The 51,893-nt window shown below is 66.8% G+C and carries 43 protein-coding genes (1 of these 43 running past the window's edge); 25 read left to right on the forward strand and 18 right to left on the reverse strand.

What is annotated here, in order from left to right:
• Nucleotides 1–841: the 5' portion of a hypothetical protein gene (locus tag ACVOKU_RS13955; protein WP_481560215.1), read on the reverse strand. 122 nt of this gene lie to the left of the window's left edge; 841 of the gene's 963 nt are visible here — the first part of the coding sequence; the start codon lies at nt 839–841; its stop codon lies off the left edge, out of view.
• Complete coding sequence (locus ACVOKU_RS13960; protein ID WP_229765872.1) at nt 838–1,356, reverse strand: RNA polymerase sigma factor; 519 nt, start codon at nt 1,354–1,356, stop codon at nt 838–840. The genes ACVOKU_RS13955 and ACVOKU_RS13960 overlap by 4 nt, the downstream gene beginning before the upstream one ends.
• Before the next feature lie 247 nt (nt 1,357–1,603).
• Here ACVOKU_RS13960 and ACVOKU_RS13965 point away from each other — a divergent pair, with 247 nt between their 5' ends.
• The gene (locus ACVOKU_RS13965; RefSeq protein WP_481560216.1) at nt 1,604–4,444 is read left to right on the forward strand and encodes a bifunctional diguanylate cyclase/phosphodiesterase; all 2,841 of its coding nucleotides are present in this window, start codon (nt 1,604–1,606) and stop codon (nt 4,442–4,444) included.
• 19 nt (nt 4,445–4,463) lie between these two features.
• Here ACVOKU_RS13965 and ACVOKU_RS13970 read toward each other — a convergent pair whose 3' ends face one another.
• Nucleotides 4,464–5,057, reverse strand: a complete 594-nt coding sequence (locus tag ACVOKU_RS13970) for an LOG family protein (RefSeq protein WP_053519784.1) — start codon at nt 5,055–5,057, stop codon at nt 4,464–4,466.
• 264 nt (nt 5,058–5,321) lie between these two features.
• On the reverse strand, nt 5,322–6,818 hold the full coding sequence (locus ACVOKU_RS13975; protein WP_481560217.1) for an aminotransferase class III-fold pyridoxal phosphate-dependent enzyme: 1,497 nt from the start codon (nt 6,816–6,818) through the stop codon (nt 5,322–5,324).
• 209 nt (nt 6,819–7,027) lie between these two features.
• On the opposite strand from ACVOKU_RS13975, the gene queA reads away from it, so the two are divergent.
• From queA to fabV, 6 genes are all read left to right on the forward strand, one after another.
• Complete coding sequence (gene queA, locus ACVOKU_RS13980; RefSeq protein ID WP_481560218.1) at nt 7,028–8,095, forward strand: tRNA preQ1(34) S-adenosylmethionine ribosyltransferase-isomerase QueA; 1,068 nt, start codon at nt 7,028–7,030, stop codon at nt 8,093–8,095.
• Between the two features lie 126 nt (nt 8,096–8,221).
• Nucleotides 8,222–9,352: a tRNA guanosine(34) transglycosylase Tgt gene (gene tgt / locus ACVOKU_RS13985; protein WP_065181313.1), complete on the forward strand. Its 1,131-nt coding sequence runs from the start codon at nt 8,222–8,224 to the stop codon at nt 9,350–9,352.
• Between the two features lie 135 nt (nt 9,353–9,487).
• Nucleotides 9,488–9,832: a preprotein translocase subunit YajC gene (yajC, locus tag ACVOKU_RS13990; RefSeq protein ID WP_053519780.1), complete on the forward strand. Its 345-nt coding sequence runs from the start codon at nt 9,488–9,490 to the stop codon at nt 9,830–9,832.
• A gap of 61 nt (nt 9,833–9,893) precedes the next feature.
• Entirely contained in the window at nt 9,894–11,750 is a 1,857-nt protein-coding gene (secD, locus tag ACVOKU_RS13995; RefSeq protein WP_053519779.1) for a protein translocase subunit SecD, read from the forward strand.
• Nucleotides 11,751–11,765: 15 nt separating this feature from the next.
• Nucleotides 11,766–12,746, forward strand: coding sequence for a protein translocase subunit SecF (gene secF / locus ACVOKU_RS14000; protein ID WP_053519778.1), 981 nt, complete (start codon nt 11,766–11,768; stop codon nt 12,744–12,746).
• A gap of 589 nt (nt 12,747–13,335) precedes the next feature.
• Nucleotides 13,336–14,595 (forward strand): enoyl-ACP reductase FabV, encoded by a 1,260-nt coding sequence (gene fabV, locus ACVOKU_RS14005; protein WP_481560219.1) that lies wholly within the window; start codon nt 13,336–13,338, stop codon nt 14,593–14,595.
• A gap of 65 nt (nt 14,596–14,660) precedes the next feature.
• On the opposite strand, the gene ACVOKU_RS14010 is transcribed toward fabV, so the two are convergent.
• The 3 genes from ACVOKU_RS14010 to ACVOKU_RS14020 all read right to left on the reverse strand — a co-directional run bounded on the left by ACVOKU_RS14010 (nt 14,661) and on the right by ACVOKU_RS14020 (nt 18,551).
• Nucleotides 14,661–16,730, reverse strand: a complete 2,070-nt coding sequence (locus ACVOKU_RS14010) for an EAL domain-containing response regulator (protein WP_481560220.1) — start codon at nt 16,728–16,730, stop codon at nt 14,661–14,663.
• 91 nt (nt 16,731–16,821) lie between these two features.
• On the reverse strand, nt 16,822–18,006 hold the full coding sequence (locus tag ACVOKU_RS14015; protein ID WP_111185616.1) for a BaiN/RdsA family NAD(P)/FAD-dependent oxidoreductase: 1,185 nt from the start codon (nt 18,004–18,006) through the stop codon (nt 16,822–16,824).
• The gene (locus ACVOKU_RS14020) at nt 18,003–18,551 is read right to left on the reverse strand and encodes a YaeQ family protein (protein ID WP_053517781.1); all 549 of its coding nucleotides are present in this window, start codon (nt 18,549–18,551) and stop codon (nt 18,003–18,005) included. The genes ACVOKU_RS14015 and ACVOKU_RS14020 overlap by 4 nt, the downstream gene beginning before the upstream one ends.
• A 124-nt stretch (nt 18,552–18,675) precedes the next feature.
• Between ACVOKU_RS14020 and ACVOKU_RS14025 the strand changes: the two genes are divergently transcribed.
• Entirely contained in the window at nt 18,676–19,545 is an 870-nt protein-coding gene (locus ACVOKU_RS14025; RefSeq protein WP_481560221.1) for a pseudouridine synthase, read from the forward strand.
• A 13-nt stretch (nt 19,546–19,558) separates the two neighbouring features.
• Here the strand turns inward: ACVOKU_RS14025 and ACVOKU_RS14030 are convergent, their stop codons facing one another.
• Entirely contained in the window at nt 19,559–20,050 is a 492-nt protein-coding gene (locus ACVOKU_RS14030) for a YaiI/YqxD family protein (RefSeq protein WP_053517778.1), read from the reverse strand.
• A gap of 303 nt (nt 20,051–20,353) precedes the next feature.
• Here ACVOKU_RS14030 and ACVOKU_RS14035 point away from each other — a divergent pair, with 303 nt between their 5' ends.
• From ACVOKU_RS14035 to ACVOKU_RS14050, 4 genes are all read left to right on the forward strand, one after another.
• A complete protein-coding gene (locus ACVOKU_RS14035) occupies nt 20,354–20,563 on the forward strand; it encodes a cold-shock protein (RefSeq protein ID WP_005416210.1) in 210 nt (69 codons plus the stop codon).
• Nucleotides 20,564–20,710: 147 nt separating this feature from the next.
• On the forward strand, nt 20,711–21,400 hold the full coding sequence (locus ACVOKU_RS14040; RefSeq protein WP_481560222.1) for a glutathione S-transferase: 690 nt from the start codon (nt 20,711–20,713) through the stop codon (nt 21,398–21,400).
• A 31-nt stretch (nt 21,401–21,431) separates the two neighbouring features.
• Nucleotides 21,432–22,997 carry a protein adenylyltransferase SelO gene (locus ACVOKU_RS14045; RefSeq protein WP_481560223.1) on the forward strand — a complete coding sequence of 522 codons (1,566 nt, stop codon included), beginning with the start codon at nt 21,432–21,434 and terminating at the stop codon, nt 22,995–22,997.
• A gap of 345 nt (nt 22,998–23,342) precedes the next feature.
• Entirely contained in the window at nt 23,343–23,879 is a 537-nt protein-coding gene (locus tag ACVOKU_RS14050) for an adenine phosphoribosyltransferase (protein ID WP_065175040.1), read from the forward strand.
• Nucleotides 23,880–23,959: 80 nt separating this feature from the next.
• On the opposite strand, the gene dbpA is transcribed toward ACVOKU_RS14050, so the two are convergent.
• Both dbpA and ACVOKU_RS14060 read right to left on the reverse strand, forming a co-directional pair.
• Complete coding sequence (dbpA, locus tag ACVOKU_RS14055) at nt 23,960–25,336, reverse strand: ATP-dependent RNA helicase DbpA (RefSeq protein ID WP_481560224.1); 1,377 nt, start codon at nt 25,334–25,336, stop codon at nt 23,960–23,962.
• 69 nt (nt 25,337–25,405) lie between these two features.
• Nucleotides 25,406–26,485: a YeiH family protein gene (locus tag ACVOKU_RS14060; protein WP_481560225.1), complete on the reverse strand. Its 1,080-nt coding sequence runs from the start codon at nt 26,483–26,485 to the stop codon at nt 25,406–25,408.
• Nucleotides 26,486–26,586: 101 nt separating this feature from the next.
• Here ACVOKU_RS14060 and ACVOKU_RS14065 point away from each other — a divergent pair, with 101 nt between their 5' ends.
• Both ACVOKU_RS14065 and ACVOKU_RS14070 read left to right on the forward strand, forming a co-directional pair.
• Entirely contained in the window at nt 26,587–27,462 is an 876-nt protein-coding gene (locus tag ACVOKU_RS14065; RefSeq protein ID WP_065181327.1) for a LysR family transcriptional regulator, read from the forward strand.
• 51 nt (nt 27,463–27,513) lie between these two features.
• On the forward strand, nt 27,514–29,394 hold the full coding sequence (locus tag ACVOKU_RS14070; RefSeq protein ID WP_459061912.1) for an ATP-binding cassette domain-containing protein: 1,881 nt from the start codon (nt 27,514–27,516) through the stop codon (nt 29,392–29,394).
• A gap of 383 nt (nt 29,395–29,777) precedes the next feature.
• Here ACVOKU_RS14070 and ACVOKU_RS14075 read toward each other — a convergent pair whose 3' ends face one another.
• Nucleotides 29,778–30,239, reverse strand: a complete 462-nt coding sequence (locus ACVOKU_RS14075; RefSeq protein WP_053517751.1) for a c-type cytochrome — start codon at nt 30,237–30,239, stop codon at nt 29,778–29,780.
• A 9-nt stretch (nt 30,240–30,248) separates the two neighbouring features.
• Nucleotides 30,249–30,641, reverse strand: a complete 393-nt coding sequence (locus ACVOKU_RS14080; RefSeq protein ID WP_053517750.1) for a c-type cytochrome — start codon at nt 30,639–30,641, stop codon at nt 30,249–30,251.
• A 205-nt stretch (nt 30,642–30,846) separates the two neighbouring features.
• On the opposite strand from ACVOKU_RS14080, the gene ACVOKU_RS14085 reads away from it, so the two are divergent.
• The 3 genes from ACVOKU_RS14085 to ACVOKU_RS14095 are packed head-to-tail and all read left to right on the forward strand — an operon-like array spanning nt 30,847 to nt 38,584.
• On the forward strand, nt 30,847–31,992 hold the full coding sequence (locus ACVOKU_RS14085; RefSeq protein WP_053517749.1) for an efflux RND transporter periplasmic adaptor subunit: 1,146 nt from the start codon (nt 30,847–30,849) through the stop codon (nt 31,990–31,992).
• Between the two features lie 56 nt (nt 31,993–32,048).
• Nucleotides 32,049–35,510, forward strand: coding sequence for an efflux RND transporter permease subunit (locus ACVOKU_RS14090; protein ID WP_481560230.1), 3,462 nt, complete (start codon nt 32,049–32,051; stop codon nt 35,508–35,510).
• Nucleotides 35,507–38,584: an efflux RND transporter permease subunit gene (locus ACVOKU_RS14095; protein WP_481560226.1), complete on the forward strand. Its 3,078-nt coding sequence runs from the start codon at nt 35,507–35,509 to the stop codon at nt 38,582–38,584. Before ACVOKU_RS14090 ends, ACVOKU_RS14095 begins: the two co-directional genes overlap by 4 nt.
• Nucleotides 38,585–38,772: 188 nt before the next feature.
• On the opposite strand, the gene ACVOKU_RS14100 is transcribed toward ACVOKU_RS14095, so the two are convergent.
• The 6 genes from ACVOKU_RS14100 to ykgO all read right to left on the reverse strand — a co-directional run bounded on the left by ACVOKU_RS14100 (nt 38,773) and on the right by ykgO (nt 43,272).
• Entirely contained in the window at nt 38,773–39,993 is a 1,221-nt protein-coding gene (locus ACVOKU_RS14100) for a TraB/GumN family protein (RefSeq protein WP_481560227.1), read from the reverse strand.
• A gap of 4 nt (nt 39,994–39,997) precedes the next feature.
• The gene (locus ACVOKU_RS14105) at nt 39,998–40,528 is read right to left on the reverse strand and encodes a GNAT family N-acetyltransferase (protein WP_065181332.1); all 531 of its coding nucleotides are present in this window, start codon (nt 40,526–40,528) and stop codon (nt 39,998–40,000) included.
• Between the two features lie 13 nt (nt 40,529–40,541).
• Entirely contained in the window at nt 40,542–41,429 is an 888-nt protein-coding gene (locus tag ACVOKU_RS14110; RefSeq protein ID WP_053517744.1) for a carbon-nitrogen hydrolase, read from the reverse strand.
• Between the two features lie 164 nt (nt 41,430–41,593).
• Entirely contained in the window at nt 41,594–42,631 is a 1,038-nt protein-coding gene (locus ACVOKU_RS14115; protein ID WP_180877199.1) for an agmatine deiminase family protein, read from the reverse strand.
• Between the two features lie 39 nt (nt 42,632–42,670).
• Entirely contained in the window at nt 42,671–43,000 is a 330-nt protein-coding gene (locus tag ACVOKU_RS14120; RefSeq protein WP_053517741.1) for a hypothetical protein, read from the reverse strand.
• Between the two features lie 146 nt (nt 43,001–43,146).
• The gene (ykgO, locus tag ACVOKU_RS14125) at nt 43,147–43,272 is read right to left on the reverse strand and encodes a type B 50S ribosomal protein L36 (RefSeq protein ID WP_005409283.1); all 126 of its coding nucleotides are present in this window, start codon (nt 43,270–43,272) and stop codon (nt 43,147–43,149) included.
• Between the two features lie 197 nt (nt 43,273–43,469).
• Here ykgO and cmk point away from each other — a divergent pair, with 197 nt between their 5' ends.
• The 8 genes from cmk to galU all read left to right on the forward strand — a co-directional run bounded on the left by cmk (nt 43,470) and on the right by galU (nt 51,749).
• Entirely contained in the window at nt 43,470–44,147 is a 678-nt protein-coding gene (cmk, locus tag ACVOKU_RS14130) for a (d)CMP kinase (protein WP_053517740.1), read from the forward strand.
• Nucleotides 44,148–44,346: 199 nt separating this feature from the next.
• Nucleotides 44,347–46,026, forward strand: coding sequence for a 30S ribosomal protein S1 (gene rpsA / locus ACVOKU_RS14135; protein WP_053517739.1), 1,680 nt, complete (start codon nt 44,347–44,349; stop codon nt 46,024–46,026).
• A gap of 85 nt (nt 46,027–46,111) precedes the next feature.
• Nucleotides 46,112–46,417, forward strand: coding sequence for an integration host factor subunit beta (locus tag ACVOKU_RS14140; protein ID WP_053517737.1), 306 nt, complete (start codon nt 46,112–46,114; stop codon nt 46,415–46,417).
• A 77-nt stretch (nt 46,418–46,494) separates the two neighbouring features.
• The gene (locus ACVOKU_RS14145) at nt 46,495–46,779 is read left to right on the forward strand and encodes a lipopolysaccharide assembly protein LapA domain-containing protein (protein ID WP_053517736.1); all 285 of its coding nucleotides are present in this window, start codon (nt 46,495–46,497) and stop codon (nt 46,777–46,779) included.
• 6 nt (nt 46,780–46,785) lie between these two features.
• Entirely contained in the window at nt 46,786–47,964 is a 1,179-nt protein-coding gene (gene lapB, locus ACVOKU_RS14150; RefSeq protein ID WP_053517734.1) for a lipopolysaccharide assembly protein LapB, read from the forward strand.
• Between the two features lie 3 nt (nt 47,965–47,967).
• Nucleotides 47,968–48,957, forward strand: a complete 990-nt coding sequence (locus tag ACVOKU_RS14155; RefSeq protein WP_065175048.1) for an MraY family glycosyltransferase — start codon at nt 47,968–47,970, stop codon at nt 48,955–48,957.
• 3 nt (nt 48,958–48,960) lie between these two features.
• A complete protein-coding gene (locus ACVOKU_RS14160) occupies nt 48,961–50,871 on the forward strand; it encodes a polysaccharide biosynthesis protein (RefSeq protein WP_053517731.1) in 1,911 nt (636 codons plus the stop codon).
• A complete protein-coding gene (gene galU, locus ACVOKU_RS14165; protein ID WP_053517730.1) occupies nt 50,871–51,749 on the forward strand; it encodes a UTP--glucose-1-phosphate uridylyltransferase GalU in 879 nt (292 codons plus the stop codon). The genes ACVOKU_RS14160 and galU overlap by 1 nt, the downstream gene beginning before the upstream one ends.
• Nucleotides 51,750–51,893: the final 144 nt, after the last annotated feature.

Below are 51,893 nucleotides of genomic sequence, written 5' to 3' on the forward strand. Positions count from 1 at the left end.
TCTGCAGCCACTGCCGGCGGGGCAGCTGGGCGTCGGCGGCCACTTCGGCCTGCACGGCCGTAGCGCTGAGCGCGGCATCGCTGCCGCGACGCATCACGCCCGGTGCGCTGCGGAGCGGTGCGGCCCGCTTGAGCGCCGTGGTGTCACCGCGCTGTCCCGCGCTGGCCGGGGCGGCCTCCATCGCGCCGGACAGGGGGGCAACGGCGTCGCGCGCTTCCAGCGACGGCGGCGCAGGCGCCGCAGCAGGCTGCGGTGCCGAATAGGCCACAGCGGCCGGAGGTTCCGCCGCCGGAGGCGGAGCTGCGGTGTCGGCGGCGGCGCGCTCGGTGGCCTGAGCCGCCGCTTTCGCTTGTGCCGCCACCGTCGGTTCCGGTGCTTGCGGTGCGGAGGATCGCGTCGGCGCGGCGGGCCTGGGAGCCGCGACCGGCGCCGGTGGTGCCGGCGGCGCACTTGCAATGGCCGGCTCGGCAGGGGAAGGCCGGGTAGGGCCCTCGGCAGGCTGCGCGGCCACTTCGGCAGCGACCTCGTCGGCGATCGGCGGCGCGGTGACCTGCGCATCGTGCGCCGGGAGCGCGGGCGGTTCCGGGCGCAGCTGCCAGGCGATACCGATGGCGAATACCATCGATGCAGCGACGCCGAACACCGCAGGCCAGTGACGGCGCGGACGCCGTGCACGCACGCTGCCCGCACCGGGCGCGTCGGCCTCGGGGGCCTGCACCGCCGCACGGGCGGCCGCCAGGATCGTGGCATCCAGCGCCGCCGGAGGCGCCTGTTCGGCACGACGGCCGAGCAGGCGCGCCAGCTCGCGCTCTTCAGGCGTCAGGGGTTCGTCTCGGTTCATGCGTTCAGTCCCGCACGCAGCTTGTCCATCGCATAGCGCAGCCGCGATTTCACGGTTTCCCGGCCTACGCCGGTGATCTGGCCGATCTCCTCCAGGCTCAGTTCCTGATCCAGCCGCAGCTGCAGCACTTCGCGCTGCTCCAGCGGCAGTTCTTCCATCGCGCGCTGGATGCGGCGACGTTGCTCGAATTCTGAAAGCTCTGCTTCCGGGGTCTGCCCGTCTTCCAGCGCGGCCAGACGCAGCTCGGCATCGGCCGGCGCCGCCGGGCGGTGGCGTGCGGCGCGCCAGTGATCATTCAGCCGGTTGTGCGCGATGCGGAACAGCCAGGTGCTGAAGGCGGCATCCGGCTGCCAGCCGGACCGTGCGCTGATGACCCGTTGCCAGACGTCCTGGAAGATCTCCTCGGCCAGGGCCGTATCGCGCAGCTGGCGCAGCAGGAAGCCGAACAGGCGCTTGCGATGGCGCGCATACAGGCTCTCGAACGCGTGCAGGTCGCCGCCGGCCCAGGCGAGCATCAAGGCTTCATCGGTTGGCAGGGCGCTGGCGTCCACGCGGTACAGGTTAAGGCCTGCCGACGATGGCGCATAGCGGGGTGCGGGGGCGGACACGGCGAGGTTCATGGCTCGGAACGGGGGGCGGACGCCAGGAATAACGAACGGGCGCACGATTCGGGGTTGCCGGGCTTCCATTGCCCCCCCGGTGGCGCGCTATGCTCGACGGCTCAGGGGAGGCGACGCACAGACGGCGCCAAGAGATTGTCATTTGTCCACGCACGCTGAACCTGCGCAAACGCCATCACACGAGGCCGTGCTGAGTACGGAACTCGTGCGCGCGCTGCATGCGCTGCTGCCGGAATGGGCGGTGGTCCGGGTCGGCTGGGACGATCCTCAGCTGGGGCGCGGTGACGCCATCTGGCCGATACCCCCGGTCGCGGCCGACAGCGTGGCACCGGCTGCCGGCGATGGCCGCCACGGTTGGGACCATGACGGTGCCCGCCTGTATCTGGCGGTGGAGGGCGCGGCGCCTTCGTCCGCGTGGTGGGGTCTGGCGCGGCAGGCCATGGAACTGGCCCTGCAGCGGGGCCGCCAGGCGGGACAGATCAAGGCGCTGGAAGAGGCCGAACGGCTGCAGCAGGCGCTGTTCCAGATTGCCGATCTTGCCGGCGCCGACCTGGAGATGGGGCAGATGCTGCGCCGCGTGCACGACGTGCTGGGCACGCTGATGTACGCGGAAAACTGTTACATCGTCGAATACGATGACCTGCACGACCAGATCAGGTTCCTGTACTTCGCCGACCAGGTGGATGATTTCGTCGCCGATCCGGCGCAGAGCTTCGACGCCAGCGGAATGCCACGCAGCCTGACGGTGGCGTTGCTGCACCATGGCAGGCCCCTGAGCGGACCTTCGCGGGAACTGTTGGCCCGCGAGGTCGGGCAGGAGCATGACCCGCTTCGCGGCCCCGAAAGCCTGGACTGGCTGGGTGTGCCGATGCTGCGCGACGGCCGGGTGTGCGGTGCCATCGTGGTGCAGAGCTACGAGCAGGCAGACCGCTACGGCGAGGCCGAACGTGCGCTGCTCGGCTTCGTGGCCCAGCACGTACAGACCGCGATGGATCGGCGCCAGGCCCAGGTGCGTCTCGAGCAGCAGGTGGAACTGCGCACGCAGGAACTGCAACGCGCCAATCACAGCCTGCAGGACGAGGTGGCCGAGCGTCGTCGTGCCGAGCAGCTGCAGATCGCGCTGTACGACATTGCAGAGATGGCGATGTCCGCCGAGAGCCTGGAGCAGTTCTACGGCCAGGTGCATGGCGTGGTCGGCCGACTGCTCGACGCGCGCAATTTCTACATCGCGCTGGTCAACGAGGCGGGTGATGGACTGGATTTCGTCTACTCGGTGGATGAACGCCACGCCAGCCGCGCCTCCCGTGCGTTCAGTCGTGGCCTGACCGAATACGTGGTGCGCAACCGCCAGCCGCTTTTGGCGTCCCGCGCGCAGATCGACTCGCTGCGCGCCAGTGGCGAGGTGCGCGAGTCCGGCGCGCGCTCGCTGTGCTGGCTGGGCGTGCCGCTGCTGCGGGATGATGAAGTGGTTGGCGCGATCGTGGTGCAGAGCTACAGCGAGCAGCGCGCCTTCAGCATCCACGACCAGCGCTTGCTGACCTTCGTCGCGCAGAACATCGGCACCGGACTGGCCCGCCAGCGCGACCAGCAGCGCCTGCGGTCGGCGCATGCCGAACTGGAAAAGCGCGTGGACGAACGCACGCGCGAACTGGCTGAGGTCAATGAAAAGCTGTTGGGCCAGATCGGCGAGCGCCTGCGTGCCGAGCAGCGGCTGACCCACCAGGCCATGCACGACGCGCTGACCGGGTTGCCCAACCGCCTGCACCTGCTGGACCGGCTGCAGGATGCGCTGGTACTGGCCAGGCAGGAGGACGGCCCGGTGTTCGCGGTGCTGTTCCTCGACCTGGATCGTTTCAAGCTGGTCAACGACAGCATCGGCCACGCGGCCGGCGATCACATGCTGGTGGAAGTGGCCAAGCGCATCGTGTCGATGGCGGGCCCCGACGACGTGGTGGCGCGCCTGGGCGGTGATGAGTTCGCGGTGCTGCTGCAGTGCCCGCTGGGCCTGGCGCAGGCCCTGGATTTCGGTCAGCGCCTGCTGTTGGCATTGCAGGAATCGATGTGGATCGCCGGGCGCGAGCTGTTCCCGTCCGGCAGCCTCGGCATCGCGCTGTGGAATCCGCGTTACCGGACCGGAGAAGAGCTGCTGCGCGATGCCGACGCCGCCATGTACCGGGCCAAGGCGCAGGGGCATGATCGCTGTGCGATCTTCGACGAGGACATGCGCGAGCAGGCCATGCGCAGCCTCGATCTGGAAGCCGATCTGCGGCGGGCGATCAACAACCGGGATTTCGTGCCGTTCTACCAGCCGATCGTGCGCCTGTCCGACGGCGAAGTGGTGGGCCACGAAGCGCTGCTGCGCTGGCAGCACGAACGGCGTGGCCTGCTGTTGCCGGGCGCGTTCCTGGAGCTGGGAGAGGAGAGCGGGTTGATCGAACAGGTCGACTGGCTGATCTACGAACAGGTCATCGCCGGCCTGGCCGCGGGCGGGCAGGGCTATGTGTCGGTGAACGTGTCGCCGCGGCACTTCCGTTCGGCCGGTTTCAGTGCGCGCCTGTTCGGCCTGCTCGACGCCTGTGGGGCCGATCCACGCCGGCTGCGCCTGGAGATCACCGAGGTCGCGCTGCTGGATGACGGCCCGCACACGCTGCATATCCTGCAGGGACTGCGCGAGCGCGGCATCCAGGTGCAGCTGGACGACTTCGGCACCGGCTTCTCGGCGTTGTCGTACCTGCACCGCTTCCCGATCAGCACGCTGAAGATCGACCAGAGCTTCATTGCCGGCCTGCATGGACCGGAAGTGCAGAGCACCCGCGCGCTGGTACAGGGCGTGCTGTCGCTGGCGCGCACGCTGGGCATCGAAACCATCGGCGAAGGCATCGAAACCGAAGCCCAGCGGCAGACACTGCGCGAACTGGGCTGCGATTACGGCCAGGGCTACCTGCTGGGGCGGCCGGCTCCCTGGGCCGGCGTGGCGCCCTGAGACGCCACGCGGCGGACGATCAACGCAGGGCGGCGCGGCGCTTCTCGTCGATCCACTTGGACGCCTGTGCCGGCTGGTAGTTCTTCATCCACTCCAGCATCTGCTCGATGTCCGAGCCGTACCACAGGTCCTGGCGCTGGTCCGGGTGCAGGAAGCGCTCATCCACCATGCGATCGATCATGCCGATCAGCGGTGCATAGAAGCCGTCCACGTCCAGGAACGCACAGGGCTTGTTGCCGATGCCCAGCTGCCGCCAGGTCAGCATCTCGAAGATCTCCTCCATGGTGCCGAAGCCGCCGGGCAGGGCGACGAAGCCGTCGGCCAGGTCGAACATGCGCGACTTGCGTTCGTGCATCGAGCCGACGATCTCCAGCTCGGTCAGGCCGCGATGGGCCACTTCCCAGTCGGCCAGCTGGCGGGGAATCACGCCGGTGACCTCGCCGCCGGCCGCGAGCACGGCATTGGCCACGGTTCCCATCAGACCGACGTTGCCGCCACCGTACACCAGGCGCATGCCATCACGGGCGATGCGGTCTCCCAGCGCGATGGCGCGTTCGGTATAGGCAGGCTTGCTGCCCGCGTTGGAACCACAGTACACACAGATCGACTTCATGGATCTTCCTGTCTCTTGGCCGGAAACGAAAACGCCCCGTCGCCGACCGCAGGGCGGTCAGGGACGGGGTGTCCAAGGATTATGAGGCCTTGAGAGGCCTTCTGTAGAGCCGAGCCATGCTCGGCTGCTCTTCGTTCAGATCGCGGCAATGCCCTAGCCGAGCATGGGCTATGCCGGTCGTCCTGACCGGCACCCTTCGGGCCGTCGCCAGCGACGTTGGCAGCGGCTCCTGCCGCTGCCTTCGGCTCTACAGAAAGCGGGCGTTTACGCCGCGGCGGCCTGCTCACGGCGCGGGCCCTCGCGCAGGGCGCGGCCGACCATGCCCACCAGCAGATCCAGCTCTTCGCTGTCCATGCCGAAGTGGGGCGTGAAGCGCAGCGAGTTCTCGCCGCCATGGATCACATTGATGCCATGCCGGCGCAGCCATTCTTCGGTGGAACCACTGCCGTAGCACTTGAACTGCGGCGCCAGCTCGCACGAGAACAGCAGGCCGGTACCCTGCACCTTGGTGATCAGCCCGCCAAGCTCGCCCTTGAGCTGCTCCAGCTTGCGCACGGCTTCGGCGCCGCGCTCGGCGATGTTGGCGCGCACCTGCGGGGTCAGCTGTGCCAGCGTCGCGCAGGCCACGTCCAGCGCACGCGGGTTGCTGGTCATGGTGTTGCCGTAGATGCCCTTGCGGTACAGCTGTGCGGCATGCTCGGTCACCGCCAGCACCGACAGCGGGTACTGGGCCGCGTTCAGGGCCTTCGAGTAGGTTTCCATGTCCGGCGGATCCAGGCCTTCGAAGCCCGGGTAGTCAACCACCGACAGCACGCCGTGCGCGCGCAGGCCGGCCTGGATCGAATCGAGCAGCAGCAGGCTGCCGTGCGCGCGGGTCAATTCGCGGGCCAGGGCATAGAACGACGGCGGCACCGAGCGGCCCGGATCGCCTTCGCCCATGACCGGCTCCAGGAACACCGCCTCGATGAACCACTTGTTGCGGGCAGCGTCCTCGAACACCGCGCGCAGGCTGGCTTCGTCGTACGGCGCCACGGTGATCACCGAATCCTCGCCACGGTAGCTGGCCAGATGCTGCATGTAGCTCTTGCGGCTGGAATCGGAGTACAGCGCCGGCCGGTCGGTGCGGCCATGGAAGCTGCCCTTGACCACCACGCGCTTGATCGCGGCGCCGGCGTGGCGCGCACCCGGGTCGGTCTGCAGCTTGGCGTTGACGTCGGCGATGCGTGCGGCCAGCCCGACCGCTTCCGAGCCGGAGTTCAGGCACATGAAACGGGCGAACGGGCAGCCGCCACGACGGTGGCCGATCTCGGCGCGAAGGGCGGTGATGAAGCGCTGCTGTGACAGGCTGGGGGTCATGATGTTGGCCATCACCTGCGGTCGGGCCATCGCCTCCAGCACCGTGTCGGGGGTATGACCGAAGCCGAGCATGCCGTAGCCGCCAGCGTCATACAGCACCGCCCCCTTCAGGGTGACCACCCACGGGCCGCGCGCGGCCAGCGCCACATAGGGCGTAACGGCGTCATCGGCGTAGAAATTGACGAACCCGTCCTGCATGGCATCGATCTGCGCCTGTTCGTCCTGCCCCAGCAACGGCCCCAGTTCGCCCTGCACACGGGCGAACTCCGCGGCGGCGGCCTCGACCGCGGCCACCAGCTGCGGATGGTGGGCGGACAGGGTGGTCAGGGTGGCGTCGTCCAGGCCGGTGGTGAGGCGGGTGCCGGGCTGGCTGCGCAGGGGGGCGAGGCGTTCGATGAAGCTCATTGCAGATCTCCTGAAACAATGGGGCGCACGGGCCATCAAAAAGCAAAACGCGCGTCATCACGCGCGCTGGGCGGCCTCGTGCAGCGGACTTCCATCTCGATGCTAGCACTTGTTTTTTTGCGCGATAACCCCGCAGAAACCTGTTGCATAGCAGCATTTTGCGCGACGTTCGCCGCGGACCACGCCGGCTCGCAGACGCTGGCCGTACAATGCGCGCCATTGTCGACCTGTTGCCGCCCACTGCCTTGAAGAAGTCCGATTTCCACTACGACCTGCCGGCTGAACTGATCGCGCAGGCGCCGCTGGCCGAACGTTCCGCCAGCCGCCTGCTGCTGGTGCCTCCGGCCCCTGCCGCCTTCACCGACCTGCAGGTGCGTGATCTGCCCTCGCTGCTGCAGCCGGGCGACCTGCTGGTATTCAACGATACGCGCGTGATCCCGGCGCGCCTGTTCGGGCAGAAGGCCAGCGGCGGGCGGGTCGAGATCCTGATCGAGCGCCTGCTCGGCGGCCAGCAGGCGCGTGCCCAGGTCGGCGCCAGCAAGTCGCCCAAGGCCGGCAGCCGCATCGCCCTGGACGCCGGTGGCGAGGCCGAGGTGCTGGGCCGCGACGGCGAGTTCTACGTGCTGCAGTTCCATGTGCCCGAATCGCTGGAGCAGTGGCTGCTGCATGCCGGCCGCCTGCCGCTGCCGCCGTACATCCAGCGCGAGCCGGGCCTGGACGACCGCGAGCGCTACCAGACCGTGTTCGCCCGTGAAGTGGGCGCGGTGGCCGCACCGACCGCCGGCCTGCATTTCGACGAGCCGCTGCTGGCCGCGCTGAAGGACAAGGGCGTGGAGTTCGGCCACGTCACCCTGCACGTGGGGGCAGGCACCTTCCAGCCGGTGCGAGCCGATGACCTGAAGGACCACGTGATGCACCGCGAGTGGCTGAACGTGGGCGCCGAGCTGGTGCAGCAGGTGCGGCGGACCCGCGCTGCGGGCGGGCGCGTGATCGGTGTCGGCACCACCGTGGTGCGCGCGCTGGAAAGTGCGATGCGTGACGGCGAGCTGTTGCCGTTCGCCGGCGAGACGCAGATCTTCATCACCCCGGGCTATCGGATCCGCAGTGTTGACGCGATGGTGACCAATTTCCATCTGCCGGAAAGCACCCTGTTGATGATGATTTCGGCCTTTGCCGGCAAGGAGCGGGTGTTCGAGGCCTATCAGCATGCGATCCAGCAGCGCTATCGCTTCTTCAGTTACGGCGACGCGATGCTGCTGTTCCCGCAGGGACGATAACGGTAGCGCCGGGCCACGCCTGGCGGCGAGGGGGGGCGGTGCGACGGTCGCCGGGCATGGCCCGGCGCTACCGGCAGCGGCCTTCTTGGGAGACAATAGGCAACTATTTGCCTGAACGACCGCTCCATGTCCCGACTGCAGTTCCAGCTCAAGACCCGCGACGGCCGTGCCCGTCGCGGCCGCCTGACCTTCCCGCGCGGCACGGTGGAAACGCCGGCCTTCATGCCGGTGGGAACCTATGGCTCGGTCAAGGGCATCCTGCCGGACCAGGTGCGCGCGCTGGGTGCCGAGATCATCCTTGGCAACACCTTCCATCTGTACCTGCGTCCGGGCCTGGACATCATCGCCGACCACGGCGGACTGCATGGCTTCTGCCGCTGGGACGGCCCGATCCTGACCGATTCCGGCGGTTTCCAGGTGTTCTCGCTGGCCCACCGCCGCAAGATCACCGAACAGGGCGTGACCTTCGCTTCGCCGACCGACGGGGCCCGGGTGTTCCTCGGCCCGGAAGAGAGCATGAAGATCCAGAAGGTGCTCGATTCGGACGTGGTGATGATCTTCGACGAGTGCACCCCGTACCCGGCCACCGAGGACGTCGCCCGCCGCTCGATGGAGCTGAGCCTGCGCTGGGCCCAGCGCAGCCGCAACGCGCATGACGAGCTCGGCAACGATGCGGCCCTGTTCGGGATCGTCCAGGGTGGGGTGCATACCGACCTGCGCAGCCGCTCGGCCGAGGCCCTGCAGGCGATCGGCTTCGATGGCTATGCCATCGGTGGCCTGGCCGTGGGCGAGCCGGAGCACGAGCGCAACGCCATGCTCGACCACCTGGATCCGGAGCTGCCGGGCGACCGCCCGCGCTACCTGATGGGCGTGGGCCGGCCGGAAGACCTGGTCGAGGGTGTCGCACGCGGCGTGGACATGTTCGACTGCGTGATGCCGACCCGCAACGCGCGCAACGGGCATTACTTCACCTCGTTCGGTACCGTCCGCATCCGCAATTCGCAGTATGCGCGGGACATGGACCCGATCGAACCGGGCTGCGGCTGCGTGGCCTGTACCGGCGGCTACACCCGCTCGTACCTGCGCCACCTGGACCGCTGCAACGAGATGCTGGCGCCGATGCTGGGCACCCTGCACAACCTGTTCTACTACGAGAAGCTGATGGCCGACATCCGGGCGGCGATCGAGGCGGGAACCTTCCAGGCCTTCCGCGAGTCCTTCTATGCGGCACGCGGAGCGGTTCCGCCGCCGCTGTAACCCGGCGCCCCCCCTGTCGAACGGCCCGGGGACGAACGTCCGGGGCCATGGCATACTTCAAGGCTGACCCAGATCCGCGGTCGACACCCCGCGCCCGTGAAAGGGCCGGAGCGCCGCCCAACCAAAGGACCAAAGATGAACCTGCTTGCCTTCCTGATTCCCGCCGCCCACGCCCAGGCCGCCGGTGGCCAACCGCAGGGCATGGGCCTGACCACGCTGCTGTTCCCGATCATCCTGATCGCCATCATGTACTTCCTGATGATCCGCCCGCAGATGAAGCGGCAGAAGGAGCACAAGGCCATGCTGGAGAAGATCAAGCGGGGCGACGAAGTGCTGACCAACGGTGGCATCGCCGGCGTGGTCACCGACATCGGCGACAACTTCGTCACCCTGGAAGTGGCCGAGAACGTGCGCATCCGCGTGCAGAAGGGCGCTGTCGGCAACGTGCTGCCGGCCGGTACCCTGAAGTCGGCCCAGTAAGCCACTCCCTTTCCGATGCACAACCGCGGCGCCGGGGATGGCGCCGCGCGGGACCCAAGCAATGCTCGAATTTCCACGCTGGAAGTACGTCGTCATCCTGATCGTACTTGCGCTCAGTACGCTGTATGCGCTGCCCAACATCTACCAGAAGGACGCGGCCGTCCAGATCACCGCCAACCGTGGCGGACAGGTCGACGACGCCCTCCGCGACCGCGTGGTGGCTGACCTGAAGAAGGCCGGCATCGCCAGCCTCGGCGCGGAGAAGGAAGGCGAGAGCCTGATCGTCCGCCTGCCGGACCTCAAGACCCAGGCCGCGGCAAGCGACCTGCTGCGCGACAGCGTGGGTGAGAACTACACGGTCGCGCTGAACCTGGCATCCACCGTTCCGGACTGGCTGGCCAATCTTGGCGGTCGCCCGATGACGCTGGGCCTGGACCTGCAGGGCGGCGTGCACTTCGTGCTGCAGGTGGACCAGAAGGCTGCGCTGGACAAGCGCCTGGATGCCTATACCGAAGACGTGCGCAGCACCCTGCGCGACGCACGCATTCCGTACCAGTCGGTCGAGCGTCGCGCCGACAACAGCATCGTGGCCAACCTGAGCCCGTCCGCCGGTGACGACGCCGCGCAGCGCGCCCGCACGGCCCTGCTCAAGGCGCAGCCGACCCTCGGTTACGACGTCAGCGGCAGCCGCATCACGGTGACCGTGCCGGAGGCCGAGATCTCGCAGATCGCCAACGGCGCCATCGAGCAGAACATCAATACCCTGCGCAACCGCGTGAATCAGCTGGGCGTGGCCGAGCCGATCATCCAGCGCCAGGGCGCCGACCGCGTCGTGGTGCAGCTGCCCGGCGTGCAGGACACGGCCGAAGCCAAGCGCATGATCGGTGCGACCGCCACCCTGGAATACCGTGCGGTGGTCGAGGGCAACGCCCAGGACGCCATCAACGCCGGCCGCATCCCGCCGGAAGCCAAGGTCTACCAGCAGCGTGACGGCCGCGGCCCGATCCTGCTGAACAAGCGCGTGATCGTCACCGGCGACCAGATGGTGGCTGCGCAGGCGGTGACCGACGCCAACAGCGGTGCCCCGGCGGTCAGCGTGACGCTGAACAACGTCGGTGGCCAGCGCATGTTCGACTTCACCAGCGCCAACGTGAACAAGCCGATGGCGGTGGTGTACACCGAACGCGTGCCGACCGTGACCGTGGTCGACGGCCAGGAAGTGCGCGGCTTCAAGGTCAACGAGGAAGTGATCTCGGTGGCCAACATCAATGGCGTGTTCGGCAAGAACTTCCAGACCACCGGCCTGCAGAAGAAGGAAGCCGAAGATCTGGCCAAGCTGCTGAAGTCCGGCTCGCTGGCCGCGCCGATGGACTTCGTCGAAGAGCGCGTGGTCGGCCCGAGCCTGGGTGCGGAGAACGTCAAGAACGGCATGCGCGCCGTGGTCTTCGCCTTCCTGTTCACCCTGGTGTTCTTCAGCATCTACTACCGCATGTTCGGCATCATCACGTCGGTGGCGATGCTGTTCAACCTGCTGATCGTGGTGGCGGTGATGTCGTTGTTCGGCGCGACCATGACCCTGCCGGGCTTCGCCGGCCTGGCGCTGTCGGTCGGCCTGTCGGTCGACGCCAACGTGCTGATCAACGAGCGTATCCGTGAAGAGCTGCGGGCCGGTGTTCCGGGCAAGACCGCGATCGTGACCGGTTACGAGCGCGCGTCCGGCACCATCCTCGACGCCAACCTGACCGGCCTGATCGTCGGCGTGGCACTGTTCGCATTCGGTACCGGTCCGCTGAAGGGCTTCGCGCTGACCATGATCATCGGTATTTTCGCCTCCATGTTCACCGCGATCACCGTGTCGCGTGCGCTGGCGACGCTGATCTACGGCCGCCGCAAGAAGCTCCAGAACGTGGCCATCTGACGGGACGACACGCACATGAAACTGTTTCCGCTGCACATCCTCCCGAACGACACCAAGATCGATTTCATGCGGTGGCGCCATGTCGCCATGGTCGTCACGATCATCGTGTTCCTGGCATCGATCGCCATCATCGGCTTCAAGGGCTTCAACTATGCCCTGGACTTCACCGGCGGCACCCTGATCGAAGCCCGCTTCGAGCGCCCGGTGGACGTCGAGCAGGTCCGCACCAAGCTCGAGCAGAGCGGCTTCGACGGCGCCCAGGTGCAGAGCGTCGGTGGCAGTACCGACCTGCTGATCCGCCTGGCGCCGCACGGTGAACATGCCCCGGGTACCGGCGATTCCGCCGCCGAGGACAAGGCCACCGCGGCGGCCGTGGTCAAGGCGCTGTCCTCGGCTGACAACCAGGCGACGGTGCTGCGCAATGAGTTCGTCGGCCCGCAGATCGGCAAGGATCTGGCGATGAACGGCCTGTACGCCACCATCTTCATGCTGGCCGGCTTCCTGATCTACATCGCCGTCCGCTTTGAATGGAAGTTCGCGGTCACCGCCAGCATCGTGGCCATGTTCGACCTGATCGTGACGGTGGCTTACGTGTCCCTGCTGGGCCGCGAGTTCGACCTGACGGTGCTGGCCGGCCTGCTGTCGGTGATGGGCTTTGCGATCAACGACATCATCGTGGTGTTCGACCGCGTCCGCGAGAACTTCCGCAGCCTGCGCGTGGAACCGATGGAAGTGCTGAACCGTTCGATCAACCAGACGCTGTCGCGTACGGTGATCACCGCGGTGATGTTCTTCCTGTCCGCACTGGCCCTGTACCTGTACGGCGGCAGCTCGATGGAAGGCCTGGCCGAAACGCACATGATCGGTGCGGTGATCGTGGTCATGTCGTCGATCCTGGTCGCGGTGCCGATGCTCACGATCGGCTTCCTGCGCGTGAGCAAGCAGGACCTGCTGCCGAAGGCCAAGGACATCGAGGCTCTGGCCCGCCGTCCGTAAGCGTTCGTGCTGCACCCGCCGCACAGAGAACCCCGCGCAAGCGGGGTTTTTTGTTGGCAGGCCGTGCAGCCCTGCACCTGCCGAGGCAAAGGCAACATCAACATCAACAGCGGGAATTTCGTGGGTTGGCGGGGCGGTGTCGGAGTGCGGGTTCACGCGGCTGTCGGTAGGTGTCGATCTTGGTCGACACATCTGTCAGATTTCGAATGAATTCAATCGTGTCGACCAAGGTCGACAACCACCAGAGCAGAATGCAGTTCCGACAGAACGCGGAAGACTGTCGAAGGCGGGGTGGGTCCGGTTGCGGGGGCGTGAGCGCCATGGATGGCGCGACCGAGCCTACATGGACGTACTTGCGGCGTCCCCCGCAACCGGACCCGCCCCGCCATCCCGCAGATAGCTCGCTTCTGACGTTGACGTTGATTCGGCGGGTGCAGGGTGCAACCCTGCAGAAGAAACACCACCCTACGCCGCCGTCGGTTGTGCAATCGTGCCCCGCGCACTACGATCCTGCGGTTCGCGCGCGCAGGCGCGCCCTCCGATTCCTGCTGAGCGCCCCGCGCGCCGCATCTGCCAACCCGAGGTATCCATGGTCATCAAACCGCGCGTCCGCGGCTTCATCTGCGTCACCACCCATCCGACCGGCTGCGAAGCCGCCGTCAAGCAGCAGATCGACTACATCCGCGCCCGCCCGCCGATCCAGAACGGTCCCAAGCGCGTGCTGGTGATCGGCGCCTCGACCGGCTACGGCCTGGCCGCCCGCATCACTGCCGCGTTCGGCAGCGGTGCGGCGACCCTGGGCGTGTTCTTCGAGCGTCCCGGCAGCGAGACCAAACCGGGCACGGCGGGCTGGTACAACTCGGCGGCGTTCCACCGCTATGCAGATGAGGCCGGCCTGTATGCCAAGAGCATCAATGGTGATGCGTTCTCGGATGAAGTGAAGGCGCGCACCATCGAGATGATCAAGGCCGATCTCGGCCAGGTCGACCAGGTCGTCTACAGCCTGGCTGCGCCGCGCCGCAAGCACCCCAAAACCGGTGAAGTGATCAGTTCCACGCTGAAGCCGATCGGTGCGCCGATCACGCTGCGTGGCCTGGATACCGACAAGGAAGTGATCACCGAGACCACTTTGCAGCCGGCGACGCCCGAGGAAATCGCAGGGACCGTCGCAGTGATGGGCGGTGAAGACTGGCAGATGTGGATCGACGCGCTGGCCGATGCCGGCGTGCTGGCCAACGGCTGCACCACCACCGCCTTCACCTACGTTGGCGAAGAAATCACCCAGGCCATCTACTGGAACGGTTCGATCGGCGCTGCCAAGAAGGATCTCGACACCAAGGTGCTGGGCCTGCGCGAGAAGCTGGCGAAGATCGGCGGTGATGCCCGCGTGTCGGTGCTCAAGGCCGTGGTCACCCAGGCCAGCTCGGCCATTCCGACGATGCCGCTGTACCTGTCGCTGCTGTTCAAGGTGATGAAGGAAAAGGGCACCCACGAAGGCTGCATCGAGCAGCTGGACGTGCTCTACGACATCCTCTACGGCGGCAAGGCCGACGGCGTGGCGATCGACCGCCTGCGCCACGATCTGGTCGATGGCGATGGCCACACCGTCGCGCTGGTCGATGAAGAAGGCCGCCTGCGTGCCGACTACAAGGAAATGGCGGCAGACGTGCAGGGCAAGGTGGTTGCGCTGTGGCCGCAGGTGACCAACGAGAACCTGTACGAGATCAGCGACCTGGCTGGCTACAAGGCGGACTTCCTGCGCCTGTTCGGTTTCGGCGTTGAAGGCGTCGACTACGAGGCCGACGTCGATCCGGATGTGAAGATCAACAATCTGGTCGATATGACCTGATCGAAAAGGCCGGCGAAAGCCGGCCTTTTCACATAGGGCGCGCCGCTATGCCCGGCGATGCGGGATCACCCGAAGTCGAAACTCATCGTCGGCAGCGCCGGACCGACGAAGTCGCCCTGCACGTAGTCCACGCCTGCACTGAACAGCAGCGTCATGGAGTTGGCATCGCTGACGAACTCGGCGATGGTGCGGATACCGGCCTCCTGCGCGCGCGCCGTGATCTGGCTGATGCGGTCGATGTTCTCGCGGGTCGCCGCCAGGTCGCTGGTGAATCCACGGTCCAGCTTGAGGAACTGCGGCTGGAAGTGGGCCAGCAGCTGGAACGAATCCAGGCCGGACCCGAACTGTTCCAGGCCGATGCGGCAGCCCAGCGGGGCCACGGCGGCCAGGAACTGCTGGGCGCTGCGCAGGTGGGTGAACACCTTCGCTTCCGGCGCATGCAGCCACAGGCGCTCGCCCGGAACCCCGTGCGCTTTCAGTTCACCACGCAGGGTGGCAATCATCTGCGGGTCGTCGAACGATTCGGGGGTGACCTTCACCAGCATCTGGGTTGCGCTGCCTTCGCGCGCGCGCCGCCCCAGCACCGTGATGGCCTTGGACACCACCCAGCGGTTGATCTCGGCCAGCAGCCCGTGTTCCTCGGCGATGCCAAGGAAAGCGGTGGGACTGAGCAGTTCACCGTTGTGCTCCAGTCGCAGATAGGCTTCGTACAGCTCCAGCGGCTCGCCCTGCAGGTTCAGTACCGGCTGGTAATGCAGCTGGAAGCCGTCGCCGTCCAGGGCTTCGCGGATGCGACCGACCCAGCGCTGCACACGTTCTTCCTCGACCCGATCGACCGCGGCCGGATCGAAGATGCGACAGGTATTGCCGAGCTCGGCGGCCGCCTGCGTGCACTCGCTGGCACGCGCCAGGACCTGGCCGATGCTGGCGATCTTCTCGCCGACCTGGACACCGCCGATGCTCACGGTGACCGTGGCCGAACGCGCGCCGATGCTGAACACATGGGCGGCATATGCCTCACGGATGCGTTCGGCCAGTGCCACGGTCTGCGCATAGGGGCCGGCCTGCAGCACGGCGAAGCTGTGTTCGCCGAAGCGCGCCAGCTGCGCGTCCTCCCCCACGACATCGGCCAGCAGGGAGGCCAGCGCGCCGATGAGGGTATCAGCCGAGGCCAGCCCGATATCCGGCATCAGCCGCGCATAGTGGTCGGGCTCGACCAGCAGCAGGCCGAACTGGCCCTCGCTGCGGCCAGCCTGGGCGACCGCACTTTCGACCTGCAGCATGAAGGTCGGCCGGTTCAGCAGGCCGGTCACCTGGTCGCGCTGGCGAAGATCCTCGACCTCTCGGGCCAGTTCCGGGTCGAACTCGATCCGGCGGCGGAACACGACCTGCAGGCAGGATTCGCCCTCATAGGTGGCTGCGGTGAATTCCATCGTTGCCGGAAACGCACTGCCATCCTGGTGGCGTGCATCGAGCTGGTACTGCGGTGGTGGCGCTTCGCCGCGGCTGAGGCTCTTCAGCAGCTGCTTGAAGTCATCAACATGCTGGGCGGCCACCATGTCCAGCAGCGAGATGCCCTCGATGTCGTCGAAATGCTCGTAGCCGAACATGTCCAGATAGGCATCGTTGGCACGGATGTGCATGCCTTCGTGCACATAGGCGATGGGTTCGCGGGAGGAGGCAATCAGCGCGTCGCAACGGCGCTCGGTCTCGCGCATCTGTGCCTCGATGCGGCGCAGCCCGCGGCGCGCCTGCAGGTCGACCCACTGGTCGCGGACCACCGCCAGCAGATGCTCCGGCCGTTGACGGAGGGCAAGGGCGCGGATGCCATGGCTGCTGGCCTGGACCAGCTCATCCTCGTCGATGCGCTCGGCCAGCAGCACCAGCGGAATGTCCTTGCCGCTGGCCGCGATGTGCTGGGCCACCAGCGGCAGCGGGATGCCCTGCGAGGGCGAGGCCAGCACCAGATCGATGGCCTGGTTGGCCAGCACCTGCGACAGCTCGGCCGAATCCTGCGGGCGCCAGGGGCGCACGGCGATGCCGCTGTTGCGCAGCGTGCTGACGATGGCTTCCGCATTCTCGCCGCTGTCGTCGACGATCAGCAGGCGGATGGTGATGTCGTTCGCGTTCTGCATGCACTGCTCCCCAATCTGCGGATCTTGATACACGATGCACGGCGAGCCGTCCATGCGTGCAGGCATCCCGCACCCCGAACGGCGATGCGGTTCACACCACGCTGCCGGCGGCGTGGCCGCTGGCCCAGGCCCACTGGAAGTTGTAGCCGCCAAGCCAGCCGGTGACGTCCAGCACTTCGCCGACGAAATGCAGGCCCGGCACGCGCTTGGATTCCATCGTGGAGGACGAAACGTCGGCGGTGTCCACGCCGCCCAGCGTGACCTCGGCGGTGCGGTAGCCTTCGGTGCCACTGGCCACCAGCGGGAACGCACCCAGCAACTGCGCAGCCTGGCGCAGCTGGGGCTCATCCAGCTGCCGTACCGGGCGGTCCGGCAGCCAGTGTTCGCACAGGCGCTGGGCCAGGCGCTTGGGCAGGACCTCGGCCAGCACCGTGCGCAGTTCGGCGGCTGGCCGCTCCTGTTTCATCCGTCGCAGCCACTGGCCGGCATCCTGGCCGGGCAGCAGATCCAGTTCCAGTGCGTCGCCGGGTTGCCAGAAGGAAGAGATCTGCAGGATCGCCGGGCCGCTGACGCCACGATGGGTGAGCAGCATGGAATTCTGGAACTGCATGCCGTTGCAGCGCGCCTCGATCGGCAGGGCGACACCGCTCAGGTCGGCCAGGCGCTCCTGGTGCCTGCCGCTGAGGGTCAGCGGCACGAGTCCGGCGCGGGTCGGCAGCACGGCATGCCCGAACTGGCGTGCAATCTCGTAGCCGAAGCCGGTTGCGCCCAGGCTGGGGATGGACAGGCCACCGGTGGCGACCACCAGCGAGGCGCAGTGGAACATCCCCTGCGTGGTGTGCACACGGAAGCCATCCGTCCCGTGCTCGATGCGCTCGACGCTGCAGTGGGTACGGATGTGCGCACCCGCTGCCTGGCACTCGTCCACCAGCATCTTCACGATCTGCTTGGACGAAACGTCGCAGAACAGCTGCCCCAGCTCCTTCTCGTGATAGGCGATGGCATGGCGCTCGACCATCTCGATGAAGTGCCAAGGCGTATACCGGGCCAGCGCCGATTTGCAGAAGTGCGGATTGGCCGACAGGAAGTTGGCCGGGGTGGTGCCGGTGTTGGTGAAGTTGCAGCGGCCACCGCCGGACATCAGGATCTTCTTGCCGATCTTGTTGGCGTGATCGATCACCTGCACCTGGCGGCCGCGCCGGCCGGCGGTGATCGCGGTCATCAGGCCGGCGGCACCGGCACCGATCACCACGACGTCGCAGCGCGTCGTACTCATGCCTTGGCGCGCTTGCGCCAGGTGGGGATGATGTCGAGCTGGATCTGGTCGTTGAGGATCTGCACCTCGCCGTCCTGGATCAGCACGCTGAAGCGCATGGCACGCTGGATCTGCTGGCCCCACTGCTCGACGAAGGTGCCATCGAGGTCGATCACCGACAGGTTGTCGAAGCGCGCCAGGCCCTTGCCCTGCTTGCCCCACCAGATGTCGGACGCATTGCCGCCGTAGTTGACCACCTGCACCTGGCGGCTGCGGTTGCTGGCCTTGCGGATACGGGATTCATCGGGGTGGCCGAGGTCGATCCACTGCAGGATGTCGCCGGTGTAGTCGTGCTGCCACAGGTCCGGCTCGTCATCCGTACTCAGGCCCCGGCCGAATTCCAGGCGGTCGTCGGCGTTGAGGGCGAAGGTGAGCAGGCGCACCATCAGGCGCTCGTCGGTTTCCGACGGATGCTGGGCCAGGGTCAGGTTGTGGGTCGCGTAGTAGCCGCGATCCATGTCGCTGATCTGCAACTCGGCCTTGCGGATGGTGGCGGTGAGGGCCATGGGGGATCCGTCGACTAAAGAGGACAATGATAGAGGTTTGCTGCAGGGGTGTCCGTGGCCGGGGTGTCTGCCGCGCGTCAACGGTGGCACGCTTGCGGTTCCTGTTGCCGCCGGAGCGGACGCGATGACCCTGCCCAGCCGGCTGCAGCTGCCACCCGGCCATTGGCCGACCCTGCTGGACGGCCTGTGCGCACGCTTTCCGCGCATCGACCGCAGCCAGTGGCAGGACCGGTTCGCGCGCGGACGGGTACAGGATGCGCAGGGCAGGGCGCTGGCGGCGGACCAGCCGTGGCAGGTGGGGCTGGAAATCCTGTATTTCCGCGAGGTCAGCCACGAGCCGCGCATTCCGTTCAACGAGACGATCCTCTACCAGGACGAGCATCTGCTGGTGGTCGACAAGCCGCACTTCCTGCCGGTGACCCCGGCGGGTGCCCATGTCCGCGAAACCCTGCTGGCGCGGCTGGTGGCGCGGACCGGCAACGCCCAGCTGGCACCGTTGCACCGCCTGGACCGGCTCACCGCCGGGCTGGTCCTGTTCTCGCAGCGGCCGGAGTCGCGCGATGCCTACCAGCGCCTGTTCCGCGAGCGCCGTATCGACAAGACCTACGAAGCGCTGGCCCCGGCGCTGCCGGCGCTGGACTTCCCGTTCGAGCGCCACAGCCGCATCGGCCCGTCACAGCCGTTCTTCCGCATGGGCGAAATGGAAGGCGAGCCGAATGCGAGTACCCGCATCGAGGTGATCGACGCGACAGGCCCGGTCTGGCGCTACCGCCTGCAGCCGAGAACCGGTCGCAAGCACCAGCTGCGCGTGCACATGGCGGCGCTGGGCGCGCCCATCATCGGAGACGACCTGTATCCGCAGCTGCGTCCGGCCGCGAGCGGGGCGCAGGCGCCGCTGCAACTGCTGGCGCGGGCGTTGTCCTTCGACGATCCCCTGAATGGGGAACGGCGGGTGTTCAGCAGCCAGCGTCAGCTGGGCCCGGCGGTGGAGTGAGCCGGGCTCCGCCTCAACGCGCCACGCGGATGCGGGCCAACCAGCGGTCCAGCGCGCTGCCGAACGCCTGGCGGTCGCGCGCATGCAGGGGAGGCGGGCCCCCGGTCTGGACGCCGGCGCCGCGCAGCTCTTCCATGAAATTGCGTACCGACAGGCGCTGGGCGATGGTGTCGGCGGTGAACAGCTCCCCGCGAGGATGCAGGGCCAGCGCGCCTCGTTCGAGCACCAGCGCGGCCAATGGAATGTCCTGGGTGACAACCAGATCGCCGGCGGCGACCCGTTCGACGATGGCGCTGTCAGCCACGTCCAGGCCCTGCGGCACCTGGAGGGAGCGGATCCAGCGCGAGGGCGGGGTGCGGATCCACTGGTTGGCGACCAGGGTCAACTCCAGGCCGACCCGCTCGGCGGCCCGGAACAGGATGTCGCGGATGACAACGGGGCAGGCGTCTGCGTCCACCCAGATGCGGGGACGGGGCAGTTCAGCCGGGGTTTCAGCTTCAGTCATTTACCCAGTGTAGGGTAGGAAAAACCTGAATGGGTCCCCGGATCCGGGCCCGACCGACTGCCAGCCCTTGCCACGCCTAGCGGGGGCGGGGTGGCGATGAATGCCGGGGCTATCGCTTTTTGGGGAAAACACGCGTATCGTGCGACCCACTGTGTTTGCTAGGGTCACCGTGAATCGTGGCCTGGTGCAGTTGATCTCACGATCCACTCATCGATCCGCTTTACCAACGCCTGCAACTCAGTCTCGGCCCCGATACCCGGTGGCTGCGATTTTTTTCAACATGTGTTTCAGGAGTTAGTAAATATGTCTGAACGTCAGACCGGCACCGTCAAGTGGTTCAACGACGCCAAGGGCTTCGGCTTCATCACCCCGGAAAGCGGCCCGGACCTGTTCGTGCACTTCCGCGCCATCCAGGGCACCGGCTTCAAGACCCTGCAGGAAGGCCAGAAGGTCACCTTCATCGCCGTCCAGGGCCAGAAGGGTATGCAGGCTGACCAGGTGCAGGCGGTCTAATCCGTCTGCTGCCCTCGGGTAGCCAGAACGCCGGAAGCGCAAGCTTCCGGCGTTTTTTTTTGCGTCGGCGGGAGCAGGCACGGATCGAATCCACAGGCGCATGCGTGCAGGCGCGTTACGATGCTTGCACCCCTCTGGAGTCCTTTCATGCGCATCGTCCATCACCTCGAGAATTCCCGTTCGCTGCGCGTGCTGTGGATGCTGGAGGAGCTGGGGCTGGACTACGAACTGCGCCGTTACCCGCGCGACCCCAGAACGCTGCTGGCACCGCCGGCACTGCGCCAGGTACATCCGCTGGGGAAATCACCGGTGCTGCAGGACGGCGAGCAGGTGCTGGCCGAATCCGGCGCCATTCTTGATTACCTGGCTGACCGCTACGACACGCAGCGGCAGGTGTCGCCGTCGCCGATACCGGCCGGAGGTGCCGAGCGCATGGCCTATCGCTACTGGCTGCACTACGCCGAAGGCTCGGCGATGCCGCCGCTGCTGCTGACGCTGGTGATGAGCCGCATCCGCAACGCGCCGGTGCCGTTCTTCGTGCGCCCGATTGCCCGCAGCATTGCCGACAAGGCCGAGCAGAGCTTCGTCGGCCCGCAGCGCCGCCTGCACCTGGACTGGATGGAGCGCCGCCTGGCCGAGAGCCCGTGGTTCGCGGGTGAGCGTTTCACCGCGGCCGATATCCAGATGAGCTTCCCGATCCAGGCCGCAGCGGCGCGCGGAGGCGGACTGGACGACAAGCCGGCGCTGCGCGCGTTTCTCCAGCGCATCGGTGAACGCCCGGCCTACCAGCGCGCTGAAGCGCACGGCGGATCGCTGCAGGCGCTGCGCGGCGATTGAGGTCGGCGGCGTCCATCCCCATGTCAGGGCCATGGACAGCCCCTTCCCGCGATTCGACAACCGTCTGCTGACCGTCCTGCCGGGCGACCCGGAAGCCGGGCCCCGCCGGCGTGAAGTCCGAGAGGCGGCCTGGTCGTCGGTGATGCCGACGCCGGTCGCCGCGCCGACCCTGCTGGCCTGGTCGCTGGAGGTCGCCGCTCTGCTCGGCATCGATGTGGCTGAAGTGTCGAGCGGCACGTTTGCCCAGGTATTCGCTGGCAACGCGTTGTATCCGGGCATGCAGCCGTGGGCCGCCAATTACGGCGGGCACCAGTTCGGTCACTGGGCGGGCCAGCTTGGCGATGGGCGGGCGATCTCGCTGGGCGAGCTGGTTGCGCCGGATGGCCGGCACTGGGAACTGCAGCTGAAGGGTGCAGGCCCGACCCCGTACTCCCGTGGCGCCGACGGTCGCGCGGTGCTGCGCTCGTCGATCCGTGAATTCCTGTGCAGTGAGGCCATGCACCACCTCGGTGTACCGACCACGCGTGCGCTGTCGCTGGTCGGTACCGGCGAGCACGTGGTGCGCGACATGTTCTATGACGGCCGTCCGCGAGCCGAGCCCGGCGCGATCGTATGCCGTGTGTCGCCCTCGTTCCTGCGTTTCGGTTCGTTCGAACTGCCGGCCTCGCGCGGTGAGACGTCACTGCTGCAGCAACTGGTGGATGCCTGCATCGCCCGTGATTTCCCCGAACTGGCAGGGCAGGGTGAGGCGCTGTACGGTGACTGGTTCGCGCAGATCGCGGTGCGCACCGCCGAGATGATCGCGCACTGGATGCGTGTCGGTTTCGTGCATGGGGTAATGAACACCGACAACCTCTCCGTGCTTGGCCTCACTCTCGACTATGGCCCCTATGGCTGGGTCGAGGACTTCGATCCAGACTGGACCCCGAACACGACTGACGCACAGGGCCGTCGCTACCGCTTCGGAACGCAGCCGCAGGTGGCGTACTGGAATCTGGGGCGGCTTGCGCAGGCGCTGTCGCCCTTGTTTGCCGACGTCGCGCCGTTGCAGGCGGGCCTTGCTGCCTATCAGGCCACCTTTGCCGCCTGCACGCGTCGCGATGCGGCGGCCAAGCTTGGCCTGGCAGCTGCCGATGATGCCGATCTGCAGCTCTACCAGCGCTGGCAGCAGCTGCTGCAGGACGGTGGCATGGACATGCCCCTGTCCTGGCGCGCCTTGATGCGGATCGATCCGGCATCGCCCGATCCGGCGGCACTGGCTGAGGTCTACTACGACCGGGAGCGGCAGGAGGCCGTGCAGGTGCCGCTGCGGCAGTGGCTGCAGGACTACGCCGCGCGATTGCGGGCGGATCCTCTTCCGGCCGCCGAGCGCCTGGCGAAGATGGGCGCGGCCAATCCGCTGTACGTGCTGCGCAACTGGCTGGCGCAGGAAGCGATCGACCGTGCGGAACAAGGGGACATGGGCGGCGTACACGCCTTGCAGGACGTGCTGCGCGATCCGTACACCCAACGCGCCGGACGTGAGCATTTCGCCAGCAGGCGCCCGGCCTGGGCCGACGACCGCGCCGGCTGCTCGATGCTGTCCTGCAGTTCCTGAGCGTGGGGTTCGGCAGGGCTGCGCCCTGCACCCGCCGAGGCCAGGTCAAAAGCCAGCGCGAAAGCTGGATTCCGTGGTTGGGTGGGGCGGTGTCGGAGTGCGGGGACCGTTGGTAGGTGTCGACCTTGGTCGACACATCTGTCAGATATCGACATACGAGAATGGGGTCAGATCCGTTTTCCTGCGGAGAACGGATCTGACTCCACGACCCACCCCGCATCCCGCAGGAAACCAGCTTCTGCCTTTGCCTTGGCTTGACGCCTCTGCAGGCGCCGGGCGCAGCCCAGCCAGGCAGGCCGCGCCGGGAACGGGTACCCTATGCCGCCATCAGACATCCGACGTGACATGACCGACGCTATCGTCGCTCCGCAGTGGGCCTCGCGCCTGCGCGACATCGCCGACTTCCCCAAGCCCGGCATCCTGTTCAAGGACATCATGCCGCTGCTCGCGCACGGCGAAGACTTCCGTGATGCCATCCGTGCGATGGCCGACCGCTGGCGCGACCAGAAGCTGGACGCGGTGGTGGGTATCGAATCGCGTGGTTTCATCCTGGGCGCCGCGATGGCACTGGAACTGGGCGTGGGCTTCGTGCCGGTGCGCAAGCCGGGCAAGCTGCCCGGCCAGGTGCTGCGCGAGGAATACACATTGGAGTACCGCAGCGACTGCATCGAAGTGCATGCCGATGCGCTGGCGGCCGGCGCGCGCGTGGCGATCATCGACGACGTGCTGGCGACCGGCGGCACGCTGGTGGCCGCATTGTCGCTGGTGCGGCGGCTGGGCGTGGACGTGGTCGGTGCCGGCGTCCTGGTCGAGCTGGATGGCCTGGGTGGCCGCGCCCGTTGGCAGGCGGACCTGCCGCTGCATACCGAGCTGGTGTTCTGAGACTGCCGCCGGGCATGGCCCGGCGCTACCTGTTCTGAGACTGTCGCCGGGCATGGCCCGGCGCTACCTGTCGCTGGGCCTTACATCATCCGTACGCGGAAGCGGCGGCCCTTGATCTTGCCGGCCTCCAGTTTCGCTACGGCCTTGCTGGCCTGCTCGCGCGCGATCGCCACGTAGGAGCGGGTCGGGAAGATCGCGATCTTGCCGATGAACTTGCCCGACAGTCCTGCGTCGCCGGTCAAGGCGCCGAGGATGTCGCCCGGGCGAAGCTTGTCTGTCTTGCCACCGTCGATGCGCAGGGTGCGCATCGCTGCCTGCGGCAACTCGGTGGGGCGTGACGTCGCCAGCGGCGTCTTCTGCCAGTCCAGCGCGTGCCCCATCTGTGCTTGGATCGCTTCGGCGCGGCTCTTCTCGCGGCCCGCCACCAGGCTGATGGCCAGGCCGCTGGCGCCGGCACGGCCGGTACGTCCAACGCGGTGCTGGTAGCTTTCGACATCGGTCGGCAGCTCGTAGTTGATCACCGCCGCCAGCTCTTCCACGTCCAGACCGCGCGCGGCGACGTCGCTGGCGACCAGCACGTTGCAGCTGCGGTTGGCCAGGAGCAGCAGCACTTCCTCACGGTCGCGCTGCTCCATGTCACCGTGCAGGGCCAGCGCCGAGAAGCCGAACTGCTGCAGCGAATGGGCGACCTCGTCCACGTCCTTGCGGGTATTGCAGAACACCACCGCCGATTCGGGCGTGTACTTGAGCAGCAGGCCGGCCAGCGCCTTCTGCCGATGGGCCGGCTCGACCTCGCAGAACAGGTGGCGGATGGCCGGCGCCTGGTCAGCGCCTTCCACCGTGACTTCAACGGCATCGCGCAGCAGATCACGTGCAATGGCACGGATGCTGTCGGGGAAGGTGGCCGAGAACAGCAGGCTCTGCCGGTCCTTGTGGGTGCGTCCGGCGATTTCGCGGATGGGCTCTTCAAAGCCCATGTCGAGCATGCGATCGGCTTCGTCCAGCACCAGCGTGCGCACCGCGCCAAGATTCAGCGCGCGCTTGCGTGCCAGCTCCTGCACGCGGCCAGGGGTGCCGACCACCACGTGCGGGTCGTGGCCTTCCAGCGAGGCGAGCTGCGGTCCCAGCGGTACGCCGCCGACCAGCAGCAGCAGCTTCAGGTTGGGGATGCCGGTGGCCAGCTTGCGGATCTGCTTGCCGACCTGGTCGGCCAGTTCGCGGGTCGGGCACAGCACCAGCGCCTGTACGCGGATCAGGCTCGGATCGATCGCCTGCAGCAGCCCCAGGCCGAACGCAGCGGTCTTGCCGCTGCCGGTCGGAGCCTGCGCGATCACGTCGCGGCCATCGAGGATGGCGGGCAGGCTCTGGGCCTGCACAGGGGTCAGGGTGGTGTAGCCGAGGGCATCCAGGCCGGGCTGCAGGGCCGGGCTCAGCGGCAGGGTCGAGAAATCAGTCATGGCGCATTGTACCTGCGCGCGCGGCCGTCCCCGTCTCCCGGGGCAGCGGCCGTATCGGCAGACCTGCGCTCAGTGCAGCATCGCCAGCACGCCCTGGTGGATCGCCAGGCCACCGAACAGCAGCCAGGCGAACAGGAGCAGCGCCAGCAGCAGCGGCTTCAGGCCCGCCTGGCGCAGCGCGGAGACATGGGTGGTCACGCCCAGCGCCGCCATCGCCATCGCCAGCAGCACCGTGTCCAGCTGCATCAGCGCCGCGTGAAGCCCGGCGGGCAGCAGCTGCAGCGAGTTCACGCCGGCCACGGCGACGAAACCGAACGCGAACCACGGCACGACGATGCGGGCCTTGCTGCCCTCAGGCGTTGCCCTGCTGCCGCGTGACAGCCAGAGCGACAGCACGACCAGGAAGGGCGCAAGCAGCATCACCCGGACCATCTTGGTGATGACGGCGGTATCGGCAGCCGCCTCACCCACGGCACGGCCGGCAGCCACCACCTGCGCCACTTCGTGCACGGTGGCCCCGGTGAACAGGCCGTACTGCCGCGCGTCCATCGCCAGCCAGCCGTGCGACTGCAGCAATGCATACAGCGCCGGATACAGGAACATGGCAAGCGTACCGAACACCACCACGGTCGATACCGCCACCGTTACCTGTGCTGCACGACCACGCACCACCGGCTCGGCCGCCATCACTGCCGCCGCGCCGCAGATGGCACTGCCGGCGCCGATCAGCATCGCCGCCTCACGCTCCATCCTGAACACGCGCGTGCCCAGCCAACAGGCCAGGCCAAATGTGCTGGCGACCACCAGCACGTCCATCAGCACGCCGGCGACGCCGACATGGCCGATGTCCTGGAACGTCAGGCGCAGGCCATACAGCACAATGCCGGCACGCAGCAGCCAGTGCTTGGCGAAGCCGATGCCTGCCGCGCTGCGCGGCGCCAGCCGCGGGTAGAGGGTATTGCCGACCGCGATACCGGCGACGATCGCCACGGTCAGCGCGCTCAGGCCATGCGCCTGCAGCCATGGCAGGTCCGCCAGATGAAGCGATGCCGCAGCGAGCAGGCCCGCCAGCAGCAGCCCGGGCAGGCGCGGCTGCCAGCGCTGCCGCAGAACGGGCAGGGACCAGGTGGAGGGGGCGGAGGTGCTCATGGCGGGACCGGTGTGGGGAACGATGAAAAGCGTGCGCCTGCGCCAATGACCTGTAAAACGAATAATATAAGTAGAATCTACCTGCTTTATAGGTAAAGGATATGCGCCTGACTCTGCGCCAGCTACAGGTCTTCGTCGCCATTGCCGACCACGGAAGCACATCCGCGGCCGGCCAGGCCATCGCGCTCTCGCAGTCGGCCAGCAGTGCGGCCCTGCAGGAGCTGGAGGCGCACTTCGGCACGCCCCTGTTCGACCGTGTCGGTCGCCGCCTGGTGCTGAACGGCCATGGCCGCGCGCTGCTGGAACCGGCCCGCGCGCTGCTGGTCAATGCCGTTGATCTCGAGCGCCAGCTCGCTGCCGGCGGGGACCCCGCGCAGGGGGCACCGTTGCGGCTGGTGCTGGCGGCCAGCACCACCATCGGCAACTACCTGCTGCCGGCGCGCATCGCCGACCTGTTGCGGCAGGCGCCACAGGCGGAAGTCGATCTGCGCATCGACAACAGCGCCGGCGTGGTCGCCGCCGTCCAGCGGCTGGATGTGGATGCCGGCCTGATCGAGGGGCCATGCCACGAGCGGGGTTTGCAGGTGACCGCGTGGCAGCAGGATCCGCTGGTGATCGTTGCCGCCGCCGACGCGGCGGCGCGCTGGTCGCTGGAGGATCTGCGCGCGGCGCGCTGGCTGCTGCGCGAACCCGGGTCCGGCACCCGCGAGGCCGTGGAGCAGGCGCTTCTGCCGCATCTGCGCGGTTTCGCGCAGACCCTGCAGCTGGGCAATACCGAGGCGATCAAGCAAGCCGCGATTGCCGGCCTCGGCGTGGCCTGCCTGTCACGTCACGCATTGGAGGAGCCGCTGGCACTGGGTCGCCTGCGTGTGCTGGATACCCCGCTACCCGCGCTGCAGCGCACGCTGTGGCTGGTGCGCCACCCCGGCAAGCAATGGTTGCCGGGTCTGCAGGCGTTGCTGGGGGAGGTGGGCTGATCGATCTCCGGGAGCAGCCCGGCCGGCGCCCCCAACCCGTACAATATCCGGATGCCTCTGATTACTCTGCAGAACGTCGACTTCAGCGTCGGCGGCCCGTTGTTGCTGGAAAAAGCCGAACTGTCGATCGAGCCGGGTGAACGCATCGCCCTGATCGGCCGCAACGGCGCCGGCAAATCCACCCTGCTCAAGCTGCTGTCCGGCGACCACAAGCCCGATGACGGCGAAGTACGCGTCCAGCAGGGCGTCCGTGTGACCCGCCTGGAACAGGAAGTGCCGCACGGCGCGGCCGGCTCGGTGTTCGACGTGGTGGCCGATGGCCTGGGTGAGCTGGGCCAGTGGCTGGCCGAGTTCCACCACCTCAGCCATGCCGACGAGTTCGACGGCGATGCGCTCGGCCGGGTGCAGGCCAAGATCGACGCGGCCAATGGCTGGGGTCTGGACCAGCGCGTGGCCGAGACACTGACCAAGCTCGACCTGGATGGCGATGCGGAGTTCGCGCGCCTGTCCGGTGGCATGAAGCGCCGCGTCCTGCTGGGCCGCGCGCTGGTCTCCAGCCCGGACCTGCTGCTGCTGGACGAGCCGACCAACCACCTGGACATCGAAGCCATCGACTGGCTGGAAGCGTTCCTGAAGGGCTGGAGCGGCAGCGTGGTGTTCGTCACCCATGACCGCCGCTTTCTGCGTGCGCTGGCCACCCGCATCGTCGAGATCGATCGCGGTCAGGTCACCAGCTGGCCCGGCGACTGGGCCAACTACGAACGCCGCCGCGAAGAGCGCCTCAACGCGCAGGCGCAGGAGAACGCGCGCTTCGACAAGCTGCTGGCACAGGAAGAAGTGTGGATCCGGCAGGGCATCAAGGCGCGCCGCACCCGCGATGAAGGTCGCGTGCGCCGGCTGAAAGCGATGCGCACCGAACGGTCGCAGCGACGCGAGCTGAGCGGCAATGTCCGGATGGAAGCGGCACAGGGCGTGAGCTCCGGCAAGAAGGTCATCGACGTCAAGGACATTTCGTTCGCGTTCGGCGACCGCACCATGGTCCGCGACTTCACCACCACCATCCTGCGCGGCGACCGGATCGGCCTGATCGGCCCCAACGGCAGCGGCAAGACCACCCTGTTGAAGCTGCTGCTGGGTGAACTGCAGCCGCAGAAGGGCGAGGTCAACGCCGGCACCAACCTGCAGGTGGCCTATTTCGACCAGTATCGTGCCGTGTTGCGCGAAGACTGGAGCGCCATCGAGAACGTGGCCGAAGGCCGTGATTTCCTCGAGTTCAACGGCAAGCGCAAGCACGTGCATGCCTATCTGCAGGACTTCATGTTCACGCCCGAGCGCGCGCGCGCGCCGATCACCCGGCTGTCCGGTGGGGAGCGCAACCGCCTGCTGCTGGCCAAGCTGTTCGCGCAGCCGTCCAACCTGCTGGTGATGGACGAACCCACCAACGACCTGGACGTGGAAACGCTTGAACTGCTGGAAGAGCTGCTCGGCGAGTACACCGGCACGCTGCTGCTGGTCAGCCACGATCGTGATTTCATCGACAACGTGGTGACGTCCACGCTGGTGATGGAGGGCGACGGCGTGATCGGCGAGTACGTTGGAGGCTATACCGACTGGCAGCGCTACGCGGCCAGTACCGCAGTGGCAGCAGTGCCCGCCGCTGCCAGGCCGGCGGCAGCGGCTGCGCCTGTGGCTGCCGCGGAACCTGCCGCGGCCAAGCGCAAGCTCAGCTACAAGGAAGCGCGCGAACTGGAGCAGCTGCCGAAGACGATCGAGAAGCTGGAAGGTGACGTCGAAGGCCTCACCTCAGCGATGAATGATCCCTCGTTCTACACCCGCAGCAGCGCCGAGGTGACGGCACACACGCAGCAGCTGGCCAAGGTGCAGGCTGAACTGGACGCCGCGTACGCGCGCTGGGAAGAGCTGGAAGGCTGATCTTGACCGACGCTGACGGTGCGCGGTAGCGCGGGGCCATGCCCCGCGGGCGCACAGCGCGGGCGTGTGGTGTTTCGCCGGGCATGGCCCGGCGCTACCGGTACGCAGGCAGTGCGAGGGTAGCGCGGGGCCATGCCCCGCGAGCGCGCAGCGCGGGCTTCTGGCGTTCCGCCGGGCATGGCCCGGCGCTACCGGAACGCAGCCGCGGTGCGAGGGTAGCGCGGGCTTCTGGTGTTCCGCCGGGCGTGGCCCGGCGCTACCGGTACGCAGGCAGTGCGAGGGTAGCGCGGGGCCATGCCCCGCGAGCGCGCAGCGCGGGCCTGTGGTGTTCCGCCGGGCGTGGCCCGGCGCCAGGGATGCAAGGGCGCCACGGCGCCCTGATCCTATTTGACCCCGTGCAGATCCCGCAGCTGGCTTGGCCGGCTGCCGAAGTACGCCGCCAGGTCGGCGATGTCCTGATCGCTCAGGTCCGTCGCCTGCGGCGTCATCAACGCGTGCTGGCGGTCGCCGGAACGGTAGGCCTGCAGCGCATGCGCGAGGTAATCACCGTACTGCCCACCCAGTTTCGGGTAGGTCGGATCGATCGGGGCGTTGCCGTCGGCACCATGGCAATCGATGCAGCTCTGATTGGTGGCCTTGCCCTTCACCTTGGCCCGGGCTTCACCGGCAGCCTCACGGCCGGTGGGCAGGCCTGCCGAGGATGAAGAGCCGTGCTCGCCGCTGGCATGGCCCGGATCGGCGGCGGATTTCTCGCTGTTCTCCACCTGTGACTGCGAGCAGGCCGCCAGCAGCAGGGCGACGGACAGGGCGATGGCATGACGCAGTGGATGCGCGGCTTTCGACATGGGCGGGCCTTACTTGACGGTGGACAGGTAAACAGAGAGATCGGCGATCTCCTGTTCGCTGAAACTCATCGACTGGGCCTGCATCGTCGGATGCCGGCGCTTGCCCTGGCGGTACTCGGTCAGGGCCTGGGTCAGGTACTGCTGGGTCTGGCCACCGATCTTCGGTACCCGGTAACTCGGGTAGGCGTTCTTGTAACCGGTGATGCCATGGCACCCCTGGCAGGTGTAGGCCAGCACCCGGCCATTGTCGTAATTGCCGGCAGGTGCGGCGGCGGCAGCAGCGGCGGGTGCCGGGGCTGGGGCGGGTGCTGCGGTCGTGGTAGCTGGAGCGGGCTGTGCGGCGGCCCCGAGGGGCAGGAGGACGGCCAGAGCGAGACAAGCGGCGAGCGGCTGCGGGCGCATGATGTCGTTTCCGGGGATTCGGGTCTGGTCGTTCCGGCGTGGGGTACGGAACGACCCGAGTATAGCCTCAGGTTTCATCTAGCTGAAATGGGGGTGGGCCGACCAGCGGCGTGAAGACACCATGACCTTTGGGATATGGTGTTGCCGTGAAGTGGTGCATTACTTTGCTACCACACCTGCCCACGCATCCTCCAGGGACCTGACGATGTCGCACCCAATCTTCCTGCATGGCCGCCGCAGCGGACTCTGCGCCGCCGCCCTGCTGATCTCCACCACGCTGATGCTGGGCGGTTGCGCCGCGGGCCCCAACAGCGAGGCCAAGGCCGCCGAAACCAAGGATGAGAAAAAAGTCGAGTCCGTGCCGGTCGAGGTCGCGGTGGCCAGCCGCCGCGCGGTGGCGGCCAGCTACACCGGCACCGCCGCGCTGGAGCCGCGCGCCGAGTCGCAGGTGGTTGCCAAGACCTCTGGCGTGGCGCTGGCGGTGCTGGTCGAGGAAGGCCAGCGGGTCAGCGCGGGGCAGCCGCTGGTACGGCTCGATCCGGACCGCGCACGCCTGGCGGTTGCCCAGAGCGAGGCACAGATGCGCAAGCTCGAGAACAACTACCAGCGCGCACAGAAGCTGGTCGGCCAGCAGATGGTCAGTGCCGCCGACGTCGACCAGCTGCGCTTCGATCTGGAAAACGTGCGCGCGCAATATCGCCTGGCCACGCTGGAGCTGTCGTACACCACGGTGGTCGCACCGATCTCCGGCGTGATCGCCTCGCGCTCGATCAAGACCGGCAACTTCGTGCAGATCAACACGCCGATCTTCCGCATCGTCGACAACTCGCGCCTGGAAGCCACCCTCAACGTTCCCGAACGCGAGCTGGCAACGCTGCGTGCCGGCCAGCCGGTGACCCTGTCGGCGGATGCACTGCCGGGCCAGAGCTTCACCGGCATCGTTGATCGCATCGCACCGGTGGTGGATTCGGGCAGCGGCACGTTCCGTGTTGTCAGTGCCTTCGACGGCACTGCCCATTCCCTGCAGCCGGGCATGTTCGGCCGGATCCGCATCGATTACGACCAGCGTGCCGACGCCCTGGTCGTGCCGCGCCTGGCGCTGCTCGACGATGGTGAGCCGGCGGTGTTCCGGGTGCGCGACGGCAAGGTCGCACGCGTTCCGGTCAAGCTGGGTTACGCGGAGGGGCCATGGGTGGAGATCCGTGATGGACTGGCGGCCGGAGACCAGGTGGTCACCGCAGGCAAGGTCGCGCTGCGCGACGGCACCGCCGTGCAGGTGATCGCTGATCCGAAGGCGAAGACGGCGACGGCCTCGGCCAAGCCGGCAGACAAGGCCGGGAGCCGGCAATGAGCCATCCTGACCACGACCACGGTGCTTCGCCCCACGGCGAAAGCGCCGCCGCCGGCATGCGTGGCGGCCTGGTGGAGTTCGCTACCCGCCGCCGCGTCACCATTGCCATGTGCACGGTCACCCTGCTGCTGTTCGGCCTGATTGCGCTGGGCAGCCTCAAGGTCAACCTGCTGCCGGACCTGAGCTACCCGACGCTGACGGTACGCACCGAATACACCGGTGCGGCACCGACCGAGATCGAAACCCTGATCACCCAGCCGGTGGAAGAAGCCGTGGGCGTGGTCAAGAACCTGCGCAAGCTGAAGTCGGTCTCGCGCACCGGCCAGAGCGATGTGGTGCTGGAGTTCGCCTGGGGCACCAACATGGACCAGGCCAGCCTGGAGGTGCGCGACAAGATGGAAGCGCTGAACCTGCCGCTGGAGGCGAAAGCCCCGGTGCTGCTGCGCTTCAATCCGTCCACCGAGCCGATCATGCGCCTGGTGCTGTCCAGCAAGGCGGCGCCGTCCAGCGATGCCGACGCCATCCGCGAGCTGACCATCCTGCGCCGCTACGCCGACGAGGATCTGAAGAAGAAGCTGGAACCGGTCACCGGCGTGGCGGCGGTCAAGGTCGGCGGCGGCCTGGAGGACGAGATCCAGGTCGACATCGACCAGCAGAAGCTCGCGCAGCTGAATCTGCCGATCGATACCGTCATCAAGCGCCTGAAGGACGAGAACATCAACATCTCCGGCGGTCGGCTGGAAGAGGGCTCGCAGCGCTTCCTGGTGCGTACCGTCAACCAGTTCGCCGATCTGGAGGAGATCCGCAACCTGCTGGTCACCACCCAGGCGTCCAATGGCAGTGCGGCAGACTCCGCGCTGCAGCAGATGTTCAACATCGCCGCCTCCACCGGTTCCGCTGCGGCCATCGCCGCAGCCTCGGCCGCACAGAGCGCATCGTCCGGCGGTGGCTCCAGCGTGGTCGCCAATGGCGTTCCTGTCCGGTTGAAGGACGTGGCCACCGTGCGCCAGGGCTACAAGGAGCGTGAAGCGATCATCCGCCTGGGCGGCAAGGAATCGGTCGAGCTGGCGATCTACAAGGAAGGCGACGCCAACACCGTCGCCACCGCCGAAGCGCTGCGCAAGCGTCTGGAGCAGATCAAGGGCACGTTCCCCGGCGATGCCGAACTGACCACCATCGAGGACCAGTCGCGCTTCATCGAGCATGCGATCAGCGACGTCAAGAAGGATGCGGTGATCGGCGGCCTGCTGGCGATCCTGATCATCTTCCTGTTCCTCCGCGATGGCTGGAGCACGTTCGTCATCAGCCTGTCGCTGCCGGTGTCGATCATCGCCACGTTCTTCTTCATGGGCCAGCTGGGTCTCAGCCTGAACGTCATGTCGCTGGGCGGCCTGGCGCTGGCGACGGGCCTGGTGGTGGACGATTCGATCGTGGTGCTGGAGAGCATCGCCAAGGCGCGCGAGCGCGGGCTGGGCATCCTGCAGGCCGCGATCGAAGGCACCCGCGAAGTGAGCATGGCAGTGGTCGCCTCCACCCTGACCACCATCGCGGTGTTCCTGCCACTGGTGTTCGTCGACGGTATCGCCGGCCAGCTGTTCCGCGACCAGGCGCTGACCGTGGCGATCGCCATCGCCATTTCGCTGCTGGTATCGATGACACTCATTCCGATGCTCAGCTCGCTGAAGGGGCGGCCGCCGCTGGCGTTCCCCGAAGAGCCCGCCAGCGAGGCGTGGCAGCCGGAGCGTCGCTGGCAGAAGCCCGTTGCAGCCGGCCGTCGTGGCTTCGTCGCTGCGGTGCGCTGGACCTTCTATGCGCTGGCCTGGCTGGTGGTGCGTGCCTGCCGCGGCGTTGCCGCCGTGATCGGTCCGGTCATGCGCAAGGCCAGCGATATCGCGATGAAGCCCTATGCGGGGGCCGAACGTGGCTACCTGCGGCTGTTGCCGAGCGCGCTGGCGCACCCCGGCAAGGTGCTGGGCCTGGCCGCGCTGGCGTTTGCAGCCACCATGGCGCTGGTGCCGATGCTGGGCGCCGACCTCATCCCGCAGCTGGCGCAGGACCGCTTCGAGATGACCGTCAAGCTGCCGGCCGGCACGCCGTTGAAGCAGACCGATGCACTGGTGCGCGAACTGCAGCTGGCGCACGGCAAGGGCGAGGGCGTGGCCTCGCTGTACGGCGTCAGTGGCAGCGGTACCCGGTTGGACGCAAGCCCGACCGAGAGCGGCGAGAACATCGGCAAGCTGACCGTGGTGATGGAAGGCGGTGGGGATGCGCGCACCGAAGCGGCCATCACCGAGCGCCTGCGTGGCACCATGGCCGGGCACCCCGGCGCGCAGGTCGACTTCGCGCGGCCGGCGCTGTTCAGCTTCTCCACCCCGCTGGAAATCGAACTGCGTGGTCAGGACATGGCCACGCTGGAGCAGGCTGGCCAGCGGCTGGCTGCCCTGCTGCGCGGCAATGCGCACTACGCCGACGTGAAGTCGACGGTGGAGGAGGGCTTCCCGGAGATCCAGATCCGCTTCGACCAGGAGCGCGCCGGTGCACTGGGCCTGACCACCCGCCAGATCGCCGACGTCGTGGTGAAGAAGGTGCGCGGCGATGTGGCCACCCGCTACAGCTTCCGCGACCGCAAGATCGACGTGCTGGTACGGGCACAGGAAGGCGACCGGGCCAGCGTGGAGAGCATCCGCCGCTTGATCGTCAACCCGGGCAGTACCCGTCCGGTCACCCTGGACGCCGTGGCCGACGTGGTGGCCACCACCGGTCCGAGCGAGATCCACCGTGCCGATCAGACCCGCGTCGCGGTGGTCTCGGCCAACCTGCGTGACATCGATCTGGGCGCGGCCATGCGCGAAGTGCAGCAGATGGTCGCCGAACAGCCGCTTGGTGCGGGCGTCGGCCTGCATATCGGTGGCCAGGGCGAGGAACTGGCGCAGGCGGCAACGTCGCTGATCTTCGCCTTCGGACTGGCGATCTTCCTGGTCTATCTGGTGATGGCGTCGCAGTTCGAATCGCTGCTGCATCCGTTCGTGATCCTGTTCACCATCCCGCTGGCGCTGGTCGGCGCGATCCTGGCGCTGATGCTGACCGGCAAGCCGATCTCGGTGGTGGTGTTCATCGGCCTGATCCTGCTGGTGGGACTGGTCACCAAGAACGCGATCATCCTGATCGACAAGGTCAACCAGCTGCGCGAGGCCGGGGTGGCCAAGCACGAGGCGCTGGTGGAAGGCGCGCGCTCGCGCCTGCGTCCGATCATCATGACCACCCTGTGCACGCTGTTCGGCTTCCTGCCACTGGCGGTGGCGATGGGCGAGGGCGCTGAAGTACGTGCGCCGATGGCGATCACCGTGATCGGCGGCCTGCTGGTCTCCACCCTGCTGACCCTGCTGGTGATCCCGGTGGTCTACGACCTGATGGATCGCCGCGGCGACGCTTACTACCGCGAACGCGGCCGCAAGCACGCCGGCGACGGACTGCGAATCCGAGAAGGTGGCCGCGTCGGCGGCGAGGAGCCGGCATGAGTGTCGCCGAGTTCTCCATCCGCCGTCCGGTCACCACCATCATGTGCTTCGTATCGCTGGTGGTGATCGGCCTGATCGCTTCATTCCGGCTGCCACTGGAGGCTCTGCCGGACATCTCCGCGCCGTTCCTGTTCGTGCAGATTCCGTACACGGGCTCGACACCGGAAGAAGTGGAGCGGACCATCATCCGGCCGGTGGAAGAGTCATTGGCAACGATGACCGGGATCAAGCGCATGCGCTCCTCGGCCACGTCCGAAGCGGCGCTGATCTTCATCGAGTTCAGCGACTGGGACCGTGACATCGCCATCGCCGCTTCCGACGCGCGCGAACGTATCGATGCGATCCGCAGCGACCTGCCTGACGACCTGCAGCGCTACAACGTGTTCAAGTGGTCCAGCAGCGACCAGCCGGTGCTGAAGGTGCGCCTGGCCAGCACCACCGACCTGACGACCGCCTATGACATGCTCGACCGCGAGTTCAAGCGGCGCATCGAGCGCATTCCGGGCGTTGCGCGCGTGGACATCACCGGTGCACCGCCGAATGAAGTCGAGATCGCGATCGATCCCAACCGGCTCAACGCGCACGGGCTGAGCATCAACGAGCTGAGCGAACGGTTGCGCACGCTGAACTTCTCGATCTCGGCCGGGCAGATCGATGACAACGGCCAGCGTGTGCGCGTGCAACCGGTCGGCGAGATCACCGACCTGCAGGAACTGCGCGACCTGGTGATCAACGCCAAGGGCCTGCGGCTGGGTGACATTGCCGATGTGCGGCTGAAGCCGGCGCGGATGAATTATGGCCGCCGCCTGGATGGCAACCCGGCAGTGGGCCTGGATATCTTCAAGGAGCGCAGCGCCAATCTGGTCGACGTCTCGCGCGCGGCGCTGGCCGAAGTCGAATCGATCCGCGCACAGGACTCGATGCGCGATGTGCAGATCAAGGTCATCGACAACCAGGGCAAGGCGGTGACCTCCTCGCTGCTGGAGCTGGCCGAAGCCGGTGCGGTCGGCCTGATCCTGTCGGTGACGGTGCTGTTCTTCTTCCTGCGCCACTGGCCGTCCACGCTGATGGTGACGCTGGCCATCCCGATCTGCTTCACCATCACCCTGGGCTTCATGTACTTCGTCGGGGTGACGCTGAACATCCTGACCATGATGGGCCTGCTGCTGGCGGTGGGCATGCTGGTGGACAACGCCGTGGTGGTGGTGGAGAGCATCTACCAGGAGCGCGAGCGCATGCCGGGACAGCCACGGCTGGCCTCGATCATCGGCACCCGCAACGTCGCCATCGCGCTCAGCGCCGGCACCCTGTGCCATTGCATCGTGTTCGTGCCGAACCTGTTCGGCGAGACCAACAACATCAGCATCTTCATGGCCCAGATCGCGATCACCATTTCGGTATCGCTGCTGGCGTCGTGGCTGGTGGCGGTCAGCCTGATTCCAATGCTGTCCGCGCGCATGGCCACGCCCAAGCTGGTGCACTCGCAGACCGGACTGATCGCGCGCCTGCAGCGGCGCTACGCGCAGGTGCTGGACTGGTCGCTGCACCATCGTGGCTGGAGCCTGCTGGGCATCGTGCTGGTGGTGGCCGTCAGCCTGGTGCCGATGAAACTGACCAAGGTGGACATGTTCGGTGGTGAAGGTGGCAAGGACATCTTCATCGGCTACATGTGGAAGGGTGCCTACACCTACCGGCAGATGTCCGAGGAAGTGGCGCGGGTGGAGAACTGGATCGACGAGAACCGTGAGCGCCTGCACGTCAAGCAGGTGTACTCCTGGTACAGCGAGCAGGAAGGCAGCTCGACGGTCGTCACCCTGGACGAGAAGTACGCCAAGGACATCAAGTCACTGCAGGAGGAGCTGCGCAAGGGCCTGCCGAAGTCCGCGCGTACCGACTACTTCGTCGGCAACCAGGGCGGTGATGGTGGTGGCGGCAACCAGGGCGTGCAGGTGCAGTTGATCGGCGATTCCAGCAGCATGCTGCAGGAAATCGGCCAGGAAGTGCTGCCCCTGCTGGCCCAGCGTGCGGAGCTGCGCGACGTGCGCATCGACAATGGCGAGAAGGGCGGTGAACTCAAGGTGCGCGTCGATCGCGAGCGTGCCGCCGCCTTCGGCTTCAACGCCGAGCAGGTGGCCAGCTTTGTCGGCCTGGCATTGCGCGGTGCACCGATGCGTGAGTTCCGGCGAGGCGACAACGAGGTGCCGGTCTGGGTGCGCTTCGCCGGAGCCGAGCAGAGCAGTCCGGAGGACCTGGCCGGCTTCAGCGTGCGTACCGGCGACGGCCGCAGCGTGCCGCTGCTGAGTCTGGTCAGCGTCGATGTCGGTTCGTCCGCCACCCAGATCGGCCGCACCAACCGGCAGACCACGCTGACGATCAAGGCCAACCTGGCCGAGAAGGTCACCGCACCGGACGGACGCAAGGCGATCGAGGCCGTACTCAAGCCGATGAGCTTCCCGGCCGGCTATGGCTACACCTTCGATGGCGGCGACTATGGCAACGATGACGAGGCGATGCAGCAGATGGTGTTCAACCTGCTCATCGCGCTGGTGATGATCTACGTGGTGATGGCGGCGGTGTTCGAATCGCTGCTGTTCCCGGCGGCGATCATGAGCGGCGTGCTGTTCTCGATCTTCGGCGTGTTCTGGCTGTTCTGGATCACCGGCACCTCGTTCGGAATCATGTCCTTCATCGGCATCCTGGTGCTGATGGGCGTGGTGGTGAACAACGGCATCGTGATGATCGAGCACATCAACAACCTCCGGCGCAGCGGCATGGGGCGTACCCAGGCCCTGGTGGAGGGCTCACGCGAGCGCCTGCGCCCGATCATGATGACCATGGGAACGGCGATCCTGGCGATGGTGCCGATTTCGCTGACCAACACGCAGATGTTCGGCGACGGCCCGGAGTACGCGCCGATGGCCCGAGCCATCGCCGGTGGACTGGCGTTCTCGACCGTGGTCAGCCTGCTGTTCCTGCCGACGATCTACGCGGTGCTGGACGACCTGCGCAATGCCGTGACGCGGCTGATCCGCCGCGCGCGCGGCCTGGAAAAGGTGGCGGCAACGGCCGCCTAGCGTCGAGCTTGCCGGACTACGGGGAACGACAACGTGTTGTGGTGTGGGGAGGCCGGTCGTAGTGGGGCGGCCTCCCCTTTTTTTGCCGGGCATGGCCCGGCGCTACCATCACCGCCTCGCGGTATCGCCGGGTGTCGCAATTCGCCGCCACGCGGTAGCGCCGGGCCATGCCCGGCGGGGCGTTGCAATCAACCTGCGACCTTGCCCCACACCTGGAAGCCGGTCAGCCACAGGCCGAGCATGCTGCCGAGATTGGTCAGCATGAACGTCAGCACCACGCGGGTGACCCGATTGCGGTACCAGCCCTTCAACGACTGTGCATCGTCGCGCAGCTGCAGGAAATCCTGGTACGCCGGCTTGCGCAGGCGTGCCTCGACCAGCGCCGAGAACGCGCCGGTGGGAATGCTGAGCCGGAACGGCTTGAACGGGGCGACCACGATCGCCGTGAGAATGCTCAGCGGGTGACTGCCGGCCAGCAGACAGCCGAGGCCGGCCAGGCCGCCGGTGTACATCGCCCACGTGGCCAGCAGTTCGGTGCCCACGCCCAGGCCTCCGCGGTAGAAGCCGACGGCGATGCCGGTGACGACGATGGCAAGGATGCCCAGCGTGAACCACGGGATGTTGCGCTTCTTCGGCACGGCTTCGAGTTCGGCGCGCAACGGTGCCGGTGCATCGGTATCCGTTTCGAGGTATCGCGCCAGGCCTGCCAGATGGCCGGCGCCGACCACCGCCAGGACTTCGCGCTGCCGCGGGTCGTGTTCTTCGCGCAGGCGCGTGGCCATGTAGCGGTCGCGCTCGCCGATGATGGTTTCGTACAGCGCGGGATTCTCGGTCGCGAACTCGCCGAAGCTCGACTCCAGCATGTCGCCCTGCTTGAGCTTCTCGATTTCGTTTTCGCCCACCTCTTCCGATGAGAACAGGCCGGCGCCCAGGCCCGCAACCAGCTTCAGCTTGCCGAAGAAGCCCAGCCGCTGCGAGGCGCGGCGGAAGGTCAGGCCCACCTCTCGGTCGATCAGGTGGACGGGCAGGCCGCGCTCACGCCCCAGTTCGACGGCGCGCTTCAGTTCCGCACCCGGCTCGATGCCGAGCTGTTCGGCCAGACGACGCTGGTAGGCGGAAAGCGCCAGGTTGGCGGCGAACAGGGCAACTCGACCCTTGCGGATCACCTCGACCAGGTCCAGCTTGGCCAACGTGTCCGGATCGCTCAGGGCCTGCAGGCGCTGGGGGTCCAGTTCGACCGCGACGGCATCGAAGCGGCCGCTGTTGATTGCTTTCTCCACCGCCTCGACGCTGGCGTGGGAAACGTGGGCGGTGCCCAGCAGGGTGTAGCGCACGCCGTCGCGTTCAACGACGCGCACCGGCTGGCCGGCGAACAGATCGTCGTCGGTCTCGGGAAGGATTTCGGTCATGGAGTCATTCATTGGAAGGTGCGGAGTCGGCGCCGTCGCCGAGCGCGCGTTGCATCTGCACGGTGTCCAGCCAGCGGCCGTGCTTGCGGCCGAGGCCGCGGAACACGCCGACCAGCTCGAAGCCGAAACGCTCGTGCAGCCTGATCGAAGCGGTATTGGTCGGTTCGCCGATCACCGCCACCATCTGCCGGAAGCCACGTGCGACGCATGCGTCGATCAGCGCCTGCAACAGGCCGGTGCCGACGCCCTGGCCCTGGAACCGTGCATCGACATAGACCGAGTTCTCCACGGTCCACTGGTAGGCAATGCGCGTGCGGTAGGTGTTGGCGTAGGCGTAGCCGGCGACCTGGCCGTCGATCTCGGCGACCAGATAGGGAAAACCGCGGTCGATGATGTCGCGCATGCGGCGCAGCATCTCGGCCTGGTCCGGGATGTCGTACTCGTACGTGTTGACGAAGTCGGTCACTTCGACCGCGTAGATCGCGGTGATCGCGGCGATGTCGGCCGGGCCGGCATCACGGATGAGGACGGCCATGCGCGGCTCCGGTTCAGTCGATGTAGCGCTTGAGCAGATCGCCGTAGGCATCGATGCGGCGATCGCGCAGGAACGGCCAGATGCGGCGCACGTGCTCGCTGCGCTGCAGGTCGACGTCGCATACCAGCACAGCGGCATCGGTGCCGGCTTCGGCCAGGAACTCGCCCTGCGGGCCGAGCACGTGGCTGTTGCCCCAGAACTGGATGCCCGACGCGCCCAGAGGCGAGGCCTCATGGCCGACGCGGTTGCAGCTCAGCACCGGCAGGCCGTTGGCGACGGCATGGCCACGGTGGCTCAGTACCCAGGCATCGCGCTGGCGGGTCTTCTCGTCCTGCACGTCGTCCGGGTCCCAGCCGATCGCAGTCGGGTACAGCAGCAGTTCGGCGCCGGCAAGCGCCATCAGGCGCGCCGCCTCCGGATACCACTGGTCCCAGCACACCAGCACGCCCAGGCGGCCCACCGAGGTGTCGATCGGGGTGAAGCCGATGTCGCCCGGGGTGAAGTAGAACTTCTCGTAGAAACCCGGATCGTCCGGGATGTGCATCTTGCGGTACTTGCCGAGCAGGGTGCCGTCCTTCTCGAACACCACCGCGGTGTTGTGGTACAGGCCGGCGGCGCGGCGCTCGAACAGCGAACCGACCAGCACCACGCCATGCTTCTTCGCCAGCGCACCCAGGCGCTCGGTGCTCGGGCCCGGGATCGGTTCGGCCAGATCGAACTCGTCAACCGACTCGTGCTGGCAGAAGTAGGGGCCGTTGTGCAGTTCCTGCAGCAGCACCAGCTTGGCGCCCTGCGCTGCCGCTTCGGCCACGCGTGCCTCGATCACCGCCAGATTGGCGGCGGCATCGCCGTGGTTGCGCTCCTGGATCAGGGCGACGGTAAGCGGGCTGCGCGAGTTCATGCGGGTGTTCCTGCGGGGGAAAACCCGCATGTTAGCGCGTATGCGATGCCGCAGCGTGTCGGCCGCTGAACAGGTGCACGCAGCCGGTATCGCCGGGCCATGCCCGGCGTACGAACCGAATGCCGCTGTGCTCGCCGGGCGTGGCCCGGCGCTACCGCATCGTGCTACGCCTTCAGCAGGCCTTCCGGCAGCTGCATGGTGATGCAGTGCAGGCTGCCGTTCTGCCAGATCAGCGAGCGGCAGGGCACCTGGACGATCTCGCGGCCCGGATGGGCCTTGGCCAGCACGTCGCGGGCCAGATCGTCGGCCGGATCACCGTACGCCGGCATCAGCACCGCGCCGTTGACGATCAGGTAGTTGGCGTACGAGGCCGCCAGGCGGCGGCCTTCGTCGATTACCGGCTGTGCCCACGGCAGCGGGAACAGGCGGTATGGCTGACCGTCACGGGTGCGCAGCGCAGCCAGCTCCCTGCCCATCGCCTGCAGCTCGGCGTAGTGTGAGTCGTTCTCGTCGTCGCAGGCCTGGTAGACGATGCTGTCCGCCGAGGCGAAGCGGGCGAGGGTATCGATGTGGGCATCGGTATCGTCGCCTTCCAGGTAGCCGTGGTCGAGCCACAGCACGCGCTCCTGCTGCAGCCAGTCGGCGAGGTCGGTGCTCAGGCTGGCGCGGTCACGATCCGGGTGGCGTTCGTGCAGGCACTTCCAGGTGGTCAGCAGGGTACCTTCACCGTCGGTTTCGATGGCGCCGCCTTCCAGTGCGAACGGGATGCTGCGCACCGGCGCGTCGTTGAAAACGCCGGCCTGGTCGAGCGCGCCCACCAGCTGATCGTCGAGGGTGGCATCGAACTTGCCGCCCCAGCCGGTGAAGCGGAAGTCCAGCAGCTGGAAACCGCCGTCGGCACGTCGCAGGGTGATCGGGCCCGAGTCGCGCAGCCAGGTGTCGTCGTAGGCCGCCGTGGTGAAGTGCACCCTGTCCATGTCGATGCGGTTGGAGCGCAGCCGCATTTCGGCATAGGTCTCCACATCGTCATCGGCCACGCAGATCAGCACCGGCTGGAAGCGGGTGATCGCTGCAACCAGTGCGATATAGGTTTCCTCCACCTGTCCCAGGCGGTCGGCCCAGTCGGTATCGGCGGTGGGCCAGGCAATCAGGACGCCGCTCTGGGCTTCCCACTCGGCAGGAAAACGAAGGGTCTGGTTCATGGTCTCGCTACACAGGCCCGCCCGGGGCGGGTAAAGGGGTCAACGGATCGGCGGTTTCGGGCCGATTTCGTTCGGGTCCGCCTGGTTGGCCACCACGTCGATCACCTTCTGCTTCTCGAAGTAGACAGTGAACTGTGGGTACACCCAGCGGTTGATGGTCGGCCATTGCCGCTTCTGCCCGCCGCGCGGCTGCAGCTGCTCGCTGGGCGCACCGAACTGGCTCTGCACCTGCTGCATGGACTGGCCACGAAGGGGCAGGGCGCCGGCCGGCTTCTCGCGGGCGCGGTCGACAAGCAGAGTGTCGGCCAGGGCCGGCGTGGCGGCAGCCAGAGTGGCCAGCACGGCCAGGGTGGACAGGTAACGCTTCATCTCGATCTACTCCCCAGTGGTCAAGAAAGGCGATTACAGCAAAATCGGCAGGAAAAAGCCGCATAAACAAAAAACCGCCCGAAGGCGGCTTTTTGCATCGGGTCGGTCCCGCGCGGGACCAGCCGCAGCCACGAAGGCTGTTGGGCTCAGCGCTGACGCGCCTTGAAACGCGGGTTCGACTTGCAGATCACGAAGATCTTGCCACGGCGACGGACGACCTTGCAGTCACGGTGACGGGCCTTCGCCGACTTCAGGGAGGACAGGACTTTCATGGCATACCTCGGCGTAAACAGTAGTTGTTCGGGTGGAGCGTGGCCGCGATATGCGAAAGACAATCGGCAGTTGACGCTCGTTCAAGCCCGCCATTCTACCGGGCTTTTCCTCATGGTTTCAAGTGGTTGCACAAAAGATCCGTCGCGGGGTGTCTGGCAGGGGCTAGAATGCCCCCTTCACACGTACTGGGACCCCCATGAATCCACTCGCTCCCGTCCTGACCATCGACGGCCCATCAGGGGCCGGCAAGGGTACCATCAGCCGCATCGTGGCGCGCCGGATGGGCTGGCATTACCTGGATTCAGGCGCCCTGTACCGGGCGGTGGGCGTGGCCGCCAGCTGGGCCGACATCGATACCTCCGACGCCTCGGCACTGGTGCGGTGCACGTTCGATACCCATGTTCAGTTTGTTGAACAGGGTGACGCGATGCGGGTCCTGGTCAATGGCAGCGATGCCACCGACGAACTGCGGCTGGAGACCACCGGCGCGCTGGCGTCGGCCATCGCGGCCATTCCCGAAGTCCGGGCGGCCCTGAAGGAGCGGCAGCGCGCATTCAGGGAGCTGCCGGGCCTGGTCGCGGACGGTCGCGACATGGGTACGGTGATCTTCCCGGATGCCCCCTACAAGGTGTTCCTGACCGCCAGTGCCGAAGAGCGCGCCGAGCGCCGGCATAAGCAGTTGAAAGACAAGGGGGTTTCTGTTAACTTTGATGACCTCCTGCGCGAGATCATGGCCCGCGACGCCCGTGATGCTCAGCGTACCGTGGCGCCCCTGAAGCCGGCAGACGATGCCGTCCTCATCGACACCACAGGCATCGGCATCGCAGATGTCGTTGCCCGAGTGATGGATCTGCTTCCGGTTCCGGCTGCCTGATCCGTTCGCGCGGGAGCACTGCCAGCCGCATCGGTGGTGGTCGCGCAATAGCAGTGCTGTACAAGCTCCGTCGCGCAATGATGCGTGGCGGTTTTCCTACTTCACACACGACCTGCTTTTCCGGGGTCGACCAACAGGCGGGCGGTCGCCCATCCCCGAAGGGACGCCACCGACCCATGTGTCCAACAGAGTAAATCTAATGACCGAATCATTTGCCGAACTGTTTGAAGCCAGCCAGGCCAACCTGGCCAAGCTGAAGCCGGGCGCCATCGTCAGCGGTACCGTTGTTGAAGTCCGCGGCGACGTCGTGGTGATCAACGCTGGCCTGAAGTCCGAAGGCATCGTGCCGATCGAACAGTTCCGTAACGACGCTGGCGAGATCGATGTCGCCGAAGGCGATATCGTCAAGGTCGCCCTCGACTCCATCGAGAACGGCTTCGGCGAAACCGTCCTGTCGCGCGAGAAGGCCAAGCGCGCGATGGTGTGGGACGAGCTGGAAGAAGCGTTGGAAAAGAACGAAACCATCACCGGCCGCATCAGTGGCAAGGTCAAGGGTGGTTTCACCGTGGACATCAAGGATGTCCGCGCCTTCCTGCCGGGTTCCCTGGTCGATGTGCGCCCGGTGCGCGATCCGGCCTACCTGGAAGGCAAGGAGCTGGAATTCAAGCTCATCAAGCTGGACCGCAAGCGTAACAACGTCGTGGTCTCGCGCCGCGCTGTCGTCGAAAGCGAGCACTCGGAAGAGCGCGAGCAGCTGATGGACAAGCTGCAGGAAGGCGCGATCCTGAAGGGTGTCGTCAAGAACCTGACCGACTACGGCGCGTTCGTGGACCTGGGCGGTATCGACGGCCTGCTGCACATCACCGACATGGCATGGAAGCGCGTGCGCCATCCGTCCGAAGTCGTGAACGTCGGCGACGAGCTGGACGTGCGCGTGCTGAAGTTCGACCGCGAGCGCAACCGCGTTTCGCTGGGCCTGAAGCAGCTGGGCGAAGATCCGTGGGACAACATCGCCCGTCGTTACCCGGCCAACAGCCGCGTCTTCGGCAAGGTCTCCAACGTCACCGATTACGGCGCGTTCGTCGAGATCGAGCCGGGCGTCGAAGGCCTGGTGCACGTCTCCGAGATGGATTGGACCAACAAGAACGTCAACCCGTCCAAGGTCGTGCAGGTCGGTGACGAGGTCGAAGTGATGGTGCTGGACGTCGATGAAGAGCGTCGCCGCATCTCGCTGGGCATGAAGCAGGTTGCCGCCAATCCGTGGGAAACCTTCGCTGCCACCCACAAGAAGGGTGACAAGGTGTCCGGCCAGATCAAGTCGATCACCGACTTCGGCATCTTCATCGGCCTGGACGGTGGCATCGATGGCCTGGTCCACCTGTCCGACATCAGCTGGAACACCACCGGCGAAGACGTCGTTCGCAACTTCAAGAAGGGCGATACCCTGGACGCCGTCGTCCTGGCCGTCGACCCGGAGCGCGAGCGCATCTCCCTGGGCGTGAAGCAGCTGGAGCAGGATCCGTTCGGCCAGTACATGGCGGCCAATCCGAAGGGCTCCAAGGTCGAAGGCGTGGTGAAGGAAGTCGACGCCAAGGGCGCCGTGATCGAACTGGCCGACGGCATCGAAGGCTACGTTTCGGCTCGCGACATCGCCAACGAGCGCGTTGACGACGCCACCCAGCACCTGAAGGTCGGCGACAAGGTCGAAGCCAAGTTCGTGGGCATGGACCGCAAGGGCCGTACCCTGCAGCTGTCGATCAAGGCCAAGGACGACGCGGAAATGCGCGAAGTGCTGGAGGAATACCAGTCCGCTTCGGGTGGCACCACCCAGCTCGGCGCGCTGCTGCGTGCCCAGCTGAACGGTAGCAAGTCCGAGTAATCGGGCCCGTTGTTCGTTGTTTCCTGGACGGCCCGGGCACTGCCCGGGCCGTTTCAGGCTGAAATGCCCCTGATGTGAGCCGGTGATGACCAAATCCGAACTGATCGAAATCCTTGCGCGCCGTCAGGCGCACCTGAAGGCCGATGATGTCGATCTGGCGGTGAAGTCGTTGCTGGAAATGATGGGCGGTTCCCTCTCTGTCGGGGATCGCATCGAAATCCGCGGTTTTGGCAGCTTCTCGCTGCACTACCGCCCGCCGCGCCTGGGTCGCAACCCCAAGACCGGCGAATCGGTTGCCCTGCCGGGCAAGCACGTTCCCCATTTCAAGCCGGGCAAGGAACTGCGCGAGCGGGTCAGCAGCGTGCTGCCGCTGGACGCCGATCCCGCCTGAGCGTCCCGTCGCGCCACCGCGTGCGAATCCAGCCGCGAGTCGGATAAGCTACGGTCTCCCGCCCCTGGAGCTGTCGCATGAAGGTCTTTCGTCTGCTGGTCCTGCTGGCGGTGCTGATCCTTGGATTGATCATCGGTGCGGTCAACATGACCGCGATGTCGATCAACCTGCTGTTCACCGAGCTGCATACCTCCGTCGGCGTGGCATTGATCGCCGCCCTGCTGGTGGGCGTGGTGGTCGGCGCCGGCCTGGTGCTGGTGAGCGTGGTCGTTCCGCTCTACAGCCAGCTGCGCCGCGCCAACAAGTCCGCTGCCGCGACGCCGGCACCGGCCGCTTCCCCCCAATCTTTTGACGGACGTTGATCGAAGATGGATTTCGTCACCGAGTGGTTCTGGTTTTTCCTGTTCGTGCCGCTGGCCGCCCTGGCCGGCTGGGTGATCGGACGGCGTGGCGGTCAGCGCCACGGTGACAACCAGGTCAGCCGACTGTCCAGCACCTACTTCCGTGGCCTGAACTACCTGCTCAACGAGCAGCCGGACAAGGCCATCGAGCTGTTCCTGCACATCGCCGAGCTCGACAAGGAAACCTTCGAGACCCAGGTCGCGCTGGGCCATCTGTTCCGTCGCCGCGGCGAAGTGGACCGCGCCATCCGCCTGCACCAGGGCCTGGTCAACCGCAACGATCTGAGCGATGCGCAGCGCGTGCAGGCGCTGCTGGCGCTGGGCGAGGACTACATGAAGTCCGGCCTGCTGGACCGCGCCGAAACCGTGTTCACCGAGCTGGCCCAGCTGGACCAGCGTGCGCCGCAGGCGCTCAAGCACCTGATCGGGATCTACCAGGCCGAGCGTGACTGGGAGAAGGCGATCGACAACGCCACCCGCTTCGAGGATGTCACCGGCGAGCCGATGGGCAAGCTGATCGGGCAGTTCGAGTGCGAGCTGGCCGAACGCTTCCGTGGCGCCGGCAAGCTGGAAGAGGCGAGGGCGGCCATTGCCCGTGCCTACCAGGCCGATGCGATGTCGGTGCGCGCCGGCATCATCGAAGGACGCCTGGAGAGCGATGCCGGCAATCCCGAAGCGGCGGTGCGAGCCTTCGAGCGTGCTGCGCGCAATGACCCGGAATATCTGCCGGAACTGCTGCCGGCGCTGATGCAGAACTACCGCAAGGTCGGCGACCTGGGCGGCGCCCGTGCCTTCCTTTCGGAAATGACCGAGCACTACCGCGGTATCGCGCCGGTGCTGGCGCTGACCCGGCTGATGGAGGAACAGGAAGGTGTCGCCCCTGCGCGCGCCTATCTGGGCCGCCAGCTCAAGGACCGCCCCTCGGTGCGCGGCGAATCGGCGTTGATCGACCTGACCCTCGCCGAAGGTGCCGATTCCACCGCCACCCTGCACGATCTCAAGCACATCACCGACCAGCTGCTGGTGCGCAATCCGGCCTACCGCTGCACACGCTGCGGCTTCGGCGCGCGCACCCACCACTGGCAGTGCCCGAGCTGCAAGGAATGGGGTACGGTCAAGCCGCTGCTGAACTACGCGGTGCTCTGAATCATGCCCTGGCTCGTGATGGGCGCGCTGCTGGCGTTGGCCCTGCTGAGCGCCGCCCTGACCTGGGCGGCGCGCGGCTACGCGCTGCGCCGGCAGCTGATGGACCACCCCGGGGAACGCCGCAGCCATAGCGTTGCCACGCCACGCGGCGGCGGCATCGCCATTGTCATCAGCCTGCTGGCCACCGCAGCCGTGGCCATGTGGGCGTGGCCGCAGGCCATGCCGAGCCTGCTGGTCGCCGCTGCCGGCCTGCTGCTGGTCGCGGGCATCGGCTGGTGGGACGACCATCGCCCGCTGCCGGCCATGCGCAGGCTGCTTGTGCATTTCATTGCTGCGGGCCTGCTGGCCGGGCTGGTGAAGATCCACGGCGGCAGCTGGCTGCTGGCCCTGCTGGTGCTGTTCTTCACCGCCTCGTTGATCAACATCTGGAACTTCATGGATGGCATCAACGGCATCGCCAGCAGCCAGGCCATCGTGGTCGCGCTGGGGTTCGCTCCTGTGCTGCCCTGGCCGTGGTCGCTGCTGGCCATCGCCCTCGGGCTGGCCTGCGTGGGTTTCCTGCCCTTCAACTTTCCGCGCGCACGCATCTTCCTCGGGGATGTCGGCAGCGGAGCGCTGGGCTACGCGGTGGCGGCCGTCGTGGCCGTGGCCAGCCTGCGCACCGACATCAACTGGATCCTGCTGCTGGTGCCGCTGTCGCCGTTCCTCGTGGACGCGGGCTTCACACTGCTGGCGCGCATCATTTCCGGGCAACGCTGGATGGAACCCCACACCCAGCACGTCTACCAGCGCGCTGTGCAGGCAGGAGCCAGCCACGCCCAGGTGACAGGGATGTACTTTGTTTTGGGCCTATTCAGTATTACAGTGTTCAATGTCAGTTCGAATCTGCAGCCGAGGTGGGAGGCTGTCGTGGCAATTGCTTGGTTCATCACGCTGAGCATGCTGTGGCTCCTCCTGCGCAATGGAATGCGCCTCCGACAAGGAACTCCTTGAAATATGTCTTCACCCTGGCGGGATAGAATCCTCGGCCTGTTGCCGCGTACGGCCATTGTCTGCCACGACCTGTTCATGGTCTGGGCATGCTGGCAGCTGCTCCATGCCGGTCGTTACTCGATCCTGCCGGACGCGCCTGCGCTGCCGTTGTGGAATGTCGATACCACCCTGGTCCTGCTGCTGCAGGGACTGGTGTTCTGGCGCGTGGGCCTGTATCGCGGCCTGTGGCGGTTTGCCAGTGTCAGCGACCTGCTGAACATCTTCAAAGCCAGCTTCATCGGCATGGTCGCCATCGTCCTGGTGCTGATGTGGAAGCGCTTCAACGGCGTGCCGATGTCGGTGCTGGTGATCTATCCCTTCGCGCTGTCGGCCCTGCTGGGCGCGCCGCGCCTGCTGTATCGCGCATGGAAGGACTACCAGGCGCTGCAGTCCGATTCGAGCGCGCGCCGGGTGCTGATCCTGGGTGCCGGACAGGCCGCCGAAACGCTGGTCCGCGATCTGCGTCGTTCCGGCAATTTCGAGCCGGTCGGCCTGCTCGATGACGCCCCGCACCTGCGCGGCGCGAAACTGCAGGGCCTGCCGATCCTGGGCACGCTGGACGATGCGCCGGCCGTGGCCCGCGAAACCGCAGCCAAGCTGCTGGTCATCGCCATTCCGTCGCTGGATGCCGCCGGCATGCAGCGCGTGGTCGCCATCTGCGAGAGCACCGGGGTTCCGTTCCGCACCGTGCCCAAGCTCAGTGACATCCTGCAGGGGCAGTCGCTGCCGGGCCAGCTGAAGGAAGTGGCGATCGAGGATCTGCTGGGCCGCAAGCCGATCATGCCGGACTGGAACCTGATCCGTGGCTGGCTGGGCGGGCGCACCGTGATGGTGACCGGTGCCGGTGGTTCGATCGGTTCAGAACTCTGCCGCCAGTGCGCGCGCCACGGTGCAGGCCGCATCGTCCTGCTGGAGATCAGCGAACTGCTGCTGTTGACCATCGAAGGCGAGCTGCGCCGCAGTTTTCCCGACATCGAGATCGAAGCCGTGCTGGGTGACTGCGGTGACCCCGCAGTGATCCGCCATGCGCTGTCGCTGCACCCGGTCGATACGGCCTTCCATGCTGCCGCCTACAAGCATGTGCCGGTACTGGAACGGCAGCTGCGCGAGGCGGTGCGCAACAACATCCTGGCCACGGAGAACGTCGCCCGTGCCTGCCTGGAGGCACACGTCGAGCACTTCGTGTTCATCTCCACCGACAAGGCGGTCGATCCGGTCAATGCGCTGGGTGCCAGCAAGCGCTACGCCGAGATGATCTGCCAGAGCCTGGACCAGAAGTCCACGCATACCCGCTTCGTCACCGTGCGCTTCGGCAACGTGCTGGCGTCGGCGGGCAGCGTCGTGCCGTTGTTCCGCGAGCAGATCCTCAAGGGCGGGCCGGTCACGGTCACCGACCCGGAGGTCAGCCGCTATTTCATGACGATCCCCGAGGCCTGCCAGCTCATCCTGCAGGCGGCCGCCTCGGCGTCGCATGGCGCCATCTACACGCTCGACATGGGTGAGCCGGTGCCGATCCGGGTGCTGGCCGAGCAGATGATCCGGCTGGCCGGCAAGCAGCCGTACAAGGATATTCCGATCATCTACACCGGGCTGCGCCCGGGTGAGAAGCTGCACGAGACGCTGTTCTATTCCGACGAGGACTATCGTTCGACCGCGCACCCGAAGATCCTCGAAGCCGGCGTGCGCGCGTTCTCGCGTGACATGGTGCTCGGCAACGTTCCGAAGCTGCGCGAAGCGATCAGCAGCTACGACATCGACACCATCCAGGAGATCCTGTTCGCGACGATGCCGGAGTTTTCTCCAATCGAACAGGATGCTTACATCTCATCCGCTAAAGTCGTGCCGTTTCCGACACGCGAGGCCAACAGGCACTAATGAGCAAGCGAATTCGTAAAGCAGTTTTTCCCGTGGCAGGGCTCGGGACGCGCTTCCTGCCGGCGACCAAGACGGTGCCGAAAGAAATGCTGCCGATCATCGATCGTCCGCTTATCCAGTACGCTGTTGATGAGGCCATAGAAGCCGGCTGTGACACGCTTGTGTTCATCACCAACCGCTACAAGCACGCGGTCGCCGACTATTTCGACAAGGCGTATGAGCTGGAACAGAAGCTCGAGCGCGCCGGCAAGCAGGAGCAGCTGGAGATGATCCGCCACGTGCTGCCCAACGGCGTGCGTGCGGTCTTCGTGACGCAGGCCGAAGCGTTGGGTCTGGGCCACGCGGTGCTGTGTGCCAAGGCCGTGATCGGTGACGAGCCGTTCGCCGTGCTGCTGCCGGACGATCTGATCTGGAACCGTGGCGACGGTGCGTTGAAGCAGATGGCCGATCTCAATGAGGCCAGCGGTGCCAGCGTGATCGCCGTCGAGGACGTGCCGCACGACAAGACCGCCAGTTACGGCATCGTGGCCACCGAGGCCTTCGATGGCCGCAAGGGCCGTATCTCGCAGATCGTGGAGAAGCCGAAGCCGGAGGACGCTCCCAGCGACCTGGCGGTGGTCGGCCGCTATGTGCTGAGCCCGAAGATCTTCGATCTTCTGGAGCAGACCGGCAGTGGTGCCGGTGGCGAGATCCAGCTGACCGATGCGATCGCGCAGCTGCTGAAGACCGAGCAGGTCGATGCCTACCGTTTCGAGGGCACCCGTTTCGACTGCGGCACGCACCTGGGGCTGGTCGAGGCGACGATCCGCTTCGCGCTGGACAACCCGAAGCTGGCGGGCCCGGCGCGCGAGAAGCTGGCGGCGATGCTGGCGGAGTAACGGGGTTCTTCAGGCGCTCCGTCTTGGCGCCTTGATTGATACGTGGGGGAGGGGGCGGATGGCCCTCTCCAAAACACGCCAAAGCCCTTCCATGGTGCTCGATGGCGCCATCCATGGCGCCAACGGTTTTGGAGAGGGCCATCC

It is taken from the genome of Stenotrophomonas sp. STEN147 (assembly GCF_056757995.1).

Excerpts from the sequence above, each read along its gene's own strand:
- ACVOKU_RS14090 (WP_481560230.1), top strand. The coding sequence starts at position 32,049 with ATGCGTGGCGGCCTGGTGGAGTTCGCTACCCGCCGCCGCGTCACCATT.
- ACVOKU_RS13960 (WP_229765872.1), bottom strand. The coding sequence starts at position 1,356 with ATGCTCGCCTGGGCCGGCGGCGACCTGCACGCGTTCGAGAGCCTGTAT.
- ACVOKU_RS14060 (WP_481560225.1), bottom strand. The coding sequence starts at position 26,485 with ATGAGCACCTCCGCCCCCTCCACCTGGTCCCTGCCCGTTCTGCGGCAG.
- ACVOKU_RS14020 (WP_053517781.1), bottom strand. The coding sequence starts at position 18,551 with ATGGCCCTCACCGCCACCATCCGCAAGGCCGAGTTGCAGATCAGCGAC.
- tgt (WP_065181313.1), top strand. The coding sequence starts at position 8,222 with ATGTCCCGACTGCAGTTCCAGCTCAAGACCCGCGACGGCCGTGCCCGT.
- ACVOKU_RS14075 (WP_053517751.1), bottom strand. The coding sequence starts at position 30,239 with ATGTCGAAAGCCGCGCATCCACTGCGTCATGCCATCGCCCTGTCCGTC.
- ACVOKU_RS14105 (WP_065181332.1), bottom strand. The coding sequence starts at position 40,528 with ATGGCCGTCCTCATCCGTGATGCCGGCCCGGCCGACATCGCCGCGATC.
- fabV (WP_481560219.1), top strand. The coding sequence starts at position 13,336 with ATGGTCATCAAACCGCGCGTCCGCGGCTTCATCTGCGTCACCACCCAT.
- ACVOKU_RS14115 (WP_180877199.1), bottom strand. The coding sequence starts at position 42,631 with ATGAACCAGACCCTTCGTTTTCCTGCCGAGTGGGAAGCCCAGAGCGGC.
- ACVOKU_RS13970 (WP_053519784.1), bottom strand. The coding sequence starts at position 5,057 with ATGAAGTCGATCTGTGTGTACTGTGGTTCCAACGCGGGCAGCAAGCCT.
- ACVOKU_RS14045 (WP_481560223.1), top strand. The coding sequence starts at position 21,432 with ATGGACAGCCCCTTCCCGCGATTCGACAACCGTCTGCTGACCGTCCTG.
- ACVOKU_RS14040 (WP_481560222.1), top strand. The coding sequence starts at position 20,711 with ATGCGCATCGTCCATCACCTCGAGAATTCCCGTTCGCTGCGCGTGCTG.
- ACVOKU_RS14070 (WP_459061912.1), top strand. The coding sequence starts at position 27,514 with ATGCCTCTGATTACTCTGCAGAACGTCGACTTCAGCGTCGGCGGCCCG.
- ACVOKU_RS14100 (WP_481560227.1), bottom strand. The coding sequence starts at position 39,993 with ATGACCGAAATCCTTCCCGAGACCGACGACGATCTGTTCGCCGGCCAG.
- ACVOKU_RS14015 (WP_111185616.1), bottom strand. The coding sequence starts at position 18,006 with ATGAGTACGACGCGCTGCGACGTCGTGGTGATCGGTGCCGGTGCCGCC.
- cmk (WP_053517740.1), top strand. The coding sequence starts at position 43,470 with ATGAATCCACTCGCTCCCGTCCTGACCATCGACGGCCCATCAGGGGCC.
- ACVOKU_RS14110 (WP_053517744.1), bottom strand. The coding sequence starts at position 41,429 with ATGAACTCGCGCAGCCCGCTTACCGTCGCCCTGATCCAGGAGCGCAAC.
- ACVOKU_RS14085 (WP_053517749.1), top strand. The coding sequence starts at position 30,847 with ATGTCGCACCCAATCTTCCTGCATGGCCGCCGCAGCGGACTCTGCGCC.
- ACVOKU_RS13975 (WP_481560217.1), bottom strand. The coding sequence starts at position 6,818 with ATGAGCTTCATCGAACGCCTCGCCCCCCTGCGCAGCCAGCCCGGCACC.
- ACVOKU_RS14010 (WP_481560220.1), bottom strand. The coding sequence starts at position 16,730 with ATGCAGAACGCGAACGACATCACCATCCGCCTGCTGATCGTCGACGAC.
- ACVOKU_RS14160 (WP_053517731.1), top strand. The coding sequence starts at position 48,961 with ATGTCTTCACCCTGGCGGGATAGAATCCTCGGCCTGTTGCCGCGTACG.
- ACVOKU_RS14025 (WP_481560221.1), top strand. The coding sequence starts at position 18,676 with ATGACCCTGCCCAGCCGGCTGCAGCTGCCACCCGGCCATTGGCCGACC.
- dbpA (WP_481560224.1), bottom strand. The coding sequence starts at position 25,336 with ATGACTGATTTCTCGACCCTGCCGCTGAGCCCGGCCCTGCAGCCCGGC.
- ACVOKU_RS14035 (WP_005416210.1), top strand. The coding sequence starts at position 20,354 with ATGTCTGAACGTCAGACCGGCACCGTCAAGTGGTTCAACGACGCCAAG.
- ACVOKU_RS14080 (WP_053517750.1), bottom strand. The coding sequence starts at position 30,641 with ATGCGCCCGCAGCCGCTCGCCGCTTGTCTCGCTCTGGCCGTCCTCCTG.
- rpsA (WP_053517739.1), top strand. The coding sequence starts at position 44,347 with ATGACCGAATCATTTGCCGAACTGTTTGAAGCCAGCCAGGCCAACCTG.
- secF (WP_053519778.1), top strand. The coding sequence starts at position 11,766 with ATGAAACTGTTTCCGCTGCACATCCTCCCGAACGACACCAAGATCGAT.
- ACVOKU_RS14030 (WP_053517778.1), bottom strand. The coding sequence starts at position 20,050 with ATGACTGAAGCTGAAACCCCGGCTGAACTGCCCCGTCCCCGCATCTGG.
- queA (WP_481560218.1), top strand. The coding sequence starts at position 7,028 with ATGCGCGCCATTGTCGACCTGTTGCCGCCCACTGCCTTGAAGAAGTCC.
- lapB (WP_053517734.1), top strand. The coding sequence starts at position 46,786 with ATGGATTTCGTCACCGAGTGGTTCTGGTTTTTCCTGTTCGTGCCGCTG.
- ACVOKU_RS14050 (WP_065175040.1), top strand. The coding sequence starts at position 23,343 with ATGACCGACGCTATCGTCGCTCCGCAGTGGGCCTCGCGCCTGCGCGAC.
- ACVOKU_RS14145 (WP_053517736.1), top strand. The coding sequence starts at position 46,495 with ATGAAGGTCTTTCGTCTGCTGGTCCTGCTGGCGGTGCTGATCCTTGGA.
- ACVOKU_RS14140 (WP_053517737.1), top strand. The coding sequence starts at position 46,112 with ATGACCAAATCCGAACTGATCGAAATCCTTGCGCGCCGTCAGGCGCAC.
- yajC (WP_053519780.1), top strand. The coding sequence starts at position 9,488 with ATGAACCTGCTTGCCTTCCTGATTCCCGCCGCCCACGCCCAGGCCGCC.
- ACVOKU_RS14095 (WP_481560226.1), top strand. The coding sequence starts at position 35,507 with ATGAGTGTCGCCGAGTTCTCCATCCGCCGTCCGGTCACCACCATCATG.
- ACVOKU_RS14155 (WP_065175048.1), top strand. The coding sequence starts at position 47,968 with ATGCCCTGGCTCGTGATGGGCGCGCTGCTGGCGTTGGCCCTGCTGAGC.
- galU (WP_053517730.1), top strand. The coding sequence starts at position 50,871 with ATGAGCAAGCGAATTCGTAAAGCAGTTTTTCCCGTGGCAGGGCTCGGG.
- ACVOKU_RS14120 (WP_053517741.1), bottom strand. The coding sequence starts at position 43,000 with ATGAAGCGTTACCTGTCCACCCTGGCCGTGCTGGCCACTCTGGCTGCC.
- secD (WP_053519779.1), top strand. The coding sequence starts at position 9,894 with ATGCTCGAATTTCCACGCTGGAAGTACGTCGTCATCCTGATCGTACTT.
- ykgO (WP_005409283.1), bottom strand. The coding sequence starts at position 43,272 with ATGAAAGTCCTGTCCTCCCTGAAGTCGGCGAAGGCCCGTCACCGTGAC.
- ACVOKU_RS14065 (WP_065181327.1), top strand. The coding sequence starts at position 26,587 with ATGCGCCTGACTCTGCGCCAGCTACAGGTCTTCGTCGCCATTGCCGAC.